Annotated in this window: 55 protein-coding genes (1 of these 55 running past the window's edge); 35 read left to right on the top strand and 20 right to left on the bottom strand. The window is 54.9% G+C overall.

The annotated features are described in order from the left end of the window. A protein-coding gene (gene malT / locus ABLV12_RS10130; RefSeq protein WP_016810016.1) for an HTH-type transcriptional regulator MalT crosses the window boundary here: on the bottom strand, positions 1–1,194 show its 5' portion. The gene continues 1,512 nt to the left of window position 1, outside the view; the window shows 1,194 of its 2,706 coding nt (coding positions 1–1,194); it begins with the start codon at positions 1,192–1,194; its stop codon lies off the left edge, out of view. Between the two features lie 619 nt (positions 1,195–1,813). On the opposite strand from malT, the gene malP reads away from it, so the two are divergent. Both malP and malQ read left to right on the top strand, forming a co-directional pair. Then, positions 1,814–4,204, top strand: a complete 2,391-nt coding sequence (malP, locus tag ABLV12_RS10125; RefSeq protein WP_348867023.1) for a maltodextrin phosphorylase — start codon at positions 1,814–1,816, stop codon at positions 4,202–4,204. 10 nt (positions 4,205–4,214) lie between these two features. Further along, complete coding sequence (gene malQ, locus ABLV12_RS10120; RefSeq protein ID WP_032729092.1) at positions 4,215–6,308, top strand: 4-alpha-glucanotransferase; 2,094 nt, start codon at positions 4,215–4,217, stop codon at positions 6,306–6,308. A gap of 59 nt (positions 6,309–6,367) precedes the next feature. On the opposite strand, the gene pckA is transcribed toward malQ, so the two are convergent. The 5 genes from pckA to ABLV12_RS10095 all read right to left on the bottom strand — a co-directional run bounded on the left by pckA (position 6,368) and on the right by ABLV12_RS10095 (position 12,513). Then, entirely contained in the window at positions 6,368–7,990 is a 1,623-nt protein-coding gene (pckA, locus tag ABLV12_RS10115) for a phosphoenolpyruvate carboxykinase (ATP) (protein ID WP_004106463.1), read from the bottom strand. A 348-nt stretch (positions 7,991–8,338) separates the two neighbouring features. Beyond that, positions 8,339–9,223 carry an Hsp33 family molecular chaperone HslO gene (gene hslO, locus ABLV12_RS10110; protein ID WP_016810014.1) on the bottom strand — a complete coding sequence of 295 codons (885 nt, stop codon included), beginning with the start codon at positions 9,221–9,223 and terminating at the stop codon, positions 8,339–8,341. Positions 9,224–9,241: 18 nt separating this feature from the next. Continuing rightward, the gene (gene hslR / locus ABLV12_RS10105) at positions 9,242–9,643 is read right to left on the bottom strand and encodes a ribosome-associated heat shock protein Hsp15 (protein WP_004106460.1); all 402 of its coding nucleotides are present in this window, start codon (positions 9,641–9,643) and stop codon (positions 9,242–9,244) included. Next, on the bottom strand, positions 9,640–10,323 hold the full coding sequence (gene yrfG / locus ABLV12_RS10100; protein ID WP_064397853.1) for a GMP/IMP nucleotidase: 684 nt from the start codon (positions 10,321–10,323) through the stop codon (positions 9,640–9,642). Before yrfG ends, hslR begins: the two co-directional genes overlap by 4 nt. 60 nt (positions 10,324–10,383) lie before the next feature. Further along, positions 10,384–12,513 (bottom strand): intracellular growth attenuator family protein, encoded by a 2,130-nt coding sequence (locus ABLV12_RS10095; RefSeq protein ID WP_004115996.1) that lies wholly within the window; start codon positions 12,511–12,513, stop codon positions 10,384–10,386. Between the two features lie 330 nt (positions 12,514–12,843). Between ABLV12_RS10095 and nudE the strand changes: the two genes are divergently transcribed. Then, entirely contained in the window at positions 12,844–13,404 is a 561-nt protein-coding gene (gene nudE, locus ABLV12_RS10090; protein ID WP_004106453.1) for an ADP compounds hydrolase NudE, read from the top strand. A gap of 159 nt (positions 13,405–13,563) precedes the next feature. On the opposite strand, the gene mrcA is transcribed toward nudE, so the two are convergent. Further along, complete coding sequence (mrcA, locus tag ABLV12_RS10085; protein WP_016810010.1) at positions 13,564–16,122, bottom strand: peptidoglycan glycosyltransferase/peptidoglycan DD-transpeptidase MrcA; 2,559 nt, start codon at positions 16,120–16,122, stop codon at positions 13,564–13,566. Positions 16,123–16,239: 117 nt separating this feature from the next. On the opposite strand from mrcA, the gene ABLV12_RS10080 reads away from it, so the two are divergent. The 12 genes from ABLV12_RS10080 to trpS all read left to right on the top strand — a co-directional run bounded on the left by ABLV12_RS10080 (position 16,240) and on the right by trpS (position 26,224). Then, positions 16,240–17,031: a hypothetical protein gene (locus ABLV12_RS10080; protein ID WP_064370997.1), complete on the top strand. Its 792-nt coding sequence runs from the start codon at positions 16,240–16,242 to the stop codon at positions 17,029–17,031. Continuing rightward, on the top strand, positions 17,028–17,567 hold the full coding sequence (locus tag ABLV12_RS10075) for a PilN domain-containing protein (protein WP_049129504.1): 540 nt from the start codon (positions 17,028–17,030) through the stop codon (positions 17,565–17,567). Before ABLV12_RS10080 ends, ABLV12_RS10075 begins: the two co-directional genes overlap by 4 nt. Beyond that, positions 17,551–17,991: a hypothetical protein gene (locus tag ABLV12_RS10070; RefSeq protein WP_016810008.1), complete on the top strand. Its 441-nt coding sequence runs from the start codon at positions 17,551–17,553 to the stop codon at positions 17,989–17,991. The genes ABLV12_RS10075 and ABLV12_RS10070 overlap by 17 nt, the downstream gene beginning before the upstream one ends. Next, positions 17,981–18,388: a HofP DNA utilization family protein gene (locus tag ABLV12_RS10065; RefSeq protein ID WP_074185862.1), complete on the top strand. Its 408-nt coding sequence runs from the start codon at positions 17,981–17,983 to the stop codon at positions 18,386–18,388. Before ABLV12_RS10070 ends, ABLV12_RS10065 begins: the two co-directional genes overlap by 11 nt. Continuing rightward, complete coding sequence (gene hofQ / locus ABLV12_RS10060; RefSeq protein ID WP_064397855.1) at positions 18,297–19,538, top strand: DNA uptake porin HofQ; 1,242 nt, start codon at positions 18,297–18,299, stop codon at positions 19,536–19,538. Before ABLV12_RS10065 ends, hofQ begins: the two co-directional genes overlap by 92 nt. Before the next feature lie 269 nt (positions 19,539–19,807). Then, positions 19,808–20,329, top strand: coding sequence for a shikimate kinase AroK (gene aroK / locus ABLV12_RS10055; RefSeq protein WP_004106441.1), 522 nt, complete (start codon positions 19,808–19,810; stop codon positions 20,327–20,329). A gap of 54 nt (positions 20,330–20,383) precedes the next feature. After that, the gene (gene aroB, locus ABLV12_RS10050) at positions 20,384–21,478 is read left to right on the top strand and encodes a 3-dehydroquinate synthase (protein WP_004106440.1); all 1,095 of its coding nucleotides are present in this window, start codon (positions 20,384–20,386) and stop codon (positions 21,476–21,478) included. 84 nt (positions 21,479–21,562) lie between these two features. Continuing rightward, complete coding sequence (gene damX, locus ABLV12_RS10045; RefSeq protein ID WP_064397857.1) at positions 21,563–22,873, top strand: cell division protein DamX; 1,311 nt, start codon at positions 21,563–21,565, stop codon at positions 22,871–22,873. 78 nt (positions 22,874–22,951) lie between these two features. Further along, positions 22,952–23,779, top strand: a complete 828-nt coding sequence (gene dam / locus ABLV12_RS10040) for an adenine-specific DNA-methyltransferase (protein ID WP_004106438.1) — start codon at positions 22,952–22,954, stop codon at positions 23,777–23,779. A 17-nt stretch (positions 23,780–23,796) separates the two neighbouring features. Further along, complete coding sequence (gene rpe / locus ABLV12_RS10035; RefSeq protein WP_004106437.1) at positions 23,797–24,474, top strand: ribulose-phosphate 3-epimerase; 678 nt, start codon at positions 23,797–23,799, stop codon at positions 24,472–24,474. After that, positions 24,467–25,216 (top strand): phosphoglycolate phosphatase, encoded by a 750-nt coding sequence (gene gph, locus ABLV12_RS10030; protein ID WP_064397859.1) that lies wholly within the window; start codon positions 24,467–24,469, stop codon positions 25,214–25,216. The genes rpe and gph overlap by 8 nt, the downstream gene beginning before the upstream one ends. Before the next feature lie 3 nt (positions 25,217–25,219). Next, the gene (trpS, locus tag ABLV12_RS10025) at positions 25,220–26,224 is read left to right on the top strand and encodes a tryptophan--tRNA ligase (protein ID WP_004115985.1); all 1,005 of its coding nucleotides are present in this window, start codon (positions 25,220–25,222) and stop codon (positions 26,222–26,224) included. Between the two features lie 254 nt (positions 26,225–26,478). Here trpS and ABLV12_RS10020 read toward each other — a convergent pair whose 3' ends face one another. The 5 genes from ABLV12_RS10020 to nirB form a co-directional block, all read right to left on the bottom strand. Beyond that, positions 26,479–26,652 carry a YhfL family protein gene (locus ABLV12_RS10020; RefSeq protein WP_016810006.1) on the bottom strand — a complete coding sequence of 58 codons (174 nt, stop codon included), beginning with the start codon at positions 26,650–26,652 and terminating at the stop codon, positions 26,479–26,481. A gap of 231 nt (positions 26,653–26,883) precedes the next feature. Further along, positions 26,884–28,257 carry a siroheme synthase CysG gene (cysG, locus tag ABLV12_RS10015; RefSeq protein ID WP_004106431.1) on the bottom strand — a complete coding sequence of 458 codons (1,374 nt, stop codon included), beginning with the start codon at positions 28,255–28,257 and terminating at the stop codon, positions 26,884–26,886. Positions 28,258–28,477: 220 nt separating this feature from the next. After that, positions 28,478–29,284: a nitrite transporter NirC gene (gene nirC / locus ABLV12_RS10010; protein ID WP_023321706.1), complete on the bottom strand. Its 807-nt coding sequence runs from the start codon at positions 29,282–29,284 to the stop codon at positions 28,478–28,480. A gap of 138 nt (positions 29,285–29,422) precedes the next feature. Next, complete coding sequence (nirD, locus tag ABLV12_RS10005) at positions 29,423–29,749, bottom strand: nitrite reductase small subunit NirD (RefSeq protein ID WP_004106426.1); 327 nt, start codon at positions 29,747–29,749, stop codon at positions 29,423–29,425. Then, on the bottom strand, positions 29,746–32,289 hold the full coding sequence (gene nirB / locus ABLV12_RS10000; protein WP_023329054.1) for an NADPH-nitrite reductase large subunit: 2,544 nt from the start codon (positions 32,287–32,289) through the stop codon (positions 29,746–29,748). The genes nirD and nirB overlap by 4 nt, the downstream gene beginning before the upstream one ends. A gap of 240 nt (positions 32,290–32,529) precedes the next feature. On the opposite strand from nirB, the gene ABLV12_RS09995 reads away from it, so the two are divergent. Further along, positions 32,530–33,852 carry a cytosine deaminase gene (locus ABLV12_RS09995; protein ID WP_023329053.1) on the top strand — a complete coding sequence of 441 codons (1,323 nt, stop codon included), beginning with the start codon at positions 32,530–32,532 and terminating at the stop codon, positions 33,850–33,852. Here the strand turns inward: ABLV12_RS09995 and tsgA are convergent. Continuing rightward, the gene (gene tsgA, locus ABLV12_RS09990) at positions 33,849–35,033 is read right to left on the bottom strand and encodes an MFS transporter TsgA (protein ID WP_016810003.1); all 1,185 of its coding nucleotides are present in this window, start codon (positions 35,031–35,033) and stop codon (positions 33,849–33,851) included. The genes ABLV12_RS09995 and tsgA overlap by 4 nt on opposite strands. Positions 35,034–35,310: 277 nt before the next feature. Here tsgA and ppiA point away from each other — a divergent pair, with 277 nt between their 5' ends. From ppiA to ABLV12_RS09965, 5 genes are all read left to right on the top strand, one after another. Continuing rightward, positions 35,311–35,880 (top strand): peptidylprolyl isomerase A, encoded by a 570-nt coding sequence (gene ppiA / locus ABLV12_RS09985; protein WP_004854889.1) that lies wholly within the window; start codon positions 35,311–35,313, stop codon positions 35,878–35,880. A gap of 107 nt (positions 35,881–35,987) precedes the next feature. After that, entirely contained in the window at positions 35,988–36,155 is a 168-nt protein-coding gene (locus ABLV12_RS09980) for a YhfG family protein (RefSeq protein ID WP_004106412.1), read from the top strand. Continuing rightward, complete coding sequence (locus ABLV12_RS09975) at positions 36,145–36,747, top strand: putative adenosine monophosphate-protein transferase Fic (RefSeq protein WP_004106410.1); 603 nt, start codon at positions 36,145–36,147, stop codon at positions 36,745–36,747. Before ABLV12_RS09980 ends, ABLV12_RS09975 begins: the two co-directional genes overlap by 11 nt. A 31-nt stretch (positions 36,748–36,778) precedes the next feature. Next, positions 36,779–37,342 carry an aminodeoxychorismate synthase component 2 gene (gene pabA, locus ABLV12_RS09970; RefSeq protein WP_004106408.1) on the top strand — a complete coding sequence of 188 codons (564 nt, stop codon included), beginning with the start codon at positions 36,779–36,781 and terminating at the stop codon, positions 37,340–37,342. Positions 37,343–37,432: 90 nt separating this feature from the next. Beyond that, the gene (locus tag ABLV12_RS09965) at positions 37,433–38,653 is read left to right on the top strand and encodes an aspartate aminotransferase family protein (RefSeq protein ID WP_064397862.1); all 1,221 of its coding nucleotides are present in this window, start codon (positions 37,433–37,435) and stop codon (positions 38,651–38,653) included. Here ABLV12_RS09965 and ABLV12_RS09960 read toward each other — a convergent pair. Both ABLV12_RS09960 and crp read right to left on the bottom strand, forming a co-directional pair. Beyond that, on the bottom strand, positions 38,643–40,721 hold the full coding sequence (locus tag ABLV12_RS09960) for a YccS/YhfK family putative transporter (RefSeq protein WP_023321704.1): 2,079 nt from the start codon (positions 40,719–40,721) through the stop codon (positions 38,643–38,645). The genes ABLV12_RS09965 and ABLV12_RS09960 overlap by 11 nt on opposite strands. Positions 40,722–40,772: 51 nt before the next feature. After that, positions 40,773–41,405 (bottom strand): cAMP-activated global transcriptional regulator CRP, encoded by a 633-nt coding sequence (crp, locus tag ABLV12_RS09955; RefSeq protein WP_000242758.1) that lies wholly within the window; start codon positions 41,403–41,405, stop codon positions 40,773–40,775. 304 nt (positions 41,406–41,709) lie between these two features. On the opposite strand from crp, the gene ABLV12_RS09950 reads away from it, so the two are divergent. Further along, complete coding sequence (locus ABLV12_RS09950) at positions 41,710–42,114, top strand: OsmC family protein (RefSeq protein WP_004106401.1); 405 nt, start codon at positions 41,710–41,712, stop codon at positions 42,112–42,114. Positions 42,115–42,160: 46 nt separating this feature from the next. Here the strand turns inward: ABLV12_RS09950 and ABLV12_RS09945 are convergent, their stop codons facing one another. The 4 genes from ABLV12_RS09945 to ABLV12_RS09930 form a co-directional block, all read right to left on the bottom strand. Next, positions 42,161–43,030 carry a phosphoribulokinase gene (locus tag ABLV12_RS09945; protein ID WP_004106399.1) on the bottom strand — a complete coding sequence of 290 codons (870 nt, stop codon included), beginning with the start codon at positions 43,028–43,030 and terminating at the stop codon, positions 42,161–42,163. Positions 43,031–43,065: 35 nt separating this feature from the next. Further along, a complete protein-coding gene (locus tag ABLV12_RS09940; protein WP_004106398.1) occupies positions 43,066–43,284 on the bottom strand; it encodes a YheU family protein in 219 nt (72 codons plus the stop codon). Further along, positions 43,281–44,279: a hydrolase gene (locus ABLV12_RS09935; protein ID WP_160886763.1), complete on the bottom strand. Its 999-nt coding sequence runs from the start codon at positions 44,277–44,279 to the stop codon at positions 43,281–43,283. The genes ABLV12_RS09940 and ABLV12_RS09935 overlap by 4 nt, the downstream gene beginning before the upstream one ends. Before the next feature lie 192 nt (positions 44,280–44,471). After that, positions 44,472–46,376 carry an ABC transporter ATP-binding protein gene (locus ABLV12_RS09930; protein WP_023321703.1) on the bottom strand — a complete coding sequence of 635 codons (1,905 nt, stop codon included), beginning with the start codon at positions 46,374–46,376 and terminating at the stop codon, positions 44,472–44,474. Between the two features lie 172 nt (positions 46,377–46,548). On the opposite strand from ABLV12_RS09930, the gene kefG reads away from it, so the two are divergent. The 4 genes from kefG (at position 46,549) to slyD (ending at position 49,792) form a co-directional block, all read left to right on the top strand. Continuing rightward, positions 46,549–47,112, top strand: a complete 564-nt coding sequence (gene kefG, locus ABLV12_RS09925; RefSeq protein ID WP_064397864.1) for a glutathione-regulated potassium-efflux system ancillary protein KefG — start codon at positions 46,549–46,551, stop codon at positions 47,110–47,112. Continuing rightward, a complete protein-coding gene (gene kefB / locus ABLV12_RS09920; RefSeq protein ID WP_004115968.1) occupies positions 47,099–48,904 on the top strand; it encodes a glutathione-regulated potassium-efflux system protein KefB in 1,806 nt (601 codons plus the stop codon). Before kefG ends, kefB begins: the two co-directional genes overlap by 14 nt. An 11-nt stretch (positions 48,905–48,915) precedes the next feature. After that, on the top strand, positions 48,916–49,116 hold the full coding sequence (locus ABLV12_RS09915; protein WP_004106389.1) for a YheV family putative zinc ribbon protein: 201 nt from the start codon (positions 48,916–48,918) through the stop codon (positions 49,114–49,116). Positions 49,117–49,210: 94 nt separating this feature from the next. Further along, entirely contained in the window at positions 49,211–49,792 is a 582-nt protein-coding gene (gene slyD / locus ABLV12_RS09910; protein WP_064397867.1) for a peptidylprolyl isomerase, read from the top strand. Between the two features lie 59 nt (positions 49,793–49,851). Here the strand turns inward: slyD and ABLV12_RS09905 are convergent, their stop codons facing one another. After that, positions 49,852–50,070, bottom strand: a complete 219-nt coding sequence (locus ABLV12_RS09905) for a protein SlyX (protein WP_004106384.1) — start codon at positions 50,068–50,070, stop codon at positions 49,852–49,854. A gap of 222 nt (positions 50,071–50,292) precedes the next feature. Here ABLV12_RS09905 and fkpA point away from each other — a divergent pair, with 222 nt between their 5' ends. The 9 genes from fkpA to tuf form a co-directional block, all read left to right on the top strand. Then, positions 50,293–51,129 (top strand): FKBP-type peptidyl-prolyl cis-trans isomerase, encoded by an 837-nt coding sequence (fkpA, locus tag ABLV12_RS09900; protein WP_004106382.1) that lies wholly within the window; start codon positions 50,293–50,295, stop codon positions 51,127–51,129. A gap of 166 nt (positions 51,130–51,295) precedes the next feature. Further along, positions 51,296–52,018, top strand: a complete 723-nt coding sequence (locus tag ABLV12_RS09895; RefSeq protein ID WP_004106380.1) for a transcriptional regulator — start codon at positions 51,296–51,298, stop codon at positions 52,016–52,018. Continuing rightward, the gene (tusD, locus tag ABLV12_RS09890) at positions 52,018–52,404 is read left to right on the top strand and encodes a sulfurtransferase complex subunit TusD (RefSeq protein WP_064397869.1); all 387 of its coding nucleotides are present in this window, start codon (positions 52,018–52,020) and stop codon (positions 52,402–52,404) included. Before ABLV12_RS09895 ends, tusD begins: the two co-directional genes overlap by 1 nt. After that, the gene (gene tusC, locus ABLV12_RS09885) at positions 52,404–52,763 is read left to right on the top strand and encodes a sulfurtransferase complex subunit TusC (protein WP_064397871.1); all 360 of its coding nucleotides are present in this window, start codon (positions 52,404–52,406) and stop codon (positions 52,761–52,763) included. Before tusD ends, tusC begins: the two co-directional genes overlap by 1 nt. Positions 52,764–52,770: 7 nt before the next feature. After that, entirely contained in the window at positions 52,771–53,058 is a 288-nt protein-coding gene (tusB, locus tag ABLV12_RS09880) for a sulfurtransferase complex subunit TusB (RefSeq protein WP_004106373.1), read from the top strand. 124 nt (positions 53,059–53,182) lie between these two features. Next, on the top strand, positions 53,183–53,557 hold the full coding sequence (gene rpsL / locus ABLV12_RS09875) for a 30S ribosomal protein S12 (protein ID WP_002920115.1): 375 nt from the start codon (positions 53,183–53,185) through the stop codon (positions 53,555–53,557). A 95-nt stretch (positions 53,558–53,652) separates the two neighbouring features. Next, positions 53,653–54,123, top strand: coding sequence for a 30S ribosomal protein S7 (gene rpsG / locus ABLV12_RS09870; RefSeq protein ID WP_004106370.1), 471 nt, complete (start codon positions 53,653–53,655; stop codon positions 54,121–54,123). Positions 54,124–54,219: 96 nt separating this feature from the next. After that, positions 54,220–56,334, top strand: a complete 2,115-nt coding sequence (gene fusA / locus ABLV12_RS09865) for an elongation factor G (RefSeq protein WP_004115957.1) — start codon at positions 54,220–54,222, stop codon at positions 56,332–56,334. Between the two features lie 70 nt (positions 56,335–56,404). Further along, the coding region (gene tuf / locus ABLV12_RS09860) for an elongation factor Tu (RefSeq protein ID WP_232415766.1) at positions 56,405–57,209 on the top strand (805 nt) is incomplete at its 3' end.

Genomic DNA, 57,209 nt, shown 5'->3' with positions numbered 1-57,209 from the left:
GGCGAGAGACTGTTCCAGCAAGCTCAGCTCGCTATGGTTAAACATGCCCCATGCGTGATTGAGCAGAATATCGCGCAGCATTTTAGCGTCGCCCGCCGCCAGGGCGTGATGGATAGCCTCGGTCGGGAAGCCCTGCGCCATCCAGCTCTCGGCCGCCGCGCGGTGAATTTCCGGCAGCTCGACCGCCAGCTCCCACTGACAGCGCTGGCGCAGAAAATTACCAAACAGCGGATGATAACGGAACCATTCGCCGGAATCGTCCATCCGTTGCAGGAATAGCCCCTGGCGTTCAATCTCCTCCAGCTGCATCTGGCCATTCTCTTCGCCGGTGACGCGGACGATGAGCGCATCGTTCATTGAGCGCAGCAGCGAGCTTTTCAGCAGGAAATTACGCGTTCGCGGATCGACGTTATCCAGCACCTCATCGACCAGATAGTCAGAAAGATGGCTGGCATTAATACCGGCAAGACGACGGGCGGAGTGTTGCGCGGAAGTGTTGTTCTGGCGCGCCGAGAGTGCTATCAGCTGCAGCGCGGTGGCCCAGCCGGCAACATCGTCGCACAGCCTTTTGCTGTCGTCGGCCTCAATAGGCGAACTGAGACGACAATCGAAAAACTGCTTGGCCTCCTGATGGGTAAAAGCGAGCTGCTGGCTGCCGATTTCCAGCAGCTGATCGCGTACGCGCAGGTTGGCGATACCCAGCTGCGGCAGATTACGCGACAGCACCACCAGAGTCATATTTTCCGGCTGGTGGCGGAGGAAGAAGCGCATTGCATCATGAATAACCGGGTTGGTGATCAGATGGTAATCATCAATCACCAGGAATAGCGGGCGTTGCCAGTCGGCCAGTTCGATAAACAGTTGAGCGAAGAGGGAAGGCAGGCTGGCGTACTGGCGCTTTTGCACCATGGCCTCGCTGGCTGCACAGTGGCCGCCGGTCGCCTGCTGAACGGCGGCGATGAGATAGCTGGCAAAACGCTCCTGTTGGTTATCACCTTCATCCAGCGAGAACCAGCCAAGGTCATTTTTCCCCGCCGCCCATTGAGAAACGAGCGTGGTTTTACCGTATCCAGCCGGGCTGGTCACCAACGCGAGACGATAATTGTTCGCGCCGGAAAGTTTCGCCAGTAATCGCTCACGAACCACAGTGTGTTCAAGGCGGACCGGACGACTTAATTTAGACGGAATCAACATAGTTCTTCATTTCGCTGTGCAAGGGAGGGATTGCGAATTTTTTTGCGCTTCGTAATTAATACCCAATAAGGTCGGCCATAATGAATTTTATTGCAAGTTATGTCCGAGTTTTATGCTCTTGAATTTGCTCTATGTCACAAATTTTGACATCGAGTGAAATTGATATAAAGGAGGGCAGCGTGCGCGGTTTCTGGGCTTGCGGGAAATTCAGGCACCACAGGCTAATCTTTTTTTACAATCTAAGTAGTTGTTTGTTTTTATTAAAATATTGTCAGCTTATTCTTATAAGTCATCTTTTTGAGTTATTTCTGCATTAAAGTCCGTTTATTCTTCGAATATTTACTTTTATTTCGCCATATTTACAAAACGGCATTTTATGGCCTTTTTATCATCCAGGCTTGTAACAAAGTTTTGTTCGCCAGGAGAGACAGGTTGCGGGTTCCGCAGCGGCGAATTTTGCAGCATAATTTTGCCGGTAAGCTAACGTAATAGTGGCCACGATCACACTTTTCGCTCATCCCTGCTACTCCTCCCCGGCTAATCCCTGGCGGGATGAGGACGTGACTCCGGGAGGTCGGCACACTAACGCTAACGTTTTAGTAAAGGACCCGGATTTCTTATGTCACAGACTTCTTTTAACAAAGCTCAGTTTCAGGCTGCACTGACGCGTCAGTGGCAGCATTTTGGTTTACAGTCCGCTTCCGAGATGACCCAGCGTCAATGGTGGCGCGCCGTAAGCGGTGCGCTGTCCGAGCTGTTGTCGGCTCAGCCGGTAGCGAAAGCGGCCGCAGGGCAGCGTCACGTAAACTACATCTCAATGGAGTTTTTAATTGGTCGCCTGACCGGCAACAATTTGCTCAACCTTGGCTGGTATCAGCAGGTCAGCGATGAGCTACAGGCGCATGACGTTAACCTGACCGACCTGCTGGAAGAGGAAATCGACCCGGGCCTGGGCAACGGTGGCCTCGGCCGTCTGGCGGCATGTTTCCTGGATTCAATGGCAACCGTGGGTCAGTCGGCCACCGGCTACGGCCTGAACTATCAGTACGGTCTGTTCCGCCAGTCTTTCGCTGACGGGCAGCAGATGGAAGCGCCGGATGACTGGGGACGTAGCAACTACCCGTGGTTCCGCCACAATGAAGCGCTGGACGTACAGGTGGGCCTCGGCGGTAAAGTGACTAAAAATGGTGAGTGGGTTCCGGCATTTGTGATTACCGGCGAAGCCTGGGATCTGCCGGTGCTGGGCTACCGCAACAACGTGGCTCAGCCGCTGCGTCTGTGGCAGGCTAAGCACGCGCATCCTTTTAACCTGACTAAATTCAACGACGGCGATTTCCTGCGTGCCGAACAGCAGGGCATTGACGCCGAAAAACTGACGAAAGTCCTCTACCCGAACGATAACCATCAGGCGGGTAAAAAACTGCGTCTGATGCAGCAGTACTTCCAGTGCGCCTGCTCGGTTGCCGATATTCTGCGTCGCCATCATCTGGCAGGTCGCAAGCTGGCAGAGCTGGCGGATTATGAAGTTATTCAGCTGAACGATACTCACCCGACGATTGCGATTCCGGAGCTGCTGCGCGTGCTGATTGACGAGCATCAGCTGAGCTGGGACGACGCCTGGGCGATTACCAGCAAAACTTTTGCTTACACCAACCACACCCTGATGCCGGAAGCGCTGGAGTGCTGGGATGAAAAGCTGGTAAAAGCGCTGCTGCCGCGCCACATGCAGATCATCAAACAGATTAACGACCGCTTTAAAACGCTGGTGGATAAAACCTGGCCGGGCGACAAGCAGGTTTGGGCGAAGCTGGCGGTGGTGCACGACAAACAGGTTCGTATGGCGAACATGTGCGTGGTCAGCGGCTTTGCGGTTAACGGCGTTGCCGCGCTGCACTCCGATCTGGTGGTGAGAGATCTGTTCCCGGAATATCACCAGCTGTGGCCGAACAAATTCCATAACGTCACCAACGGCATTACCCCGCGTCGTTGGATCAAGCAGTGTAACCCGGCGCTGGCCGCGCTGCTGGATAAAACGCTGAAGAAAGAGTGGGCCAACGATCTCGACCAGCTGATCAACCTCGAAAAATATGCTGATGACGCGACGTTCCGCCAGACGTATCGTGAGATTAAGCTGGCCAACAAGGTTCGTCTGGCGGAGTTTGTGAAGCGGCGTACCGGTATCGAAATTAATCCGCAGGCGATTTTCGATATTCAGATTAAGCGTCTGCACGAATATAAACGCCAGCACCTCAACCTGCTGAATATCCTCGCGCAGTACAAAGAAATCCGCGAGAACCCGCAGGCCGACCGCGTACCGCGCGTGTTCCTGTTCGGTGCGAAAGCGGCTCCGGGCTACTACCTGGCGAAGAATATTATCTGGGCGATCAACAAAGTTGCCGCAGCGATCAATAACGATCCGCTGGTAGGCGATAAGCTGAAAGTCGTATTCCTGCCGGACTACTGCGTCTCGGCGGCGGAAATGCTGATCCCGGCGGCGGATGTCTCCGAGCAGATCTCTACGGCGGGCAAAGAGGCCTCTGGTACCGGCAATATGAAGCTGGCGCTGAACGGCGCGCTGACCGTGGGAACCCTCGACGGCGCCAACGTTGAAATTGCTGAGCAGGTGGGCGAAGAGAACATCTTCATCTTCGGTCATACTGTGGAAGAAGTGAAAGCGCTGAAGGCCAAAGGTTACGACCCGCTGAAGTGGCGGAAGAAAGATAAGCTGCTGGATGCGGTGCTGAAAGAGCTGGAGAGCGGTAAATATAGCGATGGCGATAAGCATGCCTTCGACCAGATGTTGCACAGTCTGCTGAAAGGCGGCGACCCGTACCTGGTGCTGGCCGATTTTGAAGCCTACGTGGCGGCGCAGAAGCAGGTTGATGAGCTGTATCGCGACCAGGAAGCCTGGACGCGCGCAACGATTCTGAACACCGCGCGCTGCGGCATGTTCAGCTCCGACCGTTCGATTCGCGATTATCAGCAACGTATCTGGCAGGCAAAACGCTAAGGACAGGCCTATGGAGAGTAAACGCCTTGATAACGCTGCCCTGGCGGCGGGGATAAGCCCAAGCTACATCAATGCTCACGGTAAGCCGCAGTCTATTGCTGCGGCGACCAAGCAGCGGCTGCTTGATGCGATGCATCGTACAGCGACTGCCGTGAAGGCGACGGTTGATCCGCTGCCTGCGGTGCAGGTGTTCACCTATGGCAAAAAGATGTCTCTGCCGGTGGCGGGCCAGGGGGAGTTTCACTGGATCCTCACCACCGAAGAAGGGAAACAGTATCAGGGCCAGGCGCGCGGCGGAGAAACCCTGCCGCTGCCGGCAAAATTGCCGGAAGGGTATCACACGCTGACGCTGACTCAGGACGGCGAGCGCAGCCACTGTCGGGTTATCGTCGCGCCCGCGCGCTGCTATGAACCGCAGGCGCTGAAGGATGGTAAGAAGCTGTGGGGAACCTGCGTGCAGCTGTATACGCTGCGCTCGGAGAAGAACTGGGGAATTGGCGACTTCGGCGATTTGCGCGCTATGCTGCCGGAAATCGCTCGCCGCGGCGGCGCGTTTATTGGTCTTAACCCGATTCACGCGCTCTACCCGGCTAACCCGGAGAGCGCCAGCCCGTACAGCCCCTCTTCACGCCGTTGGCTCAACGTTATCTATATCGACGTCAACGCGGTAGACGATTTCCGTCACAGCAAAGAGGCGCAAAAATGGTGGCAATCATCGGCTACGCAGCAAGCCTTACAGGCCGCGCGCCAGACCGATGACGTTGACTATACCGCCGTGACCGCTCTTAAGCTCACTGCGCTGCGCATGGCCTGGAAAGGTTTTTCCGCGCGCAATGATGAGACGACGGCGGAGTTCCGTCAGTTTGTGACCCGTGAGGGCGAAAGTCTGTACTGGCAGGCGGCGTATGACGCGCTGCACGCCTGGCAGGTTAAGCAGGATCCGATGCGCTGGGGCTGGCCCGCGTGGCCGAAGGCTTACCAGGATACCGATAGCCCGGAGGTTAAAGCATTCTGTACCGAGCATGCCGACGAGGTGAATTTTTACCTGTGGCTGCAATGGCTCGCTTACACCCAGTTCGCCGAGTGCTGGCATACCAGCCAGAACGATGCCATGCCGATCGGCCTGTATCGCGATCTGGCGGTCGGCGTTGCGGAAGGCGGAGCGGAAACCTGGTGCGATCGCGAGCTGTACTGTCTGAAAGCCTCCGTCGGGGCGCCGCCGGACATTCTGGGTCCGCTGGGACAGAACTGGGGCCTGCCGCCGATGGACCCGCATATCATGGTGGCGCGCGCCTATGAGCCATTTGTCGAGCTGTTGCGCGCTAATATGCAAAACTGCGGGGCGCTGCGCATCGATCACGTGATGTCGGTGCTGCGTCTGTGGTGGATCCCTTACGGTGAGACGGCCGATCACGGTGCTTACGTTCAGTATCCGGTAGACGATCTGTTGTCGATTCTGGCGCTGGAGAGTAAGCGTCACCGCTGTATGGTGATCGGCGAGGATCTGGGAACCGTACCGGTTGAGATCGTCGGTAAGCTGCGAAAAAGCGGCGTTTACTCTTACAAAGTGCTCTATTTCGAAAATGACCACGAGAAGACTTTCCGTGCGCCGAAGGCGTATCCGGAGCAATCAATGGCTGTGGCAACGACGCATGACCTGCCAACGCTGCGCGGCTACTGGGAAAGCGGCGACCTGACGCTGGGGAAATCGCTTGGCCTGTATCCGGATGAGGTGGTGCTGCGCGGACTTTATCAGGATCGCGAGCTGGCGAAGCAGGGGCTGCTGGATGCTCTGCACCGCTACGGCTGTCTGCCGAAGCGTACCGGGCATAAAGCGTCGCTGATGGCGATGACCTCAACCCTGAATCGCGGTATGCAGCGCTATATTGCCGACAGCAACAGCGCGCTGCTGGGCCTGCAGCCGGAAGATTGGCTGGAGATGGCCGAGCCGGTCAATATTCCGGGCACCAGCACGGAGTATCCAAACTGGCGTCGCAAGCTCTCCACCACGCTCGAGGCGATGTTTGCCGATGAGCAGGTGAATAAGCTGATTAAGGATCTGGATAAGCGGCGTAAGTCGGCAAGTAAGAAGAAACCCGCTTGACGGGGAGCATTAAAAAAGCCGGGAAGTGATTCCCGGCTTTGTATTTTCTGCTGAACCGATTAGAGTTTTGGCCCTGCGGCCACCAGCGCAGCGCCCGCTGGCGTATCGGTGTACTTCTCGAAGTTCTCGATAAACAGTTTCGCCAGCTGCTCCGCTTTTTCCTGCCACTGCTCCGGCGATCCGTAGGTGTTGCGCGGATCGAGGATATGAGTATCCACGCCCGGAAGCTCGGTCGGGATCTGCAGCTCAAACATCGGTAGCGTGAAGGTTTCGGCATTGTCCAGCGAACCGTCAAGGATCGCATCGATAATGGCGCGGGTATCTTTGATCGAGATACGTTTGCCGGTGCCGTTCCAGCCGGTGTTGACCAGATAGGCCTGCGCGCCGGAGGCCTGCATGCGTTTTACCAGCACTTCAGCGTATTGCGTCGGGTGCAGCGAAAGGAACGCGGCGCCGAAGCAGGCGGAGAAGGTTGGCGTCGGCTCCGTGACGCCGCGCTCGGTACCGGCCAGCTTGGCGGTAAAGCCAGACAGGAAGTGGTACTGGGTCTGGTCGGCGGTCAGGCGAGAAACCGGAGGTAGAACGCCAAACGCGTCGGCGGTCAGGAAGATAACCTTAGTGGCATGACCCGCTTTGGATATCGGCTTAACGATGTTTTCGATATGGTAGATCGGATAGGAGACGCGGGTATTTTCGGTCTTCGAACCGTCGTTAAAGTCGATGGTGCCGTCGGCCAGTACGACCACGTTCTCCAGCAAAGCATCGCGGCGAATCGCATGATAGATATCCGGTTCTGCGGCTTCTGAAAGCTTAATCGTCTTAGCGTAGCAGCCGCCTTCGAAGTTAAATACCCCGTCGTCGTCCCAACCGTGTTCATCATCGCCAATCAGGCGGCGTTTCGGGTCGGTGGAAAGGGTGGTTTTGCCAGTACCGGAAAGCCCGAAGAAGATAGCGACATCCTCTTTTTCCCCGACGTTGGCGGAGCAGTGCATGGAAGCGATGCCCTTCAGCGGCAGCAGGTAGTTCATGATCGAGAACATCCCTTTTTTCATTTCGCCGCCGTACCAGGTACCGCCGATCAGCTGGATACGCTCGGTCAGGTTAAAGGCGACGAAGTTTTCGGAGTTCAGACCCTGCTCTTTCCACTGCGGGTTGGTGCATTTGGCGCCGTTCATCACGATGAAATCCGGCTCAAAGTTTGCCAGTTCTTCATCGCTCGGGCGAATAAACATGTTCTTCACGAAATGCGCCTGCCAGGCGACTTCGGTAATAAAGCGGACGCTCAGGCGGGTGTCGGCGTTAGCGCCGCAGAAGGCGTCAACGATGAAGAGACGTTTGCCGGAGAGCTGGCGGGTGACCAGTCCTTTCAGGTGCTGCCACGTTTCCTCTGACAGCGGTTTATTGTCGTTCTTGCCTTTGCCTTTATCAGCCCACCACACCGTATCGCGGGTGGTGTCGTCACGAACGATATACTTATCTTTTGGAGAACGGCCGGTAAAAATACCGGTATCTACGGCGATTGCACCAAGATTTGTTAATACGCCACGTTCATAACCTTCCAGATTGGGGGCGAGCTCTTCTTGATACAAAGTATCGTAGCTGGGGTTATGGACGATATCCTGGACGTCATTGATACCATAAGCCTTGAGATCCTGCGGGGTTAAACCATTATTAACGCGCATGTCACTGCTCCTTAGCCAATATGTACTGCTTTAAATTGTAGGGGTTATTACGGGGTATAGACCGCGACCAGGCTCATAGATTTACGTATCTCGACAAACGACGGACTTACGAAAAACGTTGTGACTCCTGTCACGAGGCATAGGGGATTATCTCAGGAATTGATGCGTCGATGGGGGTAGATGTTTCTTAATGGTTAAAAAGTAATTAAAAAAACTGTTGAAATGTGAATGTAATCGCTTACCTGAAAGAAAATTACGTAACTCTTTCATGGGGAATCGATTCATCACGCGGATGAAAAAGGTTGACGTCAGGAACGAGAGGGGAGCTCGCTCCTGACGAAATGAGGATTAGTGGAGCTGCGGGTCGGCCGGAGAGGCGTTGTTGCGGATCTCGGCAATATCCATTGCATTAAAGATGTAATGATTTCCGCAGTAGTCGCAGTGCATATCGATCTCACCCTCATCGGCGAGGATGCTATCAATCTCCTCATCGGGCAGCGTTTTCAGCGCGCCGGCGCAGCGTTCGCGAGAGCAGGTGCACTTAAACTCGACGTTCTGCGGCTCGTAAACGGTGACTTCCTCTTCGTGATACAAACGCCAGAGCACATCGTTCGCTGGCAGGGTAAACAGTTCTTCAGCTTTGATGGTTTCGGTCAGCGTGCTCAGATGTTCAAAATCAGCCGCCTGCGCATCTTGCGCCGGCAGAACCTGCAGCAGCATGCCGCCGGCCATCGGTTTGCCTTCGTGCTCGCCGCTGCGGATGATCAGCCGGGTCGGCAACTGTTCGGAACGCTGGAAGTAATCTTCCAGGCAGGCAGCCAGGGTGTCTCCCTCAAGGCCGACCACGCCCTGATAGCGCTCGCCCTCTTCCGGAGAGATGGTGATGACCAGATATCCGTTACCGACCATAGTTTTCAGATCCGCCCCATCCGGGATCTCGCCCTGGACGCGGGCTACGCCGCGCATCTGCTGCTGGTTGTTGCCGTTGATCACCGCCAGCGACAGCGGGCCATCGCCCTGCAGCTGAACGGTGATATCGCCAGCGAATTTCAGCGTCGCGGTCAGCAGGCTGGTGGCGACCAGCAGTTCCGCGAGCACGGTTTTCACCGGCTGCGGATAGCTATGGTTAGTCAGGATCTGTTCTAACGTTTCAGAAACTGTCACCAGCTCACCGCGTACGGCATAGTTTTCAAACAGATAGCGGTGTAATTGATCGTGTTGAGTCATAATCATCTCTCTTGCGGGCCACAGTTATTCACTATCGCCGTGTTTAAATCTCATCAGGTCGCGGCGCTCTTTCTTATCCGGACGCCTGTCGGGATGCGGCATGGTTAGCGCGTTCATTTTTCGCGCCAGCGCCATTTTCTCGCGTTTCTCGATGCTCTCTGCCGTCTCTTCATAGAGCGCGACGGCTTCGCTGGCAGGTCTGCGCTGTTCGGTAATGCCTTTTACCACGATAGTGCGTTCATCATTGCCCTGGCGGATCGTCAGGGTGGCGTTGAGTTCGACCACTTTTCCCGGCTTACTACGCTGTCCGTTGTAGTGTACCTTGCCGCCTTCAATCATCTCGCGCGCCAGCGCTCGGGTTTTATAAATGCGGGCTGCCCACAGCCATTTGTCCAGCCTGACGGCTGCGACGGGTTTTTCTTTCATGGCCTCTCCTGTAGGGTCAGCGAGGGGATCAGATGCTGGTAGTCATTCAACCCGGGATGACGAACGTAGCTTTTTTCCGCCAGTCCGGAATCTGGGTTGGTGATGCCCAGGCAATAGCGGATGCCAAACTCCGCCGCCGCGTCCAGAATCGCCTCGTTATCGTCGACGAAGAGCGTATTACGCGCGTCGAAGCCGGTCTCTTCAGCCACAGCGTGCCACAGACGCTGATCTTCTTTCGGATAACCAAATGTGTGGGTGGAAAGCAATAAATCAAGGTGCGCATCCAGCCCGGTATGTTTTAGCTTCACCGCCAGATTGTGCGGATGCGCGTTAGTCAGCAAAATCCGGCGCTTACCGCTGGTTTTAAGCGCCTCAAGGAAAGGCACGGTATCATCACGCAGCGTCGCCCTTGGCCCCTGCTCGCTGGTCATCGCACAAATATCCAAACCCAGGCGCTCGCTCCAGTAGTCCAGGCAGTACCAGTTTAGCGTATGTTGCACGGCATGATATTCCTGGCGCATCGCGTCTCTGGCTTCCTGCAGGTTGAGCCCGCGCGCGGCGCCCCAGGTTTCGGGAACCAGTTTTTGCCAGAAGTAGTTGTCGAAAGCGAGGTCGAGCAGCGTGCCGTCCATATCCAGCAGAACGGTATCAACCTCCTGCCAGGCGATATCAAAATGCATGGTAAGTCTCCAGCGAAGGGAAATTGCGCGACAGGGTATCACACCCCGCCGTACAGAGAATTATTCTTGCGGGTCCGGCGAGGAGAGCAGAACCGGATTCAGGCAGCTTTCGTAGTATTTCTGGATCTCTTCCTGGCGCTGGCGATGGCGCTGATAGCGACGAAAAGCCTGGATGCCGTGATACGCCGTGCAGCCCAGCATGGCCAGCAGCAGCAGCGTTGTCCCGAGGTAGCGCCACAGGCCAGTGCGGTCAGGGATACGGTGCAGGTTGATATGCTGCGTGCCGTTAGCATCGGTATAAAGGCTGGTGACGATACCTTCAGCCTGGAACGGCGTGTGCATCAACATGCTCGCCAGGCGCCGTAGTTCACTCCACTGCTGGTGCGCAGGGAAGTCGTATAATCCGGTGCTTGGCCAGGGCTGATTGACCAGGTCGCTGCCTTCATCGCTGGCAATCAGAAAACCGCCAGGCGCCGGGCTATTCAGCGCCTGAGCGGCACGTGAGGTTTCCCGACTGACGAACGGCGCGGTGGAGGTGGTAACCAGATTCTCCAGCGACTCCGCGCTTACCGGACGCAGCAGCACGTTAACCCCGTCCAGTTTGCCCGCGCTGGCGCGTTTGGTCAGCGTTTCCCAGTTACGGGTGTTACCGAGGTTAACCAGCGCATTCTTCAGGCGAACGCAATCGTCTTTCGCAGAGCACAGGTCGTTGGTTTTGGTGACGATATCGCCAAAGTCATCCAACAGCACCATGCCGGATTTCTGAATAGCGGAGCGTAGCGCCGGGCTGACCCGCGAATCGTCATCGGATTCGGGGTGGAGCTGGCGCTGAACGGTCTGCATCAGCGCGGCGGCCTTACTGACGATATCTGACTCCGGCAAGGGCAGGGGAGGCGCATCATTCCAGACGATTTGTGAACAATCGAACGGCATAAACGGCGAGTTCTCTTTTGCTGTCCACGCGCCCGGGGTGTGAATGTTACACATTCCCGAGCCTTTCAGGCGCAGCGTATCGCCAATGCGAATTTTCGATTTCTCCAGCTGGGCGACCGTAGTGGCTTCGATGGTCTGTGCGCCTTTTAGCCATGACAGCGTGAATTTAAACGGCATGTTTAGCGGAACGCTGGCCCACAGCATGACAACAACCAGTAGTGCTCCCAGGGCGATAATCGTGCTACGAAGCCAGTATTGAAGCGGGAAGTTTTTAACCTCATCGTGCAGCGACAGATAGCGTCCCTGGCGGACTACATGGCGGCTGAGATAGATGTCGATATCCGTTTGCTGGCCAAGGTCCTGCGCGATCCACGGTTGCCAGTGGCGCGGGTAGATGAGGTCAATAATGCCGAGAGAAATATTGTTTGTATGCTCCTGGGTGTTTTCACCAAACAACCCCCAGCGTTTAGGCATACCGCGCAGACAATGAATTTCCCGCAGCGACGTTTTGCGCGGCGGCGCGTAGATTCCCCATACGCTGGCAAGAAGTAGCAGTATACCGCCGCCGAGAAGCCAGGGCGAAAAGACGTCGGGGGCGATCAGGCTACAATAAAACAGCAGGAACGCGGCGACTGCCAGAATAGCTTCGCGAAGGCCGTCGGGGCGGCTCAGTGCGTGCTCTTCGGGCGTTTCCGGGCGGATGTTGAGCAGCTCAATTTGTTCGCTCTCTTCCCCGCGGATAGATGCCTGGGTCGCCGGGGCTTGTTCAAGGGCGAAACCACGGGACTCCTGCGGATAGTCGCTCAGCGTCTGCCCGTTAAGCGCAATCACCAGCGGTAGGCTCGTGGTGGAGATTAATTCGACGCTGTTCTCGTCATTAATATGTTGCTCCCAGAATGGGGGCAGATGAATTTCTACTGAATCAAGGAAGTAGCGCCATTTGTTGAGATCGTCCGTGGTGATGCCGTAGCGAGTGATCGCTCGGGTAACGCTATAAACGGTATCGCTCTGTTCGTTCAGCATCAGGTTTAGCGGCGCGGTACTGGCGCCTGAAGCTGGCAACTGCTGGTTGCGGCTGAGACTTTCGAGGTATTTTTCTACGGCGCTGCGCTCTTCATCGGAGAGGTTGCGCGTAGCGGCATCGCTAAAGGCGTGCAGCAGCGGCAGGCGGCGACGTCTGGCATGCGAGCGATACCACCACCCGATAAGCAATGCGCAGATTAGCAGAGCTAACAAAAATATCAGAAAGGTGCCCATGCCCATCCCATCATAGTTATTCTTTTCTTATTGGTATCGTCGGTAGCCATTCATCATGCAGGTAAAACAGCCGTTGCCATCGGCACTTATCCTGTCAAAGCGGGAACATCTATTGTGCAATGCAGCAGCATACAACCTTATCAAAAACGTTAAAATCCAGGAATCGGTATATTCTCAAATACTGGTCAACCTATTGACTTTTGAGTCTTTGTGATAATAGGTTTCAAAACGAAAAGGTTGCAACTATGTAAATTAGTGGCGAATTGGATTGCCGAAACCGTGCTGCGTATCGCACAATGCCCTCTGTAATCACAGCATAGACCGATGACAATGAGCAAATCATTACAAAAACCCACCATTCTCAACGTTGAAACAGTCGCGCGCTCGCGCCTTTTTAATGTTGAAAGCGTGGACCTTGAGTTCAGCAACGGGGTGCGCCGCGTATATGAACGGATGCGGCCTTCTACCCGTGAAGCCGTGATGATTGTGCCGATTGTCGATGACCACATAATCCTGATTCGCGAATACGCTGTTGGTACCGAGTCCTATGAGCTGGGCTTTTCGAAAGGCCTGATCGATCCTGGCGAAAGCGTTATGGAAGCCGCCAACCGCGAACTGAAAGAAGAGGTCGGATTTGGCGCGCAAAAGCTGACGTTTTTGAAAAAGCTCAGCATGGCTCCGTCCTATTTCTCCAGCAAGATGAATATCCTGGTGGCGGAAGATCTGTATCCGGAATCGCTGCCTGGCGATGAGCCAGAGCCGCTGCCGCAGGTTCGCTGGCCGCTATCGCAGCTGATGACGCTGCTTGATGAAGAAGACTTCAACGAAGCCCGTAACGTGAGCGCGCTGTTCCTGCTGCGGGAATGGCTTCAGGCTCAGGGGCGACTTTAACGCACTCGCAGGTAAAAAACGCCCGTTGCCTGCGGAGTGAATGCCTGTACCGCACCGCCTGGGCGGGTAAGGCGCCAGCCGCCTGGCTACGCGGCGGGCAGCGTCTCTAAAATGGTGACCATCAGCCAAAGAAAAAAGCGCCCGCAGGCGCTTTTTTTGTCAGAACAGTTCGTGAGTCTCGCCCCCGCCATCGGTGATGGTGGTGCCCACTTCGTGAACTGCCTGCTGGGTAGGTTGAGTTCCCTCAATAAAGTACTCTGCGCGGCTGTTCCCGCCGCTGGCTAACTGACCGGTGCTGCGGTCAATGTTGACCGTAATAATGCCCGGCGGCGGCGTGAGCGGCTCTTCCGGTACGCCTTCCAGCACCCTTTTCATAAAATCATCCCAGGCCGGCTGAGCGCTTTTGGCGCCACCTTCGTAGCCCGATATCTGATTTTTGATGGCGCCGGAGGCGGTGGTGCGGCCGAGATCGCGACGGTGGTCGTCAAAGCCAATCCATACCGATGTCACCACGCCAGGGCCATAGCCGGAGAACCACGCATCTTTTGAGCTGTTAGTGGTCCCGGTTTTGCCACCGATATCGTGACGCTGCAGGTCGCGGCCTGCTCGCCAGCCGGTACCCATCCAGCCGGGTTCGCCGAAGATATTGGTGTTGAGGGCGCTTTTAATCAGGAACGCCAGCGGCGTGTTGATCACGTGCGGCGCATACTCCGGAGCGCCACTTTGCGCGACCAGAGACTGGTTTGCCTGCGCCAGCTGCGGCTGCGGAGGAACGCCGGGATTTTGCGGATCCTGCGAGGTCGCTACGTCCTCAACGTCTTTATTTTCCAGCACATCAGACTTCGGCGTATCGCCGTAAATCACCGGAATATTGCACTGTGGGCAGGCAATTTTTGGCCGCTCTTCAAAAATGACGCCGCCCTGATCGTTCTCGATTTTGCTGATGAAATAAGGGCTAACCAGGAAACCGCCGTTAGCCATAACCGAGTAGCCGCGCGCAACCTGCAGCGGCGTGAACGATGCGGAGCCCAGGGCCAGTGATTCGGTCCGCACGATGTTCTGCGCCGGGAAGCCGAAGCGCTGCAGATACTCAGCCGCGTAATCCACGCCCATAGCCCGCATCGCGCGGACCATTACCACGTTCTTTGATTGACCCAAACCCTGGCGCAGGCGGATAGGACCCGCATACTGCGGCGGGGAGTTTTTCGGCCGCCAGTCGGAGCCGGAACCGGCATCCCAGCGGGAAATCGGCACGTCGTTGAGCATGCTCGCCAGGGTCAGGCCTTTATCCATCGCCGCGGTGTAGAGGAACGGTTTAATGTTAGAGCCAACCTGACGCAGCGCTTGAGTGGCGCGGTTGAACTTGCTTTGGTTGAAATCGAAACCGCCGACCAGCGCAATGATCGCCCCGTTTTGCGGGTTGATCGATACCAGCGCCGAGTTGACGTCCGGCACCTGCGCCAGCCACCAGCTGTTGCCTACCTGGCGAACCCAGACCTGTTGTCCGGTCTGCACGACATCGTTCACCTTACGCGGCGTGGCGCCCTGTTGAGTATCGGAGATAAAGCGCCGCGCCCAGCGGATGCCTTCCATATTCAGAGAGACCGAGGTTCCGTTGCTCAGTAGCGCGACGGCTTCCTGCGGATTTGCCGAAGTGATAACCGCCGGAGAGAGCGGTCCGGAGCCTGGGGTTTTTTTCAGGGTATCGATGATTTTCTGGTTATCCCACGGCGTTTCACCCACTTTCCACAGCACCTTTTCCGGCCCGCGATAGCCGTGGCGCATATCGTAATCCAGCACGTTATTCCGCACCGCCTGCTGGGCTGCCTGCTGATTTTTACGGGTGATGGTGGTGTAGACACGATAGCCGTCTTCATAAGCCTGCTCGCCGTAGCGGCTGACCATCTCCTGACGCACCATTTCGCTGAGATACGGCGAGGAGAAGGCGATTTCCGGGGTATGGTAGCTTGCGTCAATAGGCTGGCTACGCGCCTGATCGTACTGCGCCTGCGTGATGTAGCCTTCGCTCAGCATACGCGAGAGAACGACGTTGCGGCGGGCGGTTGCACGATCCATGGAATAGAGCGGGTTAAAGGTTGACGGCGCTTTAGGCAGGCCTGCAATCACCGCCATCTCGCTCAGTGTAAGCTGATCGACGGATTTGCCAAAGTAGACCTGCGCGGCCGCGCCGACGCCGTAGGCGCGATAGCCAAGATAGATTTTGTTCAGGTACAGCTCAAGAATTTCATCTTTATTGAGTAACTGCTCGATGCGGATCGCGAGGAAGGCCTCTTTCACCTTACGCATCAACGTTTTTTCGGGGCTCAGGAAGAAGTTACGCGCCAGCTGTTGGGTAATCGTACTGGCGCCCTGCGAGGCGTGACCGGAGAACATCGCGACGCTGGCGGCGCGGAAAATCCCGACAGGGTCAACGCCATGATGCTCATAAAAACGGCTATCTTCGGTGGCGATAAACGCTTTAATCAGCTCAGGCGGCATTTGCTGCAGCGTGACGGGAATACGGCGTTTTTCGCCATATTGCGCGATCAGCTCGCCATCCGCGCTATAGACCTGCATCGGGATTTGCAGGCGCACATCCTTCAGCGTTGCGACGTCGGGGAGCTGCGGCTCTATATATTTATAGAGACCAAAAATCGAGCCTGCTCCCAGCAGTACGCAACAGACTGCAAGGATAAAAAGATACTTTACGAACTTCACCGGAGATTTCTCATTTAGTTTTCATTGGGCAGTTTATAAACAAACGCGCAGTAGTATAAAGGCAAGCCTGGAGCATTGATATAGCGAAGCATATCGGCTGATAAGGAGATCGTAGGCATGGCTTTTAGAAACTGGCGCATAGGAATGCATATTCAGCAGGACCATATTGCTATTGTCGCGTTGTTGCATGAGCGCTCACGCTGGGCGCTGCGCCGCTGGTGGAATATCCGATTAATGCCCGGCACTGTGCGTCAGGGGATGGTAGTGGACGTTGAGTCGCTGGCCCACCAGTTGCAAAGCTGGCGGCGGGAGCTGCCTTTGCAGCATCAAGTCTGCATTGCCTTCCCGGCGGCGCGAACGCTGCAGAAGCAGCTCCCGCGTCCGCAGATTTCATTAAGAGAAAGCGAGCAGGCGACATGGATAACCAGCGCCATGGCGCAGCAGCTGGAAATGCCCGCCTCTTCGCTGTGCGTCGATTATGCCCAATCTGCTGCGGTCGATGGCTGGCGGGTTACCGCTGCGCAGCGCTTAGACGTCAACGCGCTATGCCGGCTGGCAACCCGCCTCAGGTTAAGAGTGGTGGGGATTGTCCCGGATGCCAGCGCGCTTAGCGCTTTTATCCCCTGGCTGCCGGTTGAAACGCAGGGGCTGGCGTGGCGCGACGAAGCGAGCTGGCTTTGGGCAACCGCCGAGAACTGGGGATACTGTTTGTGCAGCGACGCTCCCTCTTTTCCCCACATGGTTTCCCGGGTAAACGCCGGAGCATTTCGTCTCTGCACTTCAGCGCCGTGCGACGGGCAGAGCTTTGATGCCTGGAGCGTCATCGATCGCCTGCAGCCGCCTCTGCCGAGCTGCGGCGACAGCTATACCGTTGCTCTGGGGTTGGCGCTGGGAGCGCGCCAGCTATGAGCCACATCGTCAACTTTCTTCCCTGGCGCGAAACGCGGCGAAAACAGCGCCTGCGCATAGGCGGCCTGTTGAGCGTCGGTTTACTGCTTATCCTGCTTGCGGCGCTGCTTGCCCCACGGCTCAACAAACGGGCCGCTCACTGGCTGGCAACCGTTAAGCTAAACGCTGATAACCAGCTTTACAGCGCATTACAGCAGCGTGAGCGCACCATGCGTCAGCAGCTACAGCACAGGGAGCAACAGCGCCTGCGCCGCCTGCGGCGCGAAAAAACCGCCGCGTGGCAGCCAAGGCTGCAGGAGATAGCGGCGCGTATGCCGGAGGATGCCTGGTTAACCCATCTGGAATACCGCCAGAACGCTCTGTCGCTGAGCGGGCTAACGTTGAATCTTAAAGGGTTAGCCGCGCTGGAAAAGGCGCTGGCAAACATTAGCGGTTTTCTTCCGGCAAAGGCAGGGGAAACGCACCGCGATAGCGAAGGGCGCTGGCTATTTCACTTTTCCATGGTTGGAGAGGACGAACATGCGGGGGAGCATTGAACGCTTGCTGGCGGAGCGTAAAAGTCTGTTAGCGATACCTCTCCTGCTGGTTCTGATTGCCGCAATCGGGCGCTGGCTCATGCTGCCTTCCCAGACAGAAACGCCAGTGGAGCTCTCGCCGCGCATACAGATGCAGTGGCGAAAACTGCTGCCGCTGGTGAGCGCGCTACGTGCCGCCGGAATAGATGACGCAGCGACCCAGCCATTTTCTCCCATTGAGCTCCCGGTGGCTGGGGCGGCGCTTATCGCCTGGCGGCCGATGGGCGGCGGGGGCGAGATGCAGCTGGAGGCTGACTGGCAAGCGGTGCCTGCGCTCTTTTCCTGGCTTGCCCGCTGCGGGATGCGGGCTACGGCTTTCTCTGTGCAGCCGGAAAAACAGGCTCTACGGTTGACTCTGCATCTGGGGGCGGAAGATGCGCCTTAAATGGTGGTACTGGCTGCTGTTCCCACTTCCGCTGCTGGCGGTGGAACGCGATCCGTTCCGCCCCCCGGTGGATCGCTGCCGGACGGCGCAGCTTAGCCAGTGGCGCTATGGCGGAGCTGTCGGCGACCCGCTGGCGCTTATTGGCATCTTGCAGGATAGCGCCGGGAAGTGGAGTCGGGTGAGGGCGGAGACGATTTTGCCCGCGGGCTGGCGGGTGACGCTGCTGACGGCAGAGAAAATAACCATATTAACCGGCCCCGGATGTGAACCCGCACAGTGGGTCTGGCTGCGAAAGGGAATAAAGAATGATGCGATGGATAAGCCTGCTGTTTCTGCTCCTGCCGCTGATGGGCAACGCGGCAAAAAAGGATCTTCCCGTGTCGCTGGTCGTCGATGATGCCCCGGTGGCTCAGGTACTCCAGTCGTTGGCGGAGCTAAAGCAAAAAAATCTCGTGATCGCACCTGACGTCAGCGGCTCGGTATCTCTTCATCTGAATGAGGTACCCTGGCTGCAGGCGTTGCGATCGGTGATCGACAGCGCCGGTTTGACCCTTACCCAGCAAGGTTCGGTTCTCTACGTACACACCCAGGCGTGGAAAAAGGCGCAGCAGATGAACCTTGAGGCGGAAAGAGCAAAGCGTCTGCAGAATCTCCCTTTGCAGGGGCATAGCGTGACCCTTCGCTATGCTGATGCGGAGGATCTGGCTAAAGCCGGCGAAAAATTGCTGAGCGCTCGCGGACATCTGACGGTCGATAAGCGAACCAACCGTCTGTTGATTCGAGATGATGCCCGGCACCTTCCGGCGTTAAAAGCATGGGCCCAGGAGATGGATGTACCCGTAGGTCAGGTCGAGCTGGCGGCGCATATCGTTTCAATGAGCGAAACCAGCCTGCGGGAACTGGGCGTTAAATGGAGCCTGGCAGAAGCGAGCAGCCCGCCAGGCTCGGGTAAATTAACCACCTTGAGCAGCAACCTGGCGGTAGGGGATGCCAGTACAAGGGCCGGGTTTAACATCGGCCGCATCAGCGGGCGGCTTCTGGAGCTGGAGCTCTCCGCGCTTGAGCGGAAGCAGCAGGTAGACATCATCGCCAGCCCTCGACTGCTGGCTTCGCATATGCAGCCCGCCAGCATTAAGCAAGGAAGCGAGATACCTTATCAGGTCTCCAGCGGCGAAAGCGGCGCAACCTCTGTGGAGTTTAAAGAGGCGGTGCTGGGGATGGAGGTAACGCCGACGGTGCTACATCAAAACCGCGTACGTTTAAAACTCAGAATTAGCGAAAATACGCCGGGCCAGGTGCTCAAACAGGATAATGGCGAAGTATTGGCTATTGATAAACAAGAAATAGAAACTCAGGTAGAGGTTAAAAGCGGCGAGACCCTGGCTTTAGGCGGTATCTTTGCGCAAAAAAATAAAACTTCTCGCGAGGGTATTCCTCTCCTTAGCGACATCCCCTGGTTTGGCCAGCTGTTTCACCGCGACGGCAAGGATAACGAACGACGTGAACTGGTTGTCTTCATCACTCCACGTATTCTGGCAGTGCATTAAGCGGGTTTTTCATGCTAAACACGTTTCAGGTGTTTGACGTGAGGACGGATTTAGCATACAAGGGGTACCGATTTGAGAGTCGGGTACGACATCAATCCTCCCTTTCTTGTCCGGTGATTTATTCTGTTGCCAAACCAGCCGGAGTATTGAGATAATTTTTAGTCTGACTCTCGCTCTATTGCATATGAGGTTTCAGTTCATGTCCTGCTGCGCTGGGTGTCTGCGAAGCGGGTTTACCATTAACGAATAGTCTTAGTAGTACCGAAAAAATGGCAGAGAAACGCAATATCTTTCTGGTTGGGCCTATGGGTGCCGGCAAAAGCACTATTGGGCGCCAGTTAGCCCAACAGCTCAACATGGAATTTTACGATTCCGATCAAGAAATTGAGAAACGCACTGGCGCAGATGTGGGTTGGGTCTTTGATGTAGAAGGCGAAGACGGCTTCCGCGACCGTGAAGAAAAAATCATCAATGAGTTGACGGAAAAACAGGGAATCGTGCTGGCAACTGGCGGTGGCTCTGTAAAATCCCGTGAAACGCGTAACCGTCTCTCCGCCCGCGGCGTGGTGGTGTACCTGGAAACAACTATCGAAAAGCAGCTTGCCCGTACGCAGCGCGATAAAAAGCGTCCTTTGTTACAAGTTGATGCGCCGCCTCGCGAAGTTCTGGAAGCGTTGGCAGATGAGCGCAATCCACTGTACGAAGAGATTGCTGATGTCACTATCCGCACTGACGATCAAAGCGCGAAAGTGGTAGCAAACCAGATTATTCATATGCTGGAAAGCAATTGATTCTGGCTTAATAAAGTGCGTCAGAGTAAAAGCAACTGAGGTGGACGTCGCGTTATGGAGAGGCTTACTGTAACCCTCGGGGAACGTAGTTACCCGATTACCATCGCGGCTGGTTTGTTTAACGATCCAGCTTCCTTCCTGCCACTGAAATCAGGCGATCAGGTTATGCTGGTCACCAATGAAACGCTGGCGCCGCTTTATCTGGATACCGTACGCTCCGTACTTGAGCAAGCGGGAGTAAAAGTCGATAGCGTGATTCTTCCCGACGGCGAGCAGTTTAAAAGCCTGGCGGTGATGGATACTGTTTTTACCGCGCTATTGCAAAAACCACACGGCCGCGACACGACGCTAGTGGCGCTCGGCGGTGGGGTGATCGGTGATTTAACCGGATTTGCCGCCGCCAGCTACCAGCGTGGCGTGCGCTTTATTCAGGTTCCTACCACCCTGCTGTCGCAGGTGGACTCTTCGGTGGGCGGCAAAACGGCCGTCAACCACCCTCTCGGTAAAAACATGATTGGCGCCTTCTGGCAGCCAGTTTCCGTTGTTGTCGATCTCAACTGTCTTAAAACGCTGCCGAAGCGTGAGCTCTCTTCCGGTCTGGCTGAAGTGATCAAGTACGGCGTGATTCTTGACGGCGAATTTTTCGACTGGCTGGAAAATAATATTGATGCACTGATGGCGCTGGATGAAAAAGCGATGGCGTACTGTATCCGTCGCTGTTGTGAGCTGAAAGCTGAAGTTGTCGCTGCCGACGAGCGCGAAACCGGGTTACGTGCTTTACTCAATCTTGGCCATACTTTTGGTCATGCTATCGAAGCTGAAATGGGCTACGGTAATTGGTTACATGGTGAAGCGGTTGCTGCCGGTATGGTGATGGCGGCGCATGCGTCCGAGCGTTTGGGGCGGTTTAATCCGCAGGATACGCAGCGAATTATCCATCTGCTGCAACGTGCAGGCCTGCCGGTGTGCGGGCCGCAGGAGATGACAGCTGACGCGTATTTGCCCCACATGATGCGTGATAAAAAAGTACTGGCAGGCGAGATGCGGCTGGTGCTACCCCTCGCGATAGGGAAGAGCGAGATACGCGGCGGAGTACCGCATGATGTTGTTCTTGGCGCGATTGCTGATACTCAGCAGGCGCAACAATAAGAAGGTCTGGCCGCGTTCGCGCGGCGTTATCATTTCGGGTGACATGCAATAGTCGTGAGCATAAGCCTTTTAGTGGGGTGTTAAATGGATGAATTAAAACCAGAAGACGATATGAAAGCCGATCGCAGCGATCGTCGTACTGGTCGTTCTCGTCAGTCTTCAGAGCGTGATGCCGATCCGCAAATCAATTTTGATGATGTCGATCTTGATGATGCTGACGATGGTCGCCCGACGCGCGGCAGCAAAGCACGCCGTGAGCGCGATGAAGAGCAGTATGAAGAGTACGAAGAAGAAGTAGAGTCTGACGAAGGCGATGACGAAGAGCGTCAGGTTGAGCGTCGTCCGCGTAAGCGTAAGAAAGCGCCGGCAAAACCGGCCTCCCGTCAGTACATCATGATGGGCGTAGGCATCCTCGTTCTGCTGCTGCTGATCGTTGGCGTTGGTTCCGCGCTGAAATCACCATCCTCATCCAACGAGCAAACCGCTTCCGGCGAGAAGAGCATCAACTTGTCCGGAGATCAGGACAATAATACCCAGCCAGCGGCCCAGGACTCCTCTGCGGCAAACAACGCGCAATCGCAGGATGTCTCTCTGCCGCCCATCGCGTCTAACCCGACTCAAGGGCAGACGACGGCTGAACCACAAGGGCAGCAGCGCGTTGAGGTTCAGGGTGACCTGAATAACGCGCTGACCCAGCAGCAGGGGCAAATTGATAGCGCGGTAGCCAACTCTACTCTGCCTACAGAACCTGCTACCGTTGCGCCGCTGCGCAATGGCGCCGCCCCGCGTCAGGCCACTACCGAGCGTCAGACGGCGGCAGCGCCGCGTCCGGCTGAGCGTAAGCATACGGTTATCGAACCAAAACCGCAGGCCACGGCGAAAGCGCCGACGCAGCCGAAACAGGTTCCGGTTCAGCCTAAGCGTACAGAAAGCGTCGCCGCTACGACCCCGGCAAAAACTCAGCCGACCACTAAGCCTACCGCTACCGCACAGGCTAAACCGGCTGCGACTACCGCTCCTGCGGCGACCACCGCGACAGCAACTACTGCTCCGGCTGCGACTGCAGCTGCCGCTCCGGCAGCAACAGCGGCGACTACGGGTAAAAGCGCTGGCGATGTTGGTTCGATGAAGTCTGCGCCGTCCGGCCACTATACGCTGCAGCTCAGCAGCTCTTCTAACTACAACAACCTCAATAGTTGGGCGAAGAAAGAGAAGCTGGAGAAATATGTTGTCTACGAGACTACGCGTAACGGTCAGCCCTGGTATGTGCTGGTGAGCGGTATTTACGCTTCAAAAGATGAAGCGAAACGTGCCGTTGCTACGCTGCCAACAGATGTACAGGCGAAAAATCCGTGGGCAAAACCGCTGCATCAGGTTCAGTCTGACCTGAAATAATGCCGCAGTGTAGTCTGAAGCGCTGGATGCTGTCGGAGCTTTCTCCACAGCCGGAGAATGTGTAATTAGTTAGGCAGCATGAAAAAGAATCGCGCTTTTCTGAAATGGGCAGGGGGCAAATACCCCCTGCTTGATGATATTAAAAAGCACTTGCCGCAGGGCGACTGCTTGATTGAGCCTTTCGTGGGCGCCGGGTCGGTATTTCTTAATACCGACTTTTCTCGTTATATCCTCGCTGATATCAATAGTGATTTGATCGATCTGTATAACATCGTCAAACTGCAAACCGATGAGTACGTTGCGGCGGCGCGAGAGATGTTTACGCCTGAGAACAACGTTGCTGAACAGTATTATCTGTTTCGCGACGAGTTTAACCAGAGCCAAGAGCCGCTGCGCCGCGCGGTGCTGTTCCTGTATCTGAACCGTCATGGCTACAATGGTCTGTGTCGCTACAACCTGCGCGGGGAGTTCAACGTGCCCTTTGGCCGTTATAAAAAGCCCTATTTTCCCGAAGCTGAACTGTATCATTTCGCGGAGAAGGCGCAGCATGCCGAGTTTCATTGTGAATCTTATGAAGAGTGCATGAAGCGGGCAGATCACCGTTCCGTTGTTTACTGCGATCCGCCCTATGCGCCGCTGTCGTCAACGGCTAACTTCACGGCCTATCATACGAATAGCTTTAGCCAGGAGCAGCAGGAGCTGCTGGCTAAAAAAGCGGAATCGCTGATGAAAAAGCGTATTCCAGTGCTGATTTCCAACCATCGCACGCCGCTCACTCAGGAGTGGTATAAAAACGCCGCTGAGACGCATATTGTGAAGGTTCGACGCAGCATCAGCAGTAACGGTGGTACACGTAAGAAGGTGGACGAGCTTCTGGCTCTGTACCGTCCGCCCAAGACCAAATAAATTTCAAGGAGATGCGGATGAAGCAGTATTTGATTGCCCCTTCGATTCTGTCGGCTGATTTTGCCCGTCTGGGCGAGGATACCGCCAATGCGTTGGCTGCGGGTGCGGATGTTGTGCACTTTGACGTGATGGACAACCACTACGTGCCGAATCTGACCATTGGTCCGATGGTGCTGAAATCACTGCGAAATTACGGTATCACCGCGCCGATTGATGTGCATTTGATGGTCAAGCCGGTTGACCGCATCATCCCTGATTTTGCCGCCGCGGGCGCCAGCATCATTACTTTCCATCCGGAAGCTTCCGAACACGTTGACCGTACGCTGCAGCTTATCAAAGAGCACGGCTGTAAAGCCGGCCTGGTATTTAACCCGGCGACCTCCCTGAGCTACCTCGATTACGTGATGGATAAGCTGGATGTCATTCTGTTGATGTCCGTCAACCCTGGCTTTGGTGGTCAGTCCTTTATTCCGCATACCCTGGATAAACTGCGTGAAGTTCGTCGTCGCATTGATGAATCCGGCTACGACATCCGTCTGGAAGTGGATGGCGGTGTAAAAGTGAGCAACATCGCTGAGATTGCTGCTGCCGGTGCGGATATGTTTGTTGCCGGCTCGGCTATTTTCGATCAGCCGGACTACAAAAAAGTCGTTGAACAAATGCGTAGTGAATTAGCAAAGGTTAGCCATGGATAAGTTACACAACATTCGCGGTGTGGCGTTTGATCTCGACGGAACGCTGGTGGACAGCGCGCCGGGATTGACCGCTGCCGTTGATAACGCCCTGTATGCGCTGGAACTCCCGATGGCGGGCGAAGAGCGAGTCGTGACCTGGATTGGTAACGGCGCTGACGTACTCATCCAGCGGGCCCTGACCTGGGCTCGTCAGGAGCGCGCGACGCTCAGAGCGGCGCAGGGCAAACCTTCCGTCGATCATGATGATATCCCGCAGGCTGAGCAACAGGCCATTTTGCGCAAGTTGTTCGATCGCTACTATGGCGAAGTGGCGGAAGAGGGGAGCTTTTTGTTTCCTGCCGTTGCCGATACGCTGGGCGCGCTGCACGCAAAAGGCCTGCCGCTGGCGCTGGTGACCAATAAGCCAACGCCGTTTGTCGCGCCAATTCTGTCGTCGCTGGATATCGCCAAATATTTTACCGTTGTTATCGGCGGCGATGACGTAAAAAACAAAAAACCGCACCCGGAACCGCTGCTGATGGTCGCGGAGAAACTGGGGCTGGCGCCCGCAGAGCTGCTGTTCGTTGGCGACTCGCGCAATGATATTCAGGCCGCGAAGGCCGCCGGCTGCTGCTCTATCGGATTGACCTACGGCTACAACTACGGCGAGCCGATTTCGTTGAGTGAGCCGGATTATATCTTTGACCAATTTAATGAACTCTTGCCCGCTTTCGGGCTACCGTACAGTGAAACTCAGGAATAAAAAATGACAAAGCCCATCGTTTTTAGTGGCGCACAGCCCTCAGGTGAATTGACCATTGGCAACTATATGGGTGCGCTGCGTCAGTGGGTAAACATGCAGGACGATTACCACTGCATTTACTGCATCGTTGACCAGCACGCGATTACCGTCCGTCAGGATCCGCAGCAGCTGCGTAAGGCGACGCTGGATACGCTTGCGCTGTATCTGGCGTGCGGTATCGACCCGAAAAAAAGCACCATTTTTGTTCAGTCCCACGTGCCTGAGCATGCGCAGCTGGGCTGGGCGCTGAACTGCTACACCTATTTCGGCGAACTGAGCCGTATGACCCAGTTTAAAGACAAGTCATCGCGCTATGCGGAAAACATTAACGCCGGTCTGTTTGACTATCCGGTATTGATGGCTGCCGACATTCTGCTGTATCAGACTAACCAGGTCCCGGTTGGCGAAGACCAGAAGCAGCACCTGGAACTGAGCCGCGATGTCGCCCAGCGTTTCAACGCTATCTATGGCGACGTGTTTAAAGTTCCGGAACCGTTTATTCCCAAATCCGGCGCGCGCGTGATGTCGCTGCTGGAGCCGACCAAAAAGATGTCCAAGTCAGATGATAACCGCAACAACGTTATCGGCCTGCTGGAAGACCCGAAATCGGTAGTGAAGAAGATCAAACGCGCGGTCACCGACTCCGACGAGCCGCCGGTTGTTCGCTACGACATCCAGAACAAAGCGGGCGTTTCCAACCTGCTGGATATTCTCTCTGCGGTTACCGGTCAGAGCATTCCAGAGCTGGAGCAGCATTTTGAAGGCAAAATGTACGGTCATCTGAAGGGCGAGGTGGCAGAAGCCGTTTCCGGTATGCTGACCGAACTGCAGGAGCGCTATCACCGATTCCGCAGTGATGAAGCCTTCCTTAATCAGGTCATGAAAGAGGGCGCAGAGAAAGCCAGCGCTCGCGCTTCCGTGACCCTGAAAGCGGTTTACGAAGCGATTGGTTTCGTCGCCAAACCCTGATGGATTAACGGTGGTTGAGCAATAAAAGCCGGGTGCAAAACATCCGGCTTTTTCATTGGTAATCGCTGATGCCATATGATGCAGTGGTTCTATAAACGCTCTGCATTTATTAGCGAGGAGCACTCGTTGATGGGCCGGAAAGCAGCGAGCCCGAAATGTCATTATTCGTATCGCTCATACACAATCATGACTTTCTTAATTGTACTGGTTTTTAGGCCGCATATAAAAAGGCCGGAATAATCCGACCTGAGATTTTATTTCTGATCTGCTGCGGGTCCACAGCCGCCTATCATCTTGGAAATAGAAATTGCAGGATGAAGGAGATAGTCATAACTGCATGTTTTATTTTTGTTTTCAATGTGGCCGGTGCAGGCAGTGAGCGACGTGAGAACTGCCGCTAATGCAGCGAACCTGAGCATGTTTTTCATAAGATAATCCCTGTTGTATGATATATAATATATTTGACTTTCCATTGCTAATAAGAAACGGCTTTTGAGTCATTTCTTATTTTTGATTTAATAGGATTTTATTTTGGGTGTCAAATTTTCAAGGGTTAAATTAACTTAATTGCTTTTTAAATATTATGGAATATATTTGCGGCAAGATTATGTTGAAAGAAAATATGGCCCAATATTAATGGTAATAGTGGGCCAGGAAGATTAGTGATTTGAGAACCAGTTCAGCTTGTCGCGCAGGCCGACAACGCGACCGACAATAATCAGCGCGGGGCTGGCCATTTGCTTCGCCAGAATATCCAGCTGTTCTAACGTACCGGTGACCACCTTCTGGGTTATCGCCGTGCCGTTCTCAACGATGGCAGCGGGCATATCCGCCGCCATGCCGTGGGCAATCAGTTTTTCCCGGATCGCCGGAGCCTGGTTCAGGCCCATGTAGAACACCAGGGTCTGTTTCTCTACCGCCAGGTTTTCCCAGTCCAGTTCGCCGCCGGTCTTAAGGTGGCCGGTGACCAGGCGCACGCCCTGGGCAAAATCCCGGTGAGTCAGGGGGATGCCGGAGTAGGCGGAACAGCCAGAGGCCGCGGTAATTCCCGGTACTACCGAGAAAGGAATACCCGCATGACACAAAGTTTCCAGCTCTTCGCCGCCGCGACCAAAGATAAACGGATCGCCACCTTTCAGGCGAACAACGCGTTTTCCACCCTGGGCTTCGCGCAGCAGAATCTGGTTAATCTCTTCCTGGGGTACGCAGTGGTAGCCCGAGCGTTTTCCCACGAAGACCCGATCGGCATCGCGGCGCACCAGATTCATGATGTCGTCGGAGACCAGGCGGTCATAAACCACTACATCGGCCTGCTGTATTTGCTGCAGGCCTTTGAGGGTCAACAGTCCGGCGTCGCCAGGACCTGCGCCTACCAGCACCACTTCGCCGCGATGGTCCAGCGGCTCGGTCAGCAGCTGCTCCGTAGCGTCCGCGACGGCCTGGCGGTCCTCGTTGGCCAGCGACTGCGCCAGCCTGTCGTTAACAAACAGCTTCTCCCAGAAGCGTCGGCGCTCGCCGACGGTGGCAAACTGCTTCTTCACCCTTGAACGCAGCTGACCTGCATAGTGGGCCAACTGGCCTAAATGTAATGGCAGAACCGACTCCAGCTTTTCGCGCAGCAGGCGCGCCAGCACCGGCGAGGTGCCGCCGGAAGAGACGGCAACCATCAGCGGTGAACGGTCGATAATCGACGGCATAATAAAGCTGGCTTGCTGAGGCGCATCGACCACGTTGCAAAATATTCGCCTTTCTTCCGCTGATTCGCTGACCTGTTGATTAACCGCTTCGTTATCGGTAGCAGCGATGGCCAGCCAGCAGTTATCCAGCAGCGCAGGATTAAACTCGCCCTGGACCAGGGTTAGCATGTTTGCATCGGCCCATACCTGGAATTGCGGCACAAAATCCAGGGCATTAACCGTCAATCTGGCGCCAGCGTCCAGTAACAGGCGAGCTTTACGTTCAGCCACATCGCCGCCGCCGACTAACAAACAGTCACGATCGCGTAATTGGCAAAATATAGGCAAATGGTCCACGACATTCCCTCTTAATTATTGGCAGCAGCCTTAGAATCTGGCTATCAGGCTATTTTATTTGTCAGGTTGAACCTGGGCAGTGCTCACACAAAATTCATCGAGTTTTGAACGCCCTTTAGGGCGGCCCGAAGGGTGAGCGTAGCGAATCATCCTCACGTACTACGTGTACGTTCCGGTTGTTTCGCGCTGTCCGCGTTCAACCTGCCTTCACCGATTACGCCTACTGAGCCAGACTCTCAGTCTCGTTAGTTTTTTCCGGGGCGGGGCGCTCCGATTTCGGCGTAGCATACCAATAACCCAATCCCATAAATACGACACCGGACAAAGTATTGCCGAGTGTTACCCATAACAAATTGTGACCTATTCCCGCAAGGGTATACGCATCGCTGTGATGGCCAAACCAGGAGAGGGCAAAAAGCGTCATGTTGGCGACGGAGTGCTCATAGCCGGACGCGATAAACGCCAGTAGACACCACCAGATGGCGATAAATTTGGCCGCGCCCTCGGTACGAATCGCCATCCAGATCGCCAGACACACCAGCCAGTTACACAGCGCGCCTTTGAAAAAGAGCGCCATCGCGGATTGGCTGGTTTTTGCCAGCGCGACGGTATGCACGAGGCTGCTATCGACCGGCAGCAGGCTGCCGCTACCCCAGCAATACAGCAGCGCCACGAAAACCGAACCCAGCAGATTACCCATCCAGGTCTGGGGCAGAATCGCCCACATCTGACTCTGGCTGATGGTGCCCGCTTTCACGCCCAGCGTAAGGAACATGGTGTGGCCGGTGAACAATTCAGAGCCGGCGATAATCACCAGCGTTAACGCAATGCCAAAGGTGGCGCCCATCACCAGCGGGCGGACCGCAGGATCGAGCAGGTTGCCGAGGGTAAAAATAAGAATGATGCCGAGGCCGACATAGGCTCCCGCCATCATTGAGCTGACCCAGAAGCTGATTGGATTATTGGCCGAAAGGCGCGCAATGCGGGCGGCGTTGGCCGCGCACTTGTTTATTGTGTCCGTAAACATAGGATTTCCTTTAACACCTCATCCTTTGCGCTGCTTCCTGGTTGGCAGCCTTCGCGACGCAGCACAGATGATGTTGTGTCATCAATTGAAGGTAAAAAATTTAAAAAAAAGGGAGGCGTTGCGCCTCCCTTAAATTGCTTAACCGCGTAATTGCACGATGCCGTCTTTCACTCGGGCTTCATAGTGCGCCACCGAATGGCTTTCATCTTCCATACACAGGCCGTCACGCAGGCGGAAGCGCTGCTTTTTCAGCGGGCTGGCCACCCACAGCTCGCCCTGATGCTCGGCGATCAGGCCGCGAGAGAGGACGCTGGACTCGAAGAACGGGTCGATATTGCTAATCGCAAACACCTGGTCACCGTGATACGGGCGGAAAATCGCCACTTGTTTATCGCCTAACAGCGCGCAGACGCCGGTTTCCGGCAGGATGTCATCGAGTTTGCAGATATTTTTCCACTGGCTCATGCGTTTTCCTCCACCAGAGTTACCGGGATACGTTCGTACGGCGTGGCCGGGCGATGTTGCTCACGCTCAGGCACTACCTGGACGTTAGGGTCGCGCTTGTCGCTGTTGATAAAGTGTTTGAAGCGTACCTGGGCCGCTGGCGAGTTAACGGTTTCTGTCCACTCGCAGACTACCGCTGCACGCAGGCGAGCCATCTCTTCTTCCAGATGCTCGTTCAGTCCCAGCTTGTCGTCGATGATGACCGACTTCAGATAATCGATGCCGCCTTCCAGGTTATCTAACCACGGTGCGGTACGGGTCAGTTTGTCGGCGGTACGGATATAGAACATCATGAAGCGGTCGAGATATTTCATTAATGTTTCGCGATCCAGATCCGCTGCGAGCAGATCCGCGTGGCGGGGTTTCATACCGCCGTTACCGCAGACGTAAAGGTTCCAGCCTTTCTCCGTGGCGATGATGCCGACGTCTTTACCCTGAGCTTCCGCGCATTCGCGGGTACAGCCCGAGACGCCAAACTTCATTTTGTGCGGCGTACGGATGCCTTTGTAGCGGTTTTCCAGCTCTACGCCGAAGCCGACGCTATCGCCCACGCCGTAGCGGCACCAGGTGCTGCCTACGCAGGTTTTCGCCATTCGCAGCGCCTTAGCGTATGCGTGACCGGTTTCGAAGCCCGCGTCGATCAGCTGACGCCAGATTTCTGGCAGATCGTCTTTTTGTGCGCCAAACAGGCCGATACGTTGGGAGCCGGTGATCTTGGTATACAGGTTAAATTCACGAGCGATGCGGCCCACCGCCACCAGCCCTTCCGGGGTGATTTCACCGCCGGCAGAGCGAGGAATAACGGAGTAGGTGCCGTCTTTCTGGATATTGGCCAGGAAGTTGTCGTTGGTATCCTGCAGCGGGGTGTGCTGCGGTTTCAGAATATATTCGTTCCAGCAGGAGGCCAGCAGCGAGCCAACGGTCGGTTTACAAACCTCACAGCCGTAGCCTTTACCGTGTTTTGCCAGCAGCTCTTCAAAGGTTTTGATGCCTTCCACGCGGATGAGGTGGAACAGTTCCTGACGGGAGTACGCAAAGTGCTCGCACAGGTTATTGTTGACTTCGATGCCCTGTTTCGCCAGTTCGGCGTTGAGAACCTGAGTCACCAGCGGGATACAGCCGCCGCAGCCGGTGCCGGCTTTGGTTTCTGCTTTCAGCGCCGCCACGGTGTGGCAGCCTTTATTAATAGCGGCAATCAATGCGCCTTTGGTGACGTCAAAGCAGGAGCAAATTTGTGCGCTGTCCGGCAGTTTATCCACGCCAATTGACGGCTTACCGCTGCCCGCGTGCGCCGGGAGGATCAGCGAGTCCGGGTTTTCCGGCAGTTCGATCGCATTGAGCACCAGCTGCAGCAGATTGCCGTAATCGCTGGTGTCGCCCACCAGCACCGCACCGAGCAGAGTTTTATTATCTTCACTCACGATGAGGCGTTTGTAGACCTCTTTGCTTTCGTCGAGGTAAACGTAGCTGCGCGCGCCTGGCGTGCGTCCGTGAGCGTCGCCAATCCCGCCGACGTCAACGCCCAGCAGCTTTAGCTTGGCGCTCAGATCCGCGCCTTCAAAGGCGTTTTCTGTTTTCAGGATATGGTCAACGGTAACCTGGGCCATTTTATAGCCCGGGGCGACCAGGCCATAAACGCGGTTATTCCAGCTGGCACATTCCCCGATGGCGTAGATATCCGGGTCAGAAGTCTGACAGGCGTCATTGATCACAATGCCGCCGCGTGGAGCGACTTCCAGACCGCACTGGGTGGCCAGCTTATCGCGCGGGCGGATACCGGTAGAGAAAACGATGAAGTCAACTTCCAGCTCGCTGCCGTCGGCAAAACGCATGGTTTTACGCGCTTCGCGTCCTTCCTGGACAATCTCTTTGGTATTTTTGCTGGTGTGCACCCGCACGCCCATGCTTTCAATCTTACGGCGCAGCTGTTCGCCGCCCATCTGATCCAGCTGTTCCGCCATCAGCATGGGGGCGAATTCAATGACGTGGGTTTCAACGCCGAGGTTTTTTAGCGCCCCAGCGGCTTCCAGGCCTAACAGACCGCCGCCGACGACGGCGCCGCGCTTGCTGCGACGGGCGCAGGCTTCAATAGCGTTCAGGTCTTCAATAGTGCGATAAACAAAGCAGTCCTGAGTTTCAGAACCTTTTATCGGCGGGATCCACGGATAGGAGCCGGTTGCCATAATCAGCTTGTCATAGAAAACGGTACGGCCTGCGCTGGAGTGGATGACCTTCTCCTGGCGGTTGATGGTAATGGCGCGTTCACCGACCAGTACCTTAACGCCGTGCTTCTCGTAGAAACCTTCCCGTACCAAAGAGAGCTCTTCGGCGGTATGGTGAGAGAAGTAGGAGGAGAGGTGTACGCGGTCGTAGGCGATACGGGGTTCTTCACAGAAGACGGTAATATCGAACAGGCTGGCGTCGGATTTATCAAGAAGGTCCTCAATAAAGCGGTGGCCGACCATACCATTACCAATGATAGCGAGTCTGACTTTGCTCATTTTTGCCTCGATTTCTTTTATATTACCGCCTACCTTAACGATTCAGCCGCGACACTTATTGATGCAAATCAATTACACCTTTACCTACTACTTAAGTGGTATGTTTATGATTTGTCAGTATTTTTATAAGTGACGGAAAACGCTGGCTTTTCCTTTTTGCTTTTTTTATGTACAAAATTAGCAACGGATACCCACGGCGGGTTGAGTAAAATTTCAGCAACAATTACGGGAGTCATCGATATGACAGCAGCGCCGCTTTGGTTAATTGAGAACGTTCGTCTGCCCGATCGCGAAGGGTTATGGCAGATAGCGATAGACAAGGGGCGCTTCGGGGATATCACCCCTATGGGGGAGGCGCGCAAAGAGAATTTTGAAGTGCTGAATGCGCGCGGCGGGCTGGCCATCCCCCCTTTTATTGAACCGCATATTCACCTCGATACGACCCAGACCGCCGGCGAGCCGAACTGGAATCAGTCCGGTACCCTGTTTGAAGGGATTGAGCGTTGGGCGGAGCGTAAGGCGCTGTTGAGCCATGAGGACGTGAAAGCCCGCGCCTGGAAGACGTTGAAATGGCAAATTGCCAACGGTATTCAGTTTGTGCGCACCCACGTCGACGTTTCCGATCCGACGCTGACCGCGCTCAAAGCCATGCTGGAGGTGAAACAGGAAGTCGCACCGTGGGTAGATTTGCAGATTGTCGCCTTCCCACAAGAGGGAATTTTATCCTATCCCAATGGTGAGGCTCTGCTGGAAGAAGCCCTGCTGCTGGGCGCCGATGTGGTGGGCGCCATCCCGCATTTTGAATTCACTCGCGAATATGGCGTGGAGTCCCTGCACATCGCTTTTCGTCTGGCGAAAAAGTATCAGCGGCCTTTAGATATCCACTGTGATGAAATCGATGATGAACAGTCGCGATTCGTTGAGACCGTGGCGGCCCTGGCGTTAAAAGAGGGGATTGGGCCGAGAGTGACCGCCAGCCATACCACCGCGATGCACTCCTACAATGGCGCTTATACATCACGTCTTTTTCGTTTGCTGAAACTGTCCGGCATTAACTTCGTGGCTAACCCGCTGGTCAATATTCACCTTCAGGGACGGTTTGACGACTATCCGAAACGCCGCGGCATCACGCGCGTGAAGGAGCTGATGGCGGCGGGCATTAACGTCTGCTTTGGCCATGACGATGTCTTTGATCCCTGGTATCCGCTGGGAACCGGCAACATGCTGCAGGTGCTGCACATGGGGCTGCACGTTTGTCAGATGATGGGCTATCAGCAGATTAACGATGGACTCAAGCTGGTGACGGAAAATAGCGCGCGAACGTTTGGCCTGAGCGATTACGGTATTGCGACGGGGAACACGGCGAATCTGGTGATTCTCCCTGCGGAAAACGGGTTTGAGGCTGTGCGTTGTCAGGTTCCGGTTCGTTGGTCAATTCGCCAGGGGAGAGTTATCGCTACCACGCAGCTGGCGCAAACCTGGGTACAGATGGATCGGGGCGGGGAGGAGCTGTTCTTTACCCGAAATAGCCCCTTTGCCGGAACAAAGGGGCCTGAGGCTTAGTGCGATTCCGCTGCCGCGTTGTTCTGGCGGTGGCGGGAGACGAAGCCGAGGATCAGACACATCACAAAGACCACGGCATAGAGGCCGTTAGCGGTATGCAGCGCTGCCAACGGTCCGCTGGCGGCAACGATAGGGCCGGTAACGACGAAAGTCAGCATGGTACCCACGGTGCCGCAGGTCAGGATGAAGTTCACCAGCTTAGGCGAAGACACTTTAGTTTGCAGTGACCCCAGGGTGATGATCGACGTATAGATGGCGCTGGAGAAGAAGCCGAGGGTCAGAATAAACCACGGCATATGCTCCGGCGAACCGTTAATAAACAGATACATCAGCACCGTCGCCACGCCCGCCAGCACGGTCAGGATACGCTGCAGGTCAAAGAAGCGCAGGATGAAGCTGAATGACCACATGCCGATCATGTACGACATCCAGAAATCGCTTACCAGCTTACCCGCATCGCCAAGGCTCATGCCCAGGCCTTTGGCGTATTCCGGTACCCAGGAGATGAACCCCAACTGGCCGAGGATGTAGCACAGGGCGGCGATGGAAAGAAACAGCACGCCGATACCCCATTTTTCTTTCACGACCAGCTGGCTATCCTGCAGGGCTTTTTTGCCCAGGACCGGGAATTCACAGCCGAAGGTCAGAATGAAAATAGCGACGTAGACCAGGCCGATGCAGGCATAAACCCAGTACCATTCGATGCTGCGCGCCAGCAGATAGGCGGCCAGCATCGGGAAGATCATCCCCGCCATGCTGAAGAAGGAGTCGGTGAACAGCAGCCGCGCGCCGCGCTGACGACCTTCGTACATATGGGTAATCAAGAAGGTACCAATCGACATGGTGATCCCGCTGACCAGCCCAAGCACGAACATCGAGGCGGAAAACAGCGCCAGGCTATGGCTGAACATCAAACCGGCGACGGCCAGAACCATCAGGATAAAGCCAAAGCGCAGTTGCGTTTTCAGCGGAACAATTTCCATCAGCCAGGCGTTCAGGAAGATAGAGATCAGGATACCGGCATTAAGAAAGGTAAAGGTGTTGCTCATGCTGGAGACGGGCAGATGAAAATAATCTGCGATGTTTCCCATCACCATCCCGGTGACAATCACCAACGCGCCGGTCAGGGCGTAGGAGAAGAAGCTGATCCATGTGAGCTTGATACGATTGCTGTTAGTCATGACAGGCCTGTGAATAGAAATGTAAAGCGCGTTGACTCTGCGCCGGGCGGACAGATTTTATGCGTTAGCGTGATTCAAGCAAACGTTTATTCTGAAATTTATAGTTTTTTGCAATTGTTAGTGTGACTTGTATCACATTTGATTATTTGGCGGAGCGCCTGACCCATCGTTACAAGTGTTTCAGCTAAGTAAAATTAGGTAAAAGGCTAGCCCAGGATGCAAAGGCTCTTTAGAATCAAAGCACTCGGTTTTTATTCTGCTCCGTTAAGGAATTTCCATGCTCAAATCAACTCTCGCGGCGGTGGCTGCCGTTTTCGCCATTTCAGCATTCTCCCCGGCCATGGCGGCAAAGGGGGATCCTCATGTGTTGCTGACCACGTCTGCGGGCAATATTGAGCTTGAGCTGAATAGCCAGAAAGCGCCCATCTCGGTTGATAACTTCCTCAAGTACGTGAACAGCGGTTTTTATAACAACACCACTTTTCACCGTGTGATCCCGGGCTTTATGGTGCAGGGCGGCGGCTTTAACGAACAGATGCAGCAGAAACAGCCTAATCCGCCGATTAAAAATGAAGCCGACAACGGTCTGCGCAACACGCGCGGCACCATCGCCATGGCGCGTACTGCCGATCAGGACAGCGCCACCAGCCAGTTCTTTATCAATATTGCGGATAACGCCTTCCTCGATCATGGCCAGCGTGATTTCGGCTATGCGGTGTTTGGTAAAGTAGTCAAAGGCATGGACGTCGCGGATAAAATTTCTCAGGTGCCGACTCACAACGTTGGGCCGTATCAAAATGTTCCGTCCAAACCTATCGTTATTCTTTCCGCAAAAGTACTGCCGTAATCTTAATTGTGCGGGTAACGCTCACCCGCGCATTCCCCGCTTCCCTGCGAAATCGCTTTTTGCCGCTTATACTTGTGGCTACTGCGGACATGTCAGGGAGGTGTTAAATGAAAAAGCTCACCGAAAAACAGAAATCCCGACTCTGGGAGGATCGACGCAACGTGAATTTTCAGGCCAGCCGGCGGCTGGAGGGCGTCGATATTCCGCTAATCAACCTTACTCCCGAAGAAGCCCTGGCGCGTATTGCGGCGTTAAGGAGCCACTATGAGCGATAAATTTGGTGAGGGCCGGGATCCTTATCTTTACTCCGGTCTGCAGGTCATGCGTAACCGCTTAGGTATCCGCCAGGCACAGCGCCTTGAGCAGGCGGCGTGGGAGCTGACCGCGCTACGCGCGGCAACCATCGAACTCGGGCCACTGGTGCGCGGCTTGCCTCATCTCTGCGCGATTCATCGCCAGCTCTATCAGGATATTTTCGACTGGGCGGGACAACTGCGTGAAGTGGATATCTATCAGGGCGACACCCGTTTCTGCCATTTCGCCTATATCGAAAAAGAGGGGAACACGCTCTTTCAGGCCCTGGAAGAGGAAGGCTATCTGGTGGGGCTTGCTCAGGATAAATTCATTGAACGTCTCGCTCATTACTACTGCGAAATTAACGTCCTGCATCCTTTCCGAATCGGCAACGGCCTGGCGCAACGCATTTTCTTTGAACAACTGGCTATTCATGCTGGCTATACGCTGGACTGGCGTGATATTGCCGTCGATGTATGGAACCAGGCCAACCAGAGTGGCGCAATGGGCGACCTTTCTCCACTGCAGACGATATTTCGTAAAGTGGTAAGCGAAGCTGCGGAAACTGAGTAGAATAGCGCGGTTCTTTGTTCCCGGAGCCGCTATGATCCTGCTTATCGATAACTACGATTCTTTTACCTGGAATCTGTACCAGTATTTCTGCGAACTTGGGGCAGAAGTGCAGGTCAGGCGTAATGACGAGCTGACGTTAGCGGAAATTGTTGCGCTGGCGCCCGCGAAAATCGTTATTTCGCCGGGGCCCTGCACGCCGAATGAGTCCGGGATTTCGCTGGCGGTTATTCGCCACTTCTCCGGCAAGACGCCAATCTTAGGCGTTTGCCTGGGCCACCAGGCGATAGCCCAGGTTTTCGGCGCCGCGATCGTGCGGGCGGCCAAAGTCATGCACGGGAAAACGTCCCCCATTAGCCATCGTGGCCAGGGGGTATTTCGTGGCCTCAATAATCCGCTAACCGTGACCCGCTACCACTCCCTGCTGATTGACCCGCTAACGCTGCCTGAATGCTTTGAGGTGACCGCTCGCAGCGAGGAGGGTGAGATCATGGGCATTCGCCACCGCGAATTCGACCTTGAGGGCGTGCAATTTCATCCGGAGAGCATTCTCAGCGAACAGGGCCACCAGCTGCTGGCAAACTTCTTCAATCGGTGATTTGTAGTTGCCATGGGTTGATTTTTTATGCATATTTTGTGATTAGATTATCATAATCACTATCGCATAACGAAGAGGGATGGGCACGACATGGCAACTGAACAACCGGCGATCACCCGCGCGACATTCGATGAGGTTATTTTGCCAATTTATGCACCGGCGGAATTTATTCCGGTGAAGGGCAAAGGAAGCCGGGTATGGGATCAGCAGGGGAAAGAGTACGTTGATTTCGCCGGGGGTATTGCCGTGACTGCGCTCGGACATTGCCATCCGGCGCTGGTGGCGGCACTCCATGAACAGGGTGAAAAGCTGTGGCATACCAGCAACGTTTTTACCAACGAACCGGCCCTGCGCCTGGGGCGTAAGCTGGTTGATGCGACGTTCGCCGATCGCGTCGTGTTTATGAACTCCGGAACCGAAGCCAACGAAACGGCTTTTAAGCTGGCGCGCCACTATACCGTCACTCGCCATAGTCCGTACAAAACCAAAATTATCGCCTTCCATAACGCGTTCCACGGTCGATCGCTGTTTACCGTCTCCGTCGGCGGGCAGCCGAAATATTCCGATGGCTTTGGGCCTAAACCGGCCGATATCGTTCACGTGCCGTTTAACGATTTACACGCGGTGAAAGCCGTGATGGACGATCATACCTGCGCGGTGGTGGTCGAGCCGATTCAGGGAGAAGGCGGCGTGACCGCAGCGACGCCGGAATTTCTGCAAGGCTTGCGCGCTCTGTGCGACCAGCATCAGGCTTTGCTGGTCTTTGATGAAGTTCAGTGCGGTATGGGGCGCACGGGCTCGCTGTTTGCTTATATGCACTATGGCGTGACGCCGGATATTCTGACCAGCGCCAAGGCGCTGGGCGGCGGTTTCCCTATCAGCGCGATGCTGACCACCCATGACATCGCCAGCGCGTTCCACGCCGGTTCTCATGGTTCGACCTACGGCGGTAACCCCCTGGCCTGCGCGGTGGGCGGAGCGGCGTTCGATCTGATTAACACACCGGAAGTGCTGGACGGCGTCACCGCGAAGCGCGAGCTGTTTGTTGAGCACCTTCAGCAAATTGACGCGCGGTTCGATCTGTTCAGCGATATCCGCGGCATGGGGCTGCTTATCGGCGCCGAGCTTAAGCCGCAGTATCACGGGAAAGCGCGCGATTTCCTCTACGCCGCCGCAGAGGCTGGCGTCATGGTGCTCAATGCCGGACCGGACGTGATGCGCTTTGTACCGTCGCTGGTGATTGATGATAGCGATATTGCTGAAGGCATGACGCGCTTTGCCAAGGCTGTTGAGCGGGTGCTCAGCGCTTAGTGGCGCGCAGCCAGATGCCATGATGCGGACGCTGACGCCATGCCACCGATGAAATAGTGTGCATGGTGTTCAGATGCCCGAGGATGCGCTGCAGATGCTGCTCCATTGTACTGAGCGGGCCGCGAGGAACCTCCGCATCCTGCGCCTCCATGATATTCACATCCCCTGCGCTGCCCGGCCCATCGGAATCCAGCCGCTGCTGGCAGCGCTGGAGCGCAATCTCGCAGGACTCCAGATAACGTTGCGCCAGATCTGGCGTGAGCATATTGTGCTCGCGCGCCAGGGTGGTCATGGCGTTGATATGCTCGACAATAAACTGGCTGTGGGTAACCCACAGCTTCATATCTTCCAGATAGTGCGAGTTAAAACCGGGTTCCTGCATTGCCTGATTCAGCGAGTTAAACAGCGCGTTATGCGCCTGGTTGACGCGCATTCGCTGATAGGCCAGCGCCGGGGCCTGATGGTCGTCGCTGAGGATCAGCCTGATAGCATCCTGATCGGCTTCCAGCGCATCGTGGGCATTTTTGCGCAGCAGGCCGCTTTGCCATTGCGGCCATAGCCAGACCATACCCCCGAAGGCGATCAGGCAGCCAATCAGCGTATCAATCAGCCTGGCAACGATAAACTGTTCGCCGTTCAGGGTGAGTAGCTGCAGGGTATACACTGCCGTTACCGTAAATCCGACCATCGCCCAGCCGTAGTTCTTGCGGATAATCAGATAGCTTAACAGCGTGATAAAGAGCATCGCGGTCAGCGTATAGCCTTCAGGGACGTGAAAGTGCAGCGTCAGTCCGGCAATGACCAGCCCGGCAATGGTTCCTGCAGCCCGGTGGACGATGCGTACTCGGGTGGCGCCGTAGCCGTTTTGCGTCACGAACAGAACCGTCATCAGGATCCAGTAGGGTTTTGGCAGGTTTAGCGCGCTGCCCATCAGGCTGGCGACGCTCAGCATCACGCTGATACGCGCCGCATTTCGTAAGGCCGGCGACTTAAGCGACAGATAGTTTTTCAGGGCAGGCAGCAGCGGCAGGCGACGGGTTTTATCCGCCATCAGGTTACGCGCGTACAGCGGCCGCTGGGTGCGCAGAACCCGGGCAATACGGCTGAAATGCCAGGCGCAAAACTGCCCGACCGGGTTATCGGGATGCTGCCAGGCGATTTTTTCCAGCGCACCGATCTGTTTATCCATCTGAAAGCGCTGAGGATAACGATGGTAAAGGAGATCGTCCGCCAGCACCCGCAGGCGGGCGGCAACGGTTTGCGCGTTCCAGCGAATCACCGCTTCCGCATGGCTGCGCTCCACCAGTTTTTGCACCTCTTCCGGCTGATGAAGGCTGACGGAAATATGCTCCTGCAGGTCCAGTCCAACCTGGAATGCGCGCAGCAGGCGTTTATGATCGCTGCGCTGGTTGGCCGCCAACATATGCATCTGCTGATAGCACTGGGTTATCAGATCTACCACCTTTTGCTGTCGATTAAGCAGCGGCGGCAACGATGTTGAGGGGTCCGTATGCTGGGTAAGCAGACTGTATTTGGCCTCGCAATAATTGGCCAGCTCGCGATACAGCAGACTTAAGGATTCGCGCAGCGGCTGTTCGCGCCAAAGCCAGAACCAGATCCAGTTAAAAACGCCATACCATAACGTCCCGAGCGCGTAGATCAGCAGCGGCTCCCAAATCGGCATGTTGCCCGCGAGACTGAGCGTAAATATAGCCGCGATAAGCGAGGCGGGCAGCAGCCTTGCGTGCAGCGAGCTGATTTCGGCCGTGACGCCGAGGATGAGCGCCAGACCCGTGAGGATCAGCGGCAAAGGTATTTCTCGCTGCAGAAGGAGTTGAACGATCAGGCTACTGCCGGCAAACAGGCAGCCGCCGATAATCAGGCGTTTAAAGAAACGCTTATGCGGTGTATCCAGCCCGGCAACGTTGCAGCAGGCGGGAACAAGAGAAAACAGCAGCCCCTGCTGTAGATGACCGAACAGAAGCCCTATCGCAACCGGCAGACACAACACCAGCGTTTGCCGCAGTGCATAGTTGACTTCCGGGTGGTAAATCAGCCTGCGCCACATGAGGGGAAAACAAAAACGGCGTATTGTCAGGCAATACGCCGTTTTACCGACTTAACGGGTACCGTAGACGACGATAGTTTTACCGTGTGCCGAGATCAGGTTTTGATCTTCCAGCATTTTCAGGATGCGGCCAACGGTTTCGCGAGAGCATCCGACAATCTGACCGATTTCCTGGCGGGTAATTTTAATTTGCATACCGTCCGGGTGGGTCATCGCATCCGGCTGTTTTGCCAGGTTCAGCAGCGTCTGGGCGATACGACCAGTCACGTCGAGGAAAGCGAGGTTGCCCACTTTTTCCGACGTAACCTGCAGACGGCGCGCCATCTGCGAAGAGAGACGCATCAGGATATCCGGGTTAACCTGGATCAGCTGACGGAATTTTTTGTAGGAGATTTCGGCCACTTCACATGCGGTTTTCGCACGTACCCAGGCGCTACGCTCCTGACCTTCTTCAAACAGGCCTAATTCACCGATGAAATCGCCCTGGTTGAGGTAAGAGAGGATCATCTCTTTACCTTCTTCATCCTTGATGAGTACAGCCACGGAGCCCTTAACGATGTAGTACAACGTTTCTGCTTTTTCACCCTGGTGGATCAGCGTGCTCTTTGATGGGTACTTATGAATGTGGCAATGAGACAAGAACCATTCAAGGGTAGGGTCTGTTTGCGGTTTGCCAAGCACCATGCGCGGTTATCCTCTGTTATAAGCTATCTCCGGGTGCCGACACTACACGGCATCCGGGCATGCAATCGTATTGAATCCCTATACCTGGGAATCCGGCTGAAAGTGTTCTGCAGCCTGTAATGTGAACTCCTCTGCATACATGCAGTACATCAATGTATTACTGTAGCATCCAGACTGTTTTAGCATAGCTTTCGCCGCATGTCTCCTGGTGTCTCGCTTCAGCATGACCCAGGTCGCCTTCCGTTGCGAGAATTGTTATCTACGCGTAATCTGTCAGGAAAATTACAGCCCTGGAGTTAAATTTATGCAAGCGCGAGTGAAGTGGGTTGAAGGGTTAACCTTCATCGGTGAGTCGGCTTCTGGCCACCAGATTCTGATGGACGGTAATTCCGGGGATAAAGCGCCCAGCCCGATGGAAATGGTGCTGATGGCGGCAGGCGGGTGCAGCGCGATTGACGTGGTTTCCATTTTGCAGAAGGGGCGTCATAACGTCACCAACTGCGAAGTTAAGCTGACCTCGGAGCGTCGCGAAGAGGCGCCGCGTCTGTTTACCCATATCAATCTGCACTTTATCGTGACCGGTAAGGAGTTGAAAGACGCGGCCGTTTCCCGCGCCGTTGACCTGTCGGCGGAAAAATACTGCTCGGTGGCGCTGATGCTTGAGAAGGCGGTAAACATTACTCACTCTTATGAAGTGATCGAAGGATAAACGGAACCGACCCCGGTAGGTTATGTTGCCGCCGGGGCGATCGCAGCTAGCTTATTTTCTTGCCTTCCATCAGCCGTTCAACCAGCGGCGCCATAATCAGCTCCATCGCCAGCCCCATTTTTCCGCCCGGTACCACCAGCGTGTTCATATGTGAGATAAACGAACCCTGAAGCATCGCCAGAAGCCACGGAAAATCGATATTTTTCAGGTTGCGGAAATGAATCACCACGAAGCTTTCATCCAGGGAAGGGATGGCTTTGGCCGCAAAGGGATTGGACGTATCCACCGTGGGTACGCGCTGGAAGTTGAGATGGGTGCGCGAAAACTGCGGGGTGATAAAGTTGATGTAGTCCTCCATTGAGCGGACCACCGAGTCCATCACCGCCTCCCGAGAGTGGCCGCGTTCGCTGGTGTCGCGGATAAGCTTCTGGATCCACTCAAGATTGACGATGGGCACCACGCCGACCAGAAGGTCGACATGGTTTGCGACGTTGTGCTGCGGCGTCACGACGCCGCCGTGCAGGCCTTCGTAAAACAGGACGTCAGTCGGCTCGGGCAGCGGCTGCCAGGGCGTGAAGGTCCCCGGAACCTGGTTCCACGGCACGGCTTCGTCATAGGTATGCAAATACTTGCGCGACTGGCCTTTGCCGCTTAGCCCATACTCAGAAAACGTCTGTTCCAGCAGGCCAAAGTCGTTGGCCTCTGGGCCGAAGTAGCTGATATGTTTGCCCTGATCCCGCGCTTTGCGGATCGCCATGTCCATTTCCGGGCGGGTGTAGCGGTGAAAGCTATCCCCTTCGACTTCAGCGGCATGCAGATTCAGCTGGGCGAAGATTTTGCGGAAAGCGAGGCTGGTGGTTGTGGTACCCGCGCCGCTGGAGCCCGTGACGGCAATCACCGGATGTTTGGCAGACATAACAACTCCCTGGATAAACGATAGTGTGTGCCGCCTTAGCCGTGAAACTGCTTGCGGGGCATGATGTTGACCGTCTCGTGCAGCTCTGACCATACCAGCACGGCCTCTCCGCTTTTTAGCTGCTGTTTTACGTCAGAGACTTTATCAACCAGCGAACGTTCATGTTCACCATAATCGGTGCCTTCGCGCAAGACAAAACTTTCGATCAGGCTATCCAGCGTTTCGGGAGCGAGCTCTTGCCAGGGTATGATCATAATTTTCCTCCTAACCAGCGGGTTAGCCAATCCGGAATGCGTCTTTCAAGCCACATCTCTGGCTTACGCAAGGTACCGCCGACGAACCCAACGTGCCCGCCGTGCTCCGTCAGCTGATACTCGACATTCGCCGGCAATTGTTCCTGCGGCGGTATCGAGTGATGGTCCATAAAAGGGTCGTCTTTTGCGTGAATAATCAGCGTGGGCTTCGTGATATCGCTTAAGCGCGGCATGGCGCTGCACTGGCGATAATAGTCCAGCGCATCGGCAAAACCGTGGATCCTCGCGGTGATGCTGTCGTCAAATTCGCGGATACGGCGCATGCTTTTTAGCTGACGTAAATCGACGGGCAGAGAGCCAGGATAGGCTTTTAGCTTACGTGCGGCGTTGGCTTTTAGCAGATTAAGCAAATAGCGCTGATAAACGCGTGAGAAACCTTTATCCATATGATAGCTACAGGCTTCCAGCATAAACGGAGCCGAGACGATCACCGCGGCATCGACCGGAATATCGTCGCCTTCTTTTGCCAGCAGGCAGCCCAGCATATTGCCCCCGAGCGAATATCCTACCGCTGCGGTCGGGGCCGAACCGTATTCGCGCTGGAGCCAGCGCAGAAACCAGGAGCCGTCTTCCGTTTCGCCCGAATGGTAGATGCGGTTATTTCGGTTGGGTTCGCCGCTACAGCCGCGAAAATGCATCACCACGCCCAGCCAGCCGCGCTGCATTGCCGCATGGATAAGTCCGTGTGCGTAAGGGCTGTGCAGGCTGCCCTCCAGACCATGAAATACCACTAGTCTGGGTTTATGGCGTGCCTGAGAAGGATCTTCACTCCAGGCCAGATCGACAAAGTCGCCATCCGGCAGTTCAAGACGCTGCCAGTGGGGAGTGAAACGGAGTTTGCGACGGATTAGCCGCGGCAACATGGTTTGCAAATGACGATTGCCTACGCCGCGCATCGGATGAAACTGCTGCGAGTCGTTTTCCGGGGGCGTCATTTCTGTAGGAGTGATATCAACCATAGCACCAGAGCAATTAATAATCTTTATCCATACTATACCGCGCATGAAGTACGCAGGTTAGCCAATATGTGGTCTTGCGGCTAATCGGTAGGCAGGTTACGTGTAAAAAGCCGCGGAGAGAGAGGTAAACAGGCGGGTTTCCCCGCCTCGCTGTAGCGCATGTTGCCGCTAGCCTTCCTGCAGCATCTGCTCCAGCTGTTCCTGCGCATCCAGCCAGGCCATTTCACACTCTTCGAGGCCGGACTTTGCGCTGGCCTGCTGCTGTAAACATTCGGTAAGCTCTGCTTTACGGCTTTGATCGTACAGGCCGCTGTCGCCGAGCTTCTCTTCCGCCTGCGCCAGCTGGGCGTTGAGCTTCTCCATCTCTTTTTCCAGACGGATAATCTCTTTACGCAGCGGCTGGGTTTGCGTACGCAGCTCGGCTTCGCGGCGTTTCTGATCTTTACGCGCCTGGGCGCTGTTGCCGTTTTCTTTCGGTTCTTCCGATGCCTGGCTTTCCAGCTTTTGCGAGTCGCTCAACCACTGCTGGTAATCTTCGAGATCGCCGTCGAAAGGTTCGACTTTGCTATCGTGCACCAGATAAAGATCGTCGGTAGTGGAACGAATCAGATGGCGGTCGTGGGAGACCACCACCAGGGCGCCTTCAAAATCAATTAACGCTTCAGTTAGCGCCTGGCGCATGTCGAGATCGAGGTGGTTGGTCGGTTCATCAAGCAGCAGCAGGTTAGGGCGTTGCCAGACGATCAGCGCCAGCACCAGGCGCGCCTTCTCGCCGCCGGAGAAACGCTTTGTCTCTTCGTTGACTTTGTCGCTCTGGAACCCGAAACCGCCCAGATAGTCGCGCAGTTTCTGCTCCAGCTCTTGCGGCGCCAGGCGGGCAAGATGCTGGAGCGGGGATTCGTCCGCGCGCAGGAATTCAAGCTGGTGCTGAGCAAAGTAGCCAAGCTTGATGCCTTTCGCCAGGCCAATTTCACCGCGCAGCGGCTGTAGCTCGCCGGCCAGCAGCTTAATCAGCGTGGATTTACCCGCTCCGTTACGCCCCAGCAGACCGATGCGCGACCCTGGAACCAGATTCAGCTTGATCGAATCGAGAATGACGCGCTCGCCATAGCCGGCGCTGACTTTTTCCATCTTCAGCAGTGGATTGGGCAGGCTTTCCGGCGCACGGAAGCTAAAGTGGAACGGATTATCAACGTGGGCAGGGGCGATGAGCTCCATACGCTCGAGCATTTTGATACGGCTTTGCGCCTGCTTGGCTTTGGTCGCTTTCGCGCGGAAACGATCGATATAGCTCTGCAGATGGGCCACGCGCTGCTGCTGGCTCTCATACATCGCTTGTTGTTGGGAAAGGCGGGTTGCGCGCTGCACTTCGAAAGAGCTGTAGTTGCCGGTGTATTCGAACATCGTTTGCTGTTCGATATGAATAATTTTGTCGACGATTGGGTCAAGGAAGTCGCGATCGTGGGAGATCAGGATCAGCGTGCCGCTGTAGCTTTTAAGCCACTTCTCCAGCCAGATTACCGCGTCGAGGTCGAGGTGGTTAGTCGGTTCATCAAGCAGTAGCAGATCGGAACGGCAAATAAGCGCCTGGGCGAGGTTAAGACGCATGCGCCAGCCGCCGGAAAAGTCGCTCACCGGCCTCTCAAGCTGTTCATTGCTGAAACCGAGGCCGTGCAGCAGGCTGGCCGCGCGGGATCTTATGGTCCAGGCATCGATGGCATCCAGCTTACCGTGGACCGTCGCAATGGCATGTCCGTCATTTCGTTCGTTGGCCGCGTGCAAATCCGCCTCCAGCTTGCGGAATTCGCGATCGCCGTCAATAACATAGTCTATAGCCGGCTGAGGAAGGGCCGGCGTTTCCTGGTTAACCCAGGCCAGCTGCCAGCTACCGGGAAAAGTCATCGAGCCGCCGTCGGCGCTAATCTCGTTTTTCAAAAGCGAAAGCAGCGTGGATTTACCGCAGCCGTTTTTACCCACCAGGCCGACTTTTTGCCCTGGGTTGATGGTGGCGCTGGCGTTGTCCAGCAGGACGCGTACGCCGCGACGAATTTGTAACGAGGAGAAAACAATCATAAGGCGCCGTATGTTCTGACTATGTTAATTTGTCATTATGATAATGTAGTGTGGAGCGAATCGCTCAACCGGGCCGCAATGGTAGCCCAAAATGAAGACGATACACAAAGTCATTCTGGTTGCGTCGGGACGCAGCCGCTGCACAGGCCGCCAGAAGACGTTCGGGAGGGGAATGATGTCTCAGACAGCGAAGGTTTTGCTGCTGTATGCCCACCCAGAATCTCAGGATTCCGTGGCCAACCGGGTTTTGCTTGAACCGGCCTTACAGTTGTCGAATGTTACCGTGCACGATCTTTACGCGCACTATCCGGATTTTTTTATCGATATCGCCCATGAGCAGGATCTCCTGCGCCAGCATGAGGTGATTGTTTTTCAGCATCCGCTTTATACCTGGAGCTGTCCGGCGCTGATGAAAGAGTGGCTGGATAGGGTGCTCAGCCGTGGTTTTGCCAGCGGGGCGGGAGGGAACCAGCTGGCGGGAAAGTACTGGCGTAGCGTGATTACCACCGGGGAGCCGGAGAGCGCCTATCGACGCGATGCCCATCGCTATCCAATAAATGACATTCTTCGCCCTTTCGAACTGACCGCCAGCATGTGCCGCATGCACTGGATAAGCCCGATTATCGTCTACTGGGCGCGGCGGCAATCGCCTGACGATCTGAAAAGCCGCGCTCATGCCTACCGCGACTGGCTGGCTAATCCTGTAACGGCTGGAGGTACAAATGGCGGGAGCTGATTTACTGCTGGCCGGGGTGTTATTTCTGTTTGCCGCGGTGGTGGCGGTACCGCTGGCGGCGAGGCTGGGTATTGGCGCCGTGCTGGGGTATCTGCTGGCCGGTATCGCCATTGGCCCCTGGGGGTTAGGGTTTATCAGCGATGTTGATGAAATCCTTCACTTCTCAGAATTAGGCGTCGTCTTTCTGATGTTTATTATTGGGCTGGAGCTGAATCCGTCCAAGCTCTGGCGGCTAAGAAGCTCAATTTTCGGCGTAGGCGCCGCGCAGGTCGCTTTCAGCGCGCTCATTCTTGGCGGCTTGCTCATGCTTAGCGACTTCTCATGGCGCGCAGCGGTGGTGGGCGGACTTGGGCTGGCGATGTCTTCAACCGCGATGGCGCTGCAGCTGATGCGTGAGAAAGGCATGAGCCGCAGCGAGTCCGGGCAACTGGGATTCTCCGTACTGCTGTTTCAGGATCTGGCCGTTATCCCGGCCCTGGCGGTGGTGCCCCTGCTTGCCGGTTCAGGTGACGACCACTTTAATTGGCTCACCATCGGGATGAAGGTCCTGGCCTTTGGCGGGATGCTGGTTGGCGGCCGTTTTCTGCTGAGGCCGGTGTTTCGTTTTATCGCCGGATCCGGCGTGCGGGAGGTCTTCACCGCAGCGACGCTGCTGCTGGTTCTTGCATCGGCTTTATTTATGGATGCGCTCGGTTTGTCGATGGCGCTGGGGACCTTTATCGCCGGCGTTCTGCTGGCCGAGAGTGAGTATCGGCACGAACTGGAAATCGCTATTGAGCCCTTTAAAGGGCTCCTGCTCGGGCTGTTTTTTATTTCCGTTGGCATGGCGCTGAACCTTGGCGTGCTCTATACCCACCTGCTATGGGTAGCGGCCAGCGTCGCAATACTGGTGTCGGTAAAAGGCGTCGTGCTGTATCTCCTTGCGCGGGTGTACGGCCTGCGTAGCGCAGAACGGGTGCAGTTTGCCGGAGTGCTGAGCCAGGGGGGAGAATTCGCTTTTGTGCTGTTCTCATTACCCGCCTCGATGCGCCTTTTTCAGAACGATCAAATGGCTCTACTGCTGGTGACGGTGACATTGTCGATGATGACCACGCCGCTGTTGATGAAGCTAATCGACAAAATACTCTCTCGCCGATTCAATCAATCCGAAGAGGAGGGCGAGGCTCCGTGGGTCGAAGATGATAAACCGCAGGTCATTATCGTTGGTTTTGGGCGCTTTGGTCAGGTGATTGGCCGCCTGCTGATGGCTAACAAAATGCGTATTACGGTGCTGGAGCGCGATATCAGCGCGGTCAATCTGATGCGCCAATATGGCTATAAGGTCTACTTTGGCGATGCGACGCAGCTGGAGCTCCTGCGCTCGGCAGGAGCCGAAGAGGCGCAGTCGATCGTCATTACCTGCAATGAGCCGGAAGATACCATGAAGCTGGTCGAGATGTGTCAACAACACTTTCCACATCTTCATATTCTGGCGCGAGCGCGAGGACGCGTCGAGGCGCATGAACTGCTGCAGGCGGGAGTGGCGCAGTTTTCTCGTGAAACCTTCTCCAGCGCGCTCGAGCTAGGGCGTAAAGCGCTTATCTCGCTAGGCATGCACCCTCATCAGGCGCAGCGCGCGCAGCTGCATTTTCGGCGTCTTGATATGCGAATGTTGCGTGAGTTAATGCCGGTTCATAGTGATACTCTGCAGATATCCCGCGTGCGCGAAGCCAGGCGCGAGCTGGAGGAAATTTTTCAGCGTGAGATGCAAAAAGAGAGCAGACAGTTAGACGGCTGGGATGAATTTGAATAAAGGTAAATGATATGGCTGTGCGTAAACGTTTTATTGCCGGGGCGAAATGCCCGGCGTGCCAGGCTCAGGATTCGCTGGCGATGTGGCGTGAGAATAATGTCGATATAGTTGAGTGCGTTAAGTGTGGACACCAGATGCGAGAGGCGGATAAAGAGGTCCGCGAGCATGTTCGCAAAGAAGAGCAAGTGATAGGCATTTTTCATCCGGACTAGCGTTATCGGGCGGCTTTTTTTAAGCTAAAGGGTACACGGCTGCAGAATTCCGCTACAATCTGCGCCACTATTCTTCCCATGCTCAGGAGATATCATGAAAGTAGCAAAAGACCTGGTGGTCAGCCTGGCCTATCAGGTACGTACAGAAGACGGTGTGTTGGTTGATGAGTCTCCGGTAAGCGCGCCGCTGGACTACCTGCATGGTCACGGTTCCCTGATTTCCGGCCTGGAAAGCGCGCTGGATGGTCACGAAGTGGGCGACAAATTTGACGTAGAAGTCGGCGCTAATGACGCGTACGGCCAGTACGACGAAAACCTGGTACAGCGCGTTCCTAAAGACGTGTTTATGGGCGTTGACGAGCTGCAGGTTGGCATGCGCTTCCTCGCGGAAACCGATCAGGGCCCGGTACCGGTAGAAATCACCGAAGTGGGTGACGAACACGTTGTTGTTGACGGTAACCACATGCTGGCTGGCCAGAATCTGAAGTTCAACGTTGAAGTTGTCGCGCTTCGCGAAGCAACGGCGGAAGAGCTGGAACACGGTCATGTACATGGCGCTCACGGCCACGATCACGGTCACGGCCACGATCATGACGGTTGCTGCGGTGGTCACGGCCATGACCATGAACATGGCAAAGGCGGCTGCGGCGGTAACGGCGGCTGCGGTTGCCACTAATTCCTTCGCGCTAGCGTTCTGGAATAGAAAAAAGCGGGGAGACCCGCTTTTTTTACGTCTTAATAGTGCGGTGGAGGCGTTTCTTCTGCCTGTGAAGCCATATGCGAGGGCTGAGTAGCTTTCAGCTTTTCCACCATCAGGCGCATATGTTCGCGCATCCTGGCCATTTCTATCTCGTGGGCGGTGACGGTCTTGTTGAGGTCTTCAATGGTGATTTCCTGAAACGCCAGTCTGCTCTCCAGCTCCGCAAGGCGAGTCTCTAAAGTGCTATCGTGCATGAGTAACCTCTTCTGTCTGATCCTGCGGGCGGATTCTACTGAAGTTTCAGCATTCACGCAGCATCGTTACGCCTGACAGGAAACTAATTCATACAAAAATAGTCTGAAATGAGGCGATATTCAGGTACGTCTGTATGTTGATTTGTTCTGCAACGTTCTATAGTACGTTTTTTGTTTTTTATGATAACCCTGGGGTGAGATGCCCCGGCCCTGGAGAAATGGATGAAATCACTGTTTAAAGTAACGCTGCTGGCGACCACAATGGCCGTCGCCCTGAATGCACCGCTGACCTTTGCTGCTGAAACTGTGACCAAAGCAGCCACCGAAGCGAAAGCGGCACCTGCAACGGACAGCAAATCGGCATTCAAAAATGACGATCAGAAATCTGCATATGCGCTGGGTGCATCGCTGGGACGTTACATGGAAAACTCCCTGAAAGAACAAGAAAAACTGGGCATCAAATTAGATAAAGCTCAGCTGATTGCCGGCGTTCAGGACGCTTTTGCCGATAAGAGCAAGCTGTCCGATCAGGAGATCGAACAGACTCTGCAGGCGTTTGAAACTCGCGTAAAAACCGCTGCCCAGCAGAAAATGGAAAAAGATGCTGCTGAGAATGAGGCAAAAGGTAAAGCTTATCGCGATGCCTATGCGAAAAAGCAGGGTGTGAAAAAAGCGAATTCCGGTCTGCTGTACAAAGTAGAGAAAGCGGGTACGGGCGAAGCGCCGAAAGACAGCGATACCGTTGTTGTTAACTACAAAGGTACGCTGATCGATGGTAAAGAGTTTGATAACTCTTACACCCGTGGCGAACCGCTGTCCTTCCGTCTGGACGGCGTAATCCCTGGCTGGACTGAAGGCCTGAAGAACATCAAGAAAGGCGGTAAAATTCAGCTGGTCATTCCACCGGATCTGGCTTACGGCAAAACCGGCGTACCGGGTATCCCGGCTAACTCCACTCTGGTATTTGATGTAGAGCTGTTGGACATCAAACCGGCTCCGAAAGCGGACGCCAAGCCTGAAGCCGCGGCCGAAGCGCCAGCCGCTGACGCGAAGAAGTAATCTGGCTCAAGCCGCCGCCTCCAGGGGCGGCGGCTTTTTTATTGAGGGCAGATATAATTAAAACTGGAAAGAACCTCAGGCGCTGTATTACTTTAGATAGATTAATAATGATGATGAGCCTGCCCTGACGATAACGACAGGCTCCTGAAAAGGAGTGCTTTTTTCCATGTCCAGGTCGCTTTTAACCAACGAGACCAGCGAGCTTGATTTGCTGGATCAACGTCCTTTTGACCAGACCGACTTCGATATCCTTAAATCCTATGAAGCGGTAGTGGACGGGTTAGCGATGCTCATCGGTTCCCACTGTGAAATCGTACTGCACTCATTGCAGGACTTAAAATGTTCCGCTATTCGTATCGCCAACGGTGAACATACCGGCCGTCAGATCGGCTCGCCAATTACCGACCTTGCGTTGCGCATGTTGCACGATATGACTGGGGCCGATAGCAGCGTTTCCAAATGCTATTTTACTCGCGCCAAAAGCGGCGTACTGATGAAATCAGTGACCATCGCTATCCGCAACCGTGACCATCGGGTTATTGGCCTGCTGTGCATCAACATGAACCTTGACGTGCCGTTCTCGCAAATAATGAGCACCTTTATTCCGCCAGAAACGACAGAAGTGAATTCACAGGTCAACTTTGCTTCATCGGTTGACGACCTGGTTGCACAGACGCTTGAGTTCACTATTGAAGAGGTGAATGCCGACCGCAACGTTTCTAACAACGCCAAAAATCGTCAGATCGTTCTGAACCTCTATGAGAAAGGGATCTTTGATATCAAAGACGCCATTAATCAGGTAGCGGATCGGCTGAACATCTCTAAGCACACGGTATATCTCTATATTCGTCAGTTCAAAAGCGGAGATTTCCAGGGGCTGGATAAATAATGCGTTTTGCCATTACGGTGACGGGGCCGGCTTATGGTACGCAGCAGGCCAGCAGCGCACTGCAGTTTGCCCGAGCCGTGTTGCAGGAAGGCCACGAATTGCTCAGTATCTTTTTCTATCGTGAAGGCGTCTACAATGCGAATCAGCTAACTGCCCCCGCCAGCGATGAGTTTGATCTGGTCCGGGCCTGGCAGGCATTACATGATGAACACGGCGTCTCCTTACATATCTGTGTAGCCGCAGCTTTACGCCGTGGCATAACCGATGCACAGGAGGCGCAGCAGCTGAGTTTGCCAGCGTATAATTTGCAGCCGGGCTTTACGCTGAGTGGATTAGGTGCGTTGGCGGAAGCTGCCTTAACCTGCGACCGGATGGTGCAGTTCTGATGAAACGCATAGCCTTTATTTTTTCGTCCGCACCCCATGGCTCAGCATCGGGCAGGGAAGGGCTGGATGCCCTGCTGGCGACATCCGCACTGACGGAAGAGATTGGCGTCTTCTTCGTCGGAGATGGCGTATTTCAGCTCCTTCCGGATCAGCGGCCAACCGCAGTGCTGGCGCGCGATTATATCTCTACCTTTAAACTCCTGTCGCTATACGATATTGAACAGTGCTGGATTTGCGCGGCTTCAGCGCGCGAGCGCGGCCTGACTTCCGCCACGCCGTGGGTCGTGGACGGTGAATGGCTGGAGCCAGAGGCTCTGCGCGCCCGGCTGGACGATTTTAACGTGATACTGCGTTTCTGAGGTCTGAATGCTCCACACATTAAGCACATCCCCCTGGCACGCCGACATTGCGGCTATGCTCCGTTTGATAAAAGAAGGTGACGAGCTGCTGCTGCTGTCGGACGGCGTTATCGCCGCTGTCGCTCAAGGCCGTTTCCTTGAAATCCTGCAATCTGCCCCCATATCCCTCTACGCTCTGCAAGACGATATCGAAGCCCGCGGGCTGGCTGGTCAAATTGCGGACAGTGTCGTCAGGGTTAGCTATACTGATTTCGTCAGACTTTCAGTCAAACATGCCGGTCAGTTGTCCTGGTAATGGCGGGATTGTTGTATATTTCTTGACACCTTTTCGGCACCGCCCTAAAATTCTGCGTCCTCATATTATATGAGGCGATTTATTACGTGTTTACGAAGCAAAAGCTAAAACCAGGAGCTATTTAATGGCAACAATTAACCAGCTGGTACGCAAACCACGCGCGCGCAAAGTTGCAAAGAGCAACGTGCCGGCGCTGGAAGCCTGCCCGCAGAAACGTGGCGTATGTACTCGTGTATATACCACCACTCCTAAGAAACCGAACTCCGCACTGCGTAAAGTTTGCCGTGTGCGTCTGACTAACGGTTTCGAAGTCACCTCCTACATCGGTGGTGAAGGTCACAACCTGCAGGAGCACTCCGTGATCCTGATCCGTGGCGGTCGTGTTAAAGACCTTCCGGGTGTTCGTTACCACACCGTTCGTGGTGCGCTTGACTGCTCCGGCGTTAAAGACCGTAAGCAAGCTCGCTCCAAGTATGGCGTGAAGCGTCCTAAGGCTTAATGGTTCTCCGTTAAGTAAGGCCAAACGTTTTATATTAATGTCAAACTAAACTCTTAGAGTTTTGGACAATCCTGAATTAACAACGGAGTATTTCCATGCCACGTCGTCGCGTCATTGGTCAGCGTAAAATCCTGCCGGATCCTAAGTTCGGATCAGAACTGCTGGCTAAATTTGTAAATATCCTGATGGTAGATGGTAAAAAATCTACTGCAGAAGCAATCGTATACAGCGCGCTGGAGACCCTGGCTCAGCGCTCTGGTAAAAATGAACTGGAAGCATTCGAAGTCGCTCTCGACAACGTTCGCCCGACTGTCGAAGTTAAGTCCCGCCGCGTTGGTGGTTCTACTTATCAGGTTCCAGTTGAAGTCCGTCCGGTTCGTCGTAATGCTCTGGCAATGCGTTGGATCGTTGAAGCTGCTCGTAAACGTGGTGATAAATCCATGGCTCTGCGTCTGGCGAACGAACTTTCTGATGCTGCAGACAACAAAGGTACTGCAGTTAAGAAACGTGAAGACGTTCACCGTATGGCAGAAGCCAACAAGGCGTTCGCACACTACCGTTGGTAATCCCTTCGGAGTCTTAGTCACCAGGCGGGCGCTTCAGGTAAGTCGCCCGTTTTGGATAACTTAACTGAACGCCTAAAGAAATAAACGAGGAATCAAATGGCTCGTACAACACCCATCGCACGCTACCGTAACATCGGTATCAGTGCGCACATCGACGCCGGTAAAACTACTACTACCGAACGTATTCTGTTCTACACCGGTGTAAACCACAAAATCGGTGAAGTTCATGACGGCGCTGCCACCATGGACTGGATGGAGCAGGAGCAAGAGCGTGGTATTACTATCACCTCCGCAGCGACTACTGCATTCTGGTCAGGTATGGCTAAGCAGTATGAACCGCATCGCGTAAACATCATCGACACCCCGGGGCACGTTGACTTCACTATCGAAGTAGAACGTTCCATGCGTGTGCTTGATGGTGCAGTAATGGTTTACTGCGCAGTTGGTGGTGTTCAGCCTCAGTCTGAAACCGTATGGCGTCAGGCAAACAAATATAAAGTTCCGCGCATTGCGTTCGTTAACAAAATGGACCGTATGGGTGCGAACTTCCTGAAAGTTGTTGGTCAGATCAAAACCCGTCTGGGCGCGAACCCTGTTCCGCTGCAGCTGGCGATTGGCGCTGAAGAAGCGTTCACCGGTGTTGTTGACCTGGTGAAAATGAAAGCCATCAACTGGAACGAAGAAGATGCAGGCGTAACCTTCACCTACGAAGATATTCCGGCAGACATGCAGGAACTGGCCGAAGAATGGCACCAGAACCTGATCGAGTCCGCTGCTGAAGCTTCTGAAGAGCTGATGGAAAAATACCTGGGTGGCGAAGAACTGACTGAAGAAGAGATTAAAACTGCTCTGCGTCAGCGCGTTCTGAACAACGAAATCATCCTTGTAACCTGTGGTTCTGCGTTCAAGAACAAAGGCGTACAGGCGATGCTGGATGCGGTAGTTGACTACCTGCCATCCCCGGTCGACGTTCCTGCGATCAACGGTATCCTGGACGATGGTAAAGATACTCCTGCTGAGCGTCACGCTAGCGATGATGAGCCGTTTGCTGCTCTGGCATTCAAAATCGCTACCGACCCGTTCGTGGGTAACCTGACCTTCTTCCGCGTGTACTCTGGTGTGGTTAACTCTGGTGATACCATCCTGAACTCCGTGAAAGCTGCTCGTGAGCGTTTCGGTCGTATCGTACAGATGCACGCTAACAAACGTGAAGAGATCAAAGAAGTTCGCGCGGGCGATATCGCTGCTGCTATCGGTCTGAAAGACGTTACTACGGGTGATACTCTGTGTGATCCTAACGCGCCGATCATTCTGGAGCGTATGGAATTCCCTGAGCCGGTAATCTCTATCGCTGTTGAACCGAAAACCAAAGCTGACCAGGAAAAAATGGGTCTGGCTCTGGGCCGTCTGGCTAAAGAAGACCCGTCTTTCCGCGTATGGACTGATGAAGAATCTAACCAGACTATCATCGCCGGTATGGGTGAGCTGCACCTCGACATCATCGTTGACCGTATGAAACGTGAATTCAACGTTGAAGCGAACGTCGGTAAACCTCAGGTTGCTTACCGTGAAGCGATTCGCGCGAAAGTTACCGATATCGAAGGTAAACACGCTAAACAGTCTGGTGGTCGCGGTCAGTATGGTCACGTCGTTATCGACATGTACCCGCTGGAGCCGGGCTCTAACCCGAAAGGTTACGAGTTCATCAACGACATTAAAGGTGGTGTAATTCCTGGTGAATACATCCCGGCCGTTGATAAAGGCATCCAGGAGCAGCTGAAAGCTGGCCCTCTGGCTGGTTATCCGGTAGTTGATCTGGGCGTGCGTCTGCACTTCGGTTCTTACCACGACGTTGACTCCTCTGAACTGGCGTTTAAACTGGCCGCTTCTATTGCCTTCAAAGATGGCTTTAAGAAAGCGAAACCAGTTCTGCTTGAGCCGATCATGAAGGTTGAAGTAGAAACTCCGGAAGAGAACACTGGTGACGTTATCGGTGACCTTAGCCGTCGTCGCGGTATGCTGCGCGGTCAGGAATCCAACGTGACTGGCGTTGTGATCCACGCTGAAGTTCCGCTGTCTGAAATGTTCGGATATGCAACTCAGCTGCGTTCTCTGACCAAAGGTCGTGCTTCTTACTCCATGGAGTTCCTGAAGTATGATGATGCGCCGAACAACGTTGCTCAGGCCGTAATCGAAGCCCGTGGTAAATAAGCCGCAGGGTTAAAACCAAAGTCCCGTGCTCTCTCCTGAAGGGGAGAGCACTATAGTAAGGAATATAGCCGTGTCTAAAGAAAAATTTGAACGTACAAAACCGCACGTCAACGTCGGTACTATCGGCCACGTTGACCATGGTAAAACTACTCTGACCGCTGCAATCACTACCGTTCTGGCTAAAACCTACGGTGGTGCTGCTCGCGCATTCGACCAGATCGATAACGCGCCGGAAGAAAAAGCTCGTGGTATCACCATCAACACTTCCCACGTTGAATATGACACCCCGACTCGCCACTACGCGCACGTAGACTGCCCGGGCCACGCCGACTATGTTAAAAACATGATCACCGGTGCTGCGCAGATGGACGGCGCGATCCTGGTTGTTGCTGCGACTGACGGCCCGATGCCGCAGACTCGTGAGCACATCCTGCTGGGTCGTCAGGTAGGCGTTCCGTACATCATCGTGTTCCTGAACAAGTGCGACATGGTTGATGACGAAGAGCTGCTGGAACTGGTTGAAATGGAAGTTCGTGAACTTCTGTCTCAGTACGATTTCCCGGGCGACGACACTCCGATCGTTCGTGGTTCTGCTCTGAAAGCGCTGGAAGGCGACGCTGAGTGGGAATCTAAAATCATCGAACTGGCTGGCTTCCTGGATTCTTACATTCCGGAACCAGAGCGTGCGATTGACAAGCCGTTCCTGCTGCCGATCGAAGACGTATTCTCCATCTCCGGTCGTGGTACCGTTGTTACCGGTCGTGTAGAGCGCGGTATCATCAAAGTTGGTGAAGAAGTTGAAATCGTTGGTATCAAAGACACTGCTAAGTCTACCTGTACTGGCGTTGAAATGTTCCGCAAACTGCTGGACGAAG

The sequence above is a fragment of the Klebsiella sp. CN_Kp100 genome, assembly GCF_040065315.1.
Classification (GTDB): Bacteria; Pseudomonadota; Gammaproteobacteria; order Enterobacterales; family Enterobacteriaceae; genus Klebsiella; species Klebsiella oxytoca.
This window is presented reverse-complemented; position numbering and strand designations above follow the sequence as displayed.

Coding starts and splice junctions, on each gene's coding strand:
- tsgA (WP_016810003.1), bottom strand. CDS start 35,033: ATGACTAACAGCAATCGTATCAAGCTCACATGGATCAGCTTCTTCTCC.
- ABLV12_RS09895 (WP_004106380.1), top strand. CDS start 51,296: ATGTCCAGGTCGCTTTTAACCAACGAGACCAGCGAGCTTGATTTGCTG.
- ABLV12_RS10075 (WP_049129504.1), top strand. CDS start 17,028: ATGAGCCACATCGTCAACTTTCTTCCCTGGCGCGAAACGCGGCGAAAA.
- dam (WP_004106438.1), top strand. CDS start 22,952: ATGAAAAAGAATCGCGCTTTTCTGAAATGGGCAGGGGGCAAATACCCC.
- ABLV12_RS09915 (WP_004106389.1), top strand. CDS start 48,916: ATGGCTGTGCGTAAACGTTTTATTGCCGGGGCGAAATGCCCGGCGTGC.
- damX (WP_064397857.1), top strand. CDS start 21,563: ATGGATGAATTAAAACCAGAAGACGATATGAAAGCCGATCGCAGCGAT.
- ABLV12_RS09935 (WP_160886763.1), bottom strand. CDS start 44,279: ATGACGCCCCCGGAAAACGACTCGCAGCAGTTTCATCCGATGCGCGGC.
- malP (WP_348867023.1), top strand. CDS start 1,814: ATGTCACAGACTTCTTTTAACAAAGCTCAGTTTCAGGCTGCACTGACG.
- rpsL (WP_002920115.1), top strand. CDS start 53,183: ATGGCAACAATTAACCAGCTGGTACGCAAACCACGCGCGCGCAAAGTT.
- aroB (WP_004106440.1), top strand. CDS start 20,384: ATGGAGAGGCTTACTGTAACCCTCGGGGAACGTAGTTACCCGATTACC.
- crp (WP_000242758.1), bottom strand. CDS start 41,405: ATGGTGCTTGGCAAACCGCAAACAGACCCTACCCTTGAATGGTTCTTG.
- ABLV12_RS09960 (WP_023321704.1), bottom strand. CDS start 40,721: ATGTGGCGCAGGCTGATTTACCACCCGGAAGTCAACTATGCACTGCGG.
- tusD (WP_064397869.1), top strand. CDS start 52,018: ATGCGTTTTGCCATTACGGTGACGGGGCCGGCTTATGGTACGCAGCAG.
- hslR (WP_004106460.1), bottom strand. CDS start 9,643: ATGAAAGAAAAACCCGTCGCAGCCGTCAGGCTGGACAAATGGCTGTGG.
- tusB (WP_004106373.1), top strand. CDS start 52,771: ATGCTCCACACATTAAGCACATCCCCCTGGCACGCCGACATTGCGGCT.
- pckA (WP_004106463.1), bottom strand. CDS start 7,990: ATGCGCGTTAATAATGGTTTAACCCCGCAGGATCTCAAGGCTTATGGT.
- ABLV12_RS09945 (WP_004106399.1), bottom strand. CDS start 43,030: ATGTCTGCCAAACATCCGGTGATTGCCGTCACGGGCTCCAGCGGCGCG.
- ABLV12_RS10065 (WP_074185862.1), top strand. CDS start 17,981: ATGCGCCTTAAATGGTGGTACTGGCTGCTGTTCCCACTTCCGCTGCTG.
- ABLV12_RS09980 (WP_004106412.1), top strand. CDS start 35,988: ATGAAAAAGCTCACCGAAAAACAGAAATCCCGACTCTGGGAGGATCGA.
- kefG (WP_064397864.1), top strand. CDS start 46,549: ATGATGTCTCAGACAGCGAAGGTTTTGCTGCTGTATGCCCACCCAGAA.
- aroK (WP_004106441.1), top strand. CDS start 19,808: ATGGCAGAGAAACGCAATATCTTTCTGGTTGGGCCTATGGGTGCCGGC.
- ABLV12_RS09975 (WP_004106410.1), top strand. CDS start 36,145: ATGAGCGATAAATTTGGTGAGGGCCGGGATCCTTATCTTTACTCCGGT.
- kefB (WP_004115968.1), top strand. CDS start 47,099: ATGGCGGGAGCTGATTTACTGCTGGCCGGGGTGTTATTTCTGTTTGCC.
- ABLV12_RS09950 (WP_004106401.1), top strand. CDS start 41,710: ATGCAAGCGCGAGTGAAGTGGGTTGAAGGGTTAACCTTCATCGGTGAG.
- ppiA (WP_004854889.1), top strand. CDS start 35,311: ATGCTCAAATCAACTCTCGCGGCGGTGGCTGCCGTTTTCGCCATTTCA.
- hslO (WP_016810014.1), bottom strand. CDS start 9,223: ATGATTATGACTCAACACGATCAATTACACCGCTATCTGTTTGAAAAC.
- pabA (WP_004106408.1), top strand. CDS start 36,779: ATGATCCTGCTTATCGATAACTACGATTCTTTTACCTGGAATCTGTAC.
- hofQ (WP_064397855.1), top strand. CDS start 18,297: ATGATGCGATGGATAAGCCTGCTGTTTCTGCTCCTGCCGCTGATGGGC.
- nirD (WP_004106426.1), bottom strand. CDS start 29,749: ATGAGCCAGTGGAAAAATATCTGCAAACTCGATGACATCCTGCCGGAA.
- ABLV12_RS09995 (WP_023329053.1), top strand. CDS start 32,530: ATGACAGCAGCGCCGCTTTGGTTAATTGAGAACGTTCGTCTGCCCGAT.
- trpS (WP_004115985.1), top strand. CDS start 25,220: ATGACAAAGCCCATCGTTTTTAGTGGCGCACAGCCCTCAGGTGAATTG.
- nudE (WP_004106453.1), top strand. CDS start 12,844: ATGAGCAAATCATTACAAAAACCCACCATTCTCAACGTTGAAACAGTC.
- slyD (WP_064397867.1), top strand. CDS start 49,211: ATGAAAGTAGCAAAAGACCTGGTGGTCAGCCTGGCCTATCAGGTACGT.
- rpsG (WP_004106370.1), top strand. CDS start 53,653: ATGCCACGTCGTCGCGTCATTGGTCAGCGTAAAATCCTGCCGGATCCT.
- fusA (WP_004115957.1), top strand. CDS start 54,220: ATGGCTCGTACAACACCCATCGCACGCTACCGTAACATCGGTATCAGT.
- yrfG (WP_064397853.1), bottom strand. CDS start 10,323: ATGCATTTTGATATCGCCTGGCAGGAGGTTGATACCGTTCTGCTGGAT.
- nirC (WP_023321706.1), bottom strand. CDS start 29,284: ATGTTTACGGACACAATAAACAAGTGCGCGGCCAACGCCGCCCGCATT.
- ABLV12_RS09905 (WP_004106384.1), bottom strand. CDS start 50,070: ATGCACGATAGCACTTTAGAGACTCGCCTTGCGGAGCTGGAGAGCAGA.
- nirB (WP_023329054.1), bottom strand. CDS start 32,289: ATGAGCAAAGTCAGACTCGCTATCATTGGTAATGGTATGGTCGGCCAC.
- ABLV12_RS10080 (WP_064370997.1), top strand. CDS start 16,240: ATGGCTTTTAGAAACTGGCGCATAGGAATGCATATTCAGCAGGACCAT.
- ABLV12_RS10070 (WP_016810008.1), top strand. CDS start 17,551: ATGCGGGGGAGCATTGAACGCTTGCTGGCGGAGCGTAAAAGTCTGTTA.
- malQ (WP_032729092.1), top strand. CDS start 4,215: ATGGAGAGTAAACGCCTTGATAACGCTGCCCTGGCGGCGGGGATAAGC.
- ABLV12_RS10020 (WP_016810006.1), bottom strand. CDS start 26,652: ATGAAAAACATGCTCAGGTTCGCTGCATTAGCGGCAGTTCTCACGTCG.
- ABLV12_RS09930 (WP_023321703.1), bottom strand. CDS start 46,376: ATGATTGTTTTCTCCTCGTTACAAATTCGTCGCGGCGTACGCGTCCTG.
- ABLV12_RS09965 (WP_064397862.1), top strand. CDS start 37,433: ATGGCAACTGAACAACCGGCGATCACCCGCGCGACATTCGATGAGGTT.
- ABLV12_RS09940 (WP_004106398.1), bottom strand. CDS start 43,284: ATGATCATACCCTGGCAAGAGCTCGCTCCCGAAACGCTGGATAGCCTG.
- fkpA (WP_004106382.1), top strand. CDS start 50,293: ATGAAATCACTGTTTAAAGTAACGCTGCTGGCGACCACAATGGCCGTC.
- tusC (WP_064397871.1), top strand. CDS start 52,404: ATGAAACGCATAGCCTTTATTTTTTCGTCCGCACCCCATGGCTCAGCA.
- rpe (WP_004106437.1), top strand. CDS start 23,797: ATGAAGCAGTATTTGATTGCCCCTTCGATTCTGTCGGCTGATTTTGCC.
- ABLV12_RS10095 (WP_004115996.1), bottom strand. CDS start 12,513: ATGGGCACCTTTCTGATATTTTTGTTAGCTCTGCTAATCTGCGCATTG.
- gph (WP_064397859.1), top strand. CDS start 24,467: ATGGATAAGTTACACAACATTCGCGGTGTGGCGTTTGATCTCGACGGA.